51 protein-coding genes are annotated in these 57,671 nt (G+C 45.6%); 5 read left to right on the top strand and 46 right to left on the bottom strand.

Annotated features, from left to right (window positions below; translation table 11 throughout):
* Positions 1-69: 69 nt before the first annotated feature.
* Both FYJ39_RS06880 and FYJ39_RS06875 read left to right on the top strand, forming a co-directional pair.
* Positions 70-780: a LytR/AlgR family response regulator transcription factor gene (locus tag FYJ39_RS06880; protein WP_154471733.1), complete on the top strand. Its 711-nt coding sequence runs from the start codon at positions 70-72 to the stop codon at positions 778-780.
* Positions 777-2,105, top strand: a complete 1,329-nt coding sequence (locus tag FYJ39_RS06875) for a GHKL domain-containing protein (protein WP_154471732.1) — start codon at positions 777-779, stop codon at positions 2,103-2,105. Before FYJ39_RS06880 ends, FYJ39_RS06875 begins: the two co-directional genes overlap by 4 nt.
* Here FYJ39_RS06875 and FYJ39_RS06870 read toward each other — a convergent pair.
* The 13 genes from FYJ39_RS06870 to FYJ39_RS06810 all read right to left on the bottom strand — a co-directional run bounded on the left by FYJ39_RS06870 (position 2,086) and on the right by FYJ39_RS06810 (position 17,647).
* On the bottom strand, positions 2,086-3,048 hold the full coding sequence (locus FYJ39_RS06870) for a D-2-hydroxyacid dehydrogenase (RefSeq protein WP_154471731.1): 963 nt from the start codon (positions 3,046-3,048) through the stop codon (positions 2,086-2,088). The genes FYJ39_RS06875 and FYJ39_RS06870 overlap by 20 nt on opposite strands.
* 531 nt (positions 3,049-3,579) lie before the next feature.
* Entirely contained in the window at positions 3,580-4,875 is a 1,296-nt protein-coding gene (gene eno, locus FYJ39_RS06865; RefSeq protein WP_154471885.1) for a phosphopyruvate hydratase, read from the bottom strand.
* Between the two features lie 260 nt (positions 4,876-5,135).
* Positions 5,136-7,292: a 1,3-beta-galactosyl-N-acetylhexosamine phosphorylase gene (gene gnpA, locus FYJ39_RS06860; protein WP_154471730.1), complete on the bottom strand. Its 2,157-nt coding sequence runs from the start codon at positions 7,290-7,292 to the stop codon at positions 5,136-5,138.
* Positions 7,293-7,458: 166 nt separating this feature from the next.
* A complete protein-coding gene (locus tag FYJ39_RS06855; protein WP_195840392.1) occupies positions 7,459-9,570 on the bottom strand; it encodes a sensor domain-containing diguanylate cyclase in 2,112 nt (703 codons plus the stop codon).
* A 280-nt stretch (positions 9,571-9,850) separates the two neighbouring features.
* Positions 9,851-11,926: a heavy metal translocating P-type ATPase gene (locus FYJ39_RS06850; protein WP_154471728.1), complete on the bottom strand. Its 2,076-nt coding sequence runs from the start codon at positions 11,924-11,926 to the stop codon at positions 9,851-9,853.
* Positions 11,927-12,030: 104 nt separating this feature from the next.
* Positions 12,031-12,327: a DUF6110 family protein gene (locus FYJ39_RS06845; RefSeq protein WP_154471727.1), complete on the bottom strand. Its 297-nt coding sequence runs from the start codon at positions 12,325-12,327 to the stop codon at positions 12,031-12,033.
* A gap of 204 nt (positions 12,328-12,531) precedes the next feature.
* Positions 12,532-12,903: a heavy-metal-associated domain-containing protein gene (locus FYJ39_RS06840; protein WP_328597526.1), complete on the bottom strand. Its 372-nt coding sequence runs from the start codon at positions 12,901-12,903 to the stop codon at positions 12,532-12,534.
* Positions 12,885-13,157 carry a Fur family transcriptional regulator gene (locus FYJ39_RS06835; protein WP_154471726.1) on the bottom strand — a complete coding sequence of 91 codons (273 nt, stop codon included), beginning with the start codon at positions 13,155-13,157 and terminating at the stop codon, positions 12,885-12,887. Before FYJ39_RS06835 ends, FYJ39_RS06840 begins: the two co-directional genes overlap by 19 nt.
* Positions 13,158-13,295: 138 nt before the next feature.
* Positions 13,296-15,770, bottom strand: coding sequence for a ferrous iron transport protein B (gene feoB, locus FYJ39_RS06830; RefSeq protein ID WP_154471725.1), 2,475 nt, complete (start codon positions 15,768-15,770; stop codon positions 13,296-13,298).
* A gap of 83 nt (positions 15,771-15,853) precedes the next feature.
* Positions 15,854-16,075 carry a FeoA family protein gene (locus FYJ39_RS06825; RefSeq protein ID WP_054346530.1) on the bottom strand — a complete coding sequence of 74 codons (222 nt, stop codon included), beginning with the start codon at positions 16,073-16,075 and terminating at the stop codon, positions 15,854-15,856.
* Positions 16,076-16,149: 74 nt separating this feature from the next.
* Complete coding sequence (locus tag FYJ39_RS06820; RefSeq protein ID WP_353954573.1) at positions 16,150-16,362, bottom strand: FeoA family protein; 213 nt, start codon at positions 16,360-16,362, stop codon at positions 16,150-16,152.
* A 274-nt stretch (positions 16,363-16,636) separates the two neighbouring features.
* Positions 16,637-17,059: a flavodoxin gene (locus FYJ39_RS06815; RefSeq protein ID WP_154471724.1), complete on the bottom strand. Its 423-nt coding sequence runs from the start codon at positions 17,057-17,059 to the stop codon at positions 16,637-16,639.
* 33 nt (positions 17,060-17,092) lie between these two features.
* Positions 17,093-17,647, bottom strand: a complete 555-nt coding sequence (locus tag FYJ39_RS06810; protein WP_154471723.1) for a DUF3793 family protein — start codon at positions 17,645-17,647, stop codon at positions 17,093-17,095.
* Positions 17,648-17,801: 154 nt separating this feature from the next.
* Here FYJ39_RS06810 and FYJ39_RS06805 point away from each other — a divergent pair, with 154 nt between their 5' ends.
* Positions 17,802-18,149: a hypothetical protein gene (locus tag FYJ39_RS06805; protein WP_154471722.1), complete on the top strand. Its 348-nt coding sequence runs from the start codon at positions 17,802-17,804 to the stop codon at positions 18,147-18,149.
* On the opposite strand, the gene FYJ39_RS06800 is transcribed toward FYJ39_RS06805, so the two are convergent.
* The 25 genes from FYJ39_RS06800 to FYJ39_RS06675 all read right to left on the bottom strand — a co-directional run bounded on the left by FYJ39_RS06800 (position 18,146) and on the right by FYJ39_RS06675 (position 47,345).
* Positions 18,146-19,384 (bottom strand): DUF1015 domain-containing protein, encoded by a 1,239-nt coding sequence (locus tag FYJ39_RS06800; protein WP_154471721.1) that lies wholly within the window; start codon positions 19,382-19,384, stop codon positions 18,146-18,148. The two genes, FYJ39_RS06805 and FYJ39_RS06800, sit on opposite strands and share 4 nt — an antisense overlap.
* Positions 19,385-19,480: 96 nt before the next feature.
* A complete protein-coding gene (locus FYJ39_RS06795) occupies positions 19,481-20,644 on the bottom strand; it encodes a phosphoglycerate dehydrogenase (RefSeq protein ID WP_154471882.1) in 1,164 nt (387 codons plus the stop codon).
* Between the two features lie 26 nt (positions 20,645-20,670).
* Entirely contained in the window at positions 20,671-21,756 is a 1,086-nt protein-coding gene (gene serC, locus FYJ39_RS06790) for a 3-phosphoserine/phosphohydroxythreonine transaminase (protein ID WP_154471720.1), read from the bottom strand.
* Positions 21,757-22,031: 275 nt separating this feature from the next.
* Positions 22,032-23,714: a biosynthetic-type acetolactate synthase large subunit gene (gene ilvB, locus FYJ39_RS06785; protein ID WP_154471719.1), complete on the bottom strand. Its 1,683-nt coding sequence runs from the start codon at positions 23,712-23,714 to the stop codon at positions 22,032-22,034.
* Between the two features lie 28 nt (positions 23,715-23,742).
* Entirely contained in the window at positions 23,743-25,419 is a 1,677-nt protein-coding gene (gene ilvD, locus FYJ39_RS06780; RefSeq protein ID WP_154471718.1) for a dihydroxy-acid dehydratase, read from the bottom strand.
* Between the two features lie 31 nt (positions 25,420-25,450).
* The gene (gene leuB, locus FYJ39_RS06775; RefSeq protein WP_154471717.1) at positions 25,451-26,542 is read right to left on the bottom strand and encodes a 3-isopropylmalate dehydrogenase; all 1,092 of its coding nucleotides are present in this window, start codon (positions 26,540-26,542) and stop codon (positions 25,451-25,453) included.
* Positions 26,543-26,702: 160 nt separating this feature from the next.
* The gene (locus FYJ39_RS06770; protein WP_154471716.1) at positions 26,703-27,992 is read right to left on the bottom strand and encodes an HD-GYP domain-containing protein; all 1,290 of its coding nucleotides are present in this window, start codon (positions 27,990-27,992) and stop codon (positions 26,703-26,705) included.
* A 117-nt stretch (positions 27,993-28,109) separates the two neighbouring features.
* Positions 28,110-29,084 carry a hypothetical protein gene (locus FYJ39_RS06765; RefSeq protein ID WP_154471715.1) on the bottom strand — a complete coding sequence of 325 codons (975 nt, stop codon included), beginning with the start codon at positions 29,082-29,084 and terminating at the stop codon, positions 28,110-28,112.
* 377 nt (positions 29,085-29,461) lie between these two features.
* Entirely contained in the window at positions 29,462-31,000 is a 1,539-nt protein-coding gene (rny, locus tag FYJ39_RS06760; protein ID WP_154471881.1) for a ribonuclease Y, read from the bottom strand.
* Positions 31,001-31,144: 144 nt separating this feature from the next.
* Complete coding sequence (locus FYJ39_RS06755; RefSeq protein ID WP_154471714.1) at positions 31,145-31,762, bottom strand: regulatory protein RecX; 618 nt, start codon at positions 31,760-31,762, stop codon at positions 31,145-31,147.
* Positions 31,759-32,895, bottom strand: coding sequence for a recombinase RecA (gene recA, locus FYJ39_RS06750; RefSeq protein WP_235919770.1), 1,137 nt, complete (start codon positions 32,893-32,895; stop codon positions 31,759-31,761). The genes FYJ39_RS06755 and recA overlap by 4 nt, the downstream gene beginning before the upstream one ends.
* A 337-nt stretch (positions 32,896-33,232) precedes the next feature.
* Entirely contained in the window at positions 33,233-34,276 is a 1,044-nt protein-coding gene (locus tag FYJ39_RS06745) for an acyltransferase family protein (protein ID WP_154471713.1), read from the bottom strand.
* A 291-nt stretch (positions 34,277-34,567) separates the two neighbouring features.
* Positions 34,568-35,737, bottom strand: coding sequence for a ribose-phosphate pyrophosphokinase (locus FYJ39_RS06740; protein WP_154471712.1), 1,170 nt, complete (start codon positions 35,735-35,737; stop codon positions 34,568-34,570).
* Between the two features lie 123 nt (positions 35,738-35,860).
* Entirely contained in the window at positions 35,861-36,841 is a 981-nt protein-coding gene (locus tag FYJ39_RS06735; RefSeq protein ID WP_154471711.1) for an ATP-binding protein, read from the bottom strand.
* Between the two features lie 57 nt (positions 36,842-36,898).
* On the bottom strand, positions 36,899-38,065 hold the full coding sequence (locus tag FYJ39_RS06730) for a DnaD domain protein (protein ID WP_154471710.1): 1,167 nt from the start codon (positions 38,063-38,065) through the stop codon (positions 36,899-36,901).
* A 263-nt stretch (positions 38,066-38,328) separates the two neighbouring features.
* Positions 38,329-39,714: a UDP-N-acetylmuramate--L-alanine ligase gene (gene murC / locus FYJ39_RS06725; protein WP_154471709.1), complete on the bottom strand. Its 1,386-nt coding sequence runs from the start codon at positions 39,712-39,714 to the stop codon at positions 38,329-38,331.
* A gap of 220 nt (positions 39,715-39,934) precedes the next feature.
* Positions 39,935-40,432 carry a QueT transporter family protein gene (locus tag FYJ39_RS06720; RefSeq protein WP_154471708.1) on the bottom strand — a complete coding sequence of 166 codons (498 nt, stop codon included), beginning with the start codon at positions 40,430-40,432 and terminating at the stop codon, positions 39,935-39,937.
* A gap of 367 nt (positions 40,433-40,799) precedes the next feature.
* Complete coding sequence (locus tag FYJ39_RS06715) at positions 40,800-41,990, bottom strand: tyrosine-type recombinase/integrase (RefSeq protein WP_002322729.1); 1,191 nt, start codon at positions 41,988-41,990, stop codon at positions 40,800-40,802.
* Between the two features lie 78 nt (positions 41,991-42,068).
* The gene (locus FYJ39_RS06710; RefSeq protein WP_004613735.1) at positions 42,069-42,272 is read right to left on the bottom strand and encodes an excisionase; all 204 of its coding nucleotides are present in this window, start codon (positions 42,270-42,272) and stop codon (positions 42,069-42,071) included.
* Positions 42,273-42,585: 313 nt separating this feature from the next.
* Positions 42,586-42,819: a helix-turn-helix domain-containing protein gene (locus tag FYJ39_RS06700; protein WP_154471707.1), complete on the bottom strand. Its 234-nt coding sequence runs from the start codon at positions 42,817-42,819 to the stop codon at positions 42,586-42,588.
* On the bottom strand, positions 42,804-43,244 hold the full coding sequence (locus FYJ39_RS06695; RefSeq protein WP_003431889.1) for an RNA polymerase sigma factor: 441 nt from the start codon (positions 43,242-43,244) through the stop codon (positions 42,804-42,806). The genes FYJ39_RS06700 and FYJ39_RS06695 overlap by 16 nt, the downstream gene beginning before the upstream one ends.
* A gap of 274 nt (positions 43,245-43,518) precedes the next feature.
* Positions 43,519-44,154, bottom strand: coding sequence for an ABC transporter ATP-binding protein (locus FYJ39_RS06690; RefSeq protein ID WP_154471706.1), 636 nt, complete (start codon positions 44,152-44,154; stop codon positions 43,519-43,521).
* A gap of 13 nt (positions 44,155-44,167) precedes the next feature.
* Positions 44,168-45,613 carry an ABC transporter permease gene (locus FYJ39_RS06685; RefSeq protein WP_154471705.1) on the bottom strand — a complete coding sequence of 482 codons (1,446 nt, stop codon included), beginning with the start codon at positions 45,611-45,613 and terminating at the stop codon, positions 44,168-44,170.
* Positions 45,614-45,616: 3 nt separating this feature from the next.
* Positions 45,617-46,840 (bottom strand): ABC transporter permease, encoded by a 1,224-nt coding sequence (locus FYJ39_RS06680; protein ID WP_154471704.1) that lies wholly within the window; start codon positions 46,838-46,840, stop codon positions 45,617-45,619.
* Between the two features lie 25 nt (positions 46,841-46,865).
* On the bottom strand, positions 46,866-47,345 hold the full coding sequence (locus FYJ39_RS06675; protein WP_235919757.1) for a chitinase: 480 nt from the start codon (positions 47,343-47,345) through the stop codon (positions 46,866-46,868).
* Positions 47,346-47,507: 162 nt separating this feature from the next.
* On the opposite strand from FYJ39_RS06675, the gene FYJ39_RS06670 reads away from it, so the two are divergent.
* Positions 47,508-48,194, top strand: a complete 687-nt coding sequence (locus FYJ39_RS06670; protein WP_003431898.1) for a response regulator transcription factor — start codon at positions 47,508-47,510, stop codon at positions 48,192-48,194.
* Positions 48,188-49,480 carry a sensor histidine kinase gene (locus FYJ39_RS06665; RefSeq protein ID WP_154471703.1) on the top strand — a complete coding sequence of 431 codons (1,293 nt, stop codon included), beginning with the start codon at positions 48,188-48,190 and terminating at the stop codon, positions 49,478-49,480. Before FYJ39_RS06670 ends, FYJ39_RS06665 begins: the two co-directional genes overlap by 7 nt.
* A gap of 45 nt (positions 49,481-49,525) precedes the next feature.
* Here FYJ39_RS06665 and FYJ39_RS06660 read toward each other — a convergent pair whose 3' ends face one another.
* From FYJ39_RS06660 to tcpF, 8 genes are all read right to left on the bottom strand, one after another.
* The gene (locus FYJ39_RS06660; protein WP_154471702.1) at positions 49,526-49,750 is read right to left on the bottom strand and encodes a hypothetical protein; all 225 of its coding nucleotides are present in this window, start codon (positions 49,748-49,750) and stop codon (positions 49,526-49,528) included.
* Positions 49,751-49,762: 12 nt separating this feature from the next.
* Complete coding sequence (locus FYJ39_RS06655; protein ID WP_095889589.1) at positions 49,763-50,371, bottom strand: ABC-2 transporter permease; 609 nt, start codon at positions 50,369-50,371, stop codon at positions 49,763-49,765.
* A gap of 1 nt (position 50,372) precedes the next feature.
* Positions 50,373-51,227 carry an ABC transporter ATP-binding protein gene (locus tag FYJ39_RS06650; RefSeq protein ID WP_118473992.1) on the bottom strand — a complete coding sequence of 285 codons (855 nt, stop codon included), beginning with the start codon at positions 51,225-51,227 and terminating at the stop codon, positions 50,373-50,375.
* A 4-nt stretch (positions 51,228-51,231) separates the two neighbouring features.
* A complete protein-coding gene (locus tag FYJ39_RS06645; protein WP_009264391.1) occupies positions 51,232-51,606 on the bottom strand; it encodes a GntR family transcriptional regulator in 375 nt (124 codons plus the stop codon).
* 126 nt (positions 51,607-51,732) lie between these two features.
* A complete protein-coding gene (locus tag FYJ39_RS06640; RefSeq protein ID WP_154471701.1) occupies positions 51,733-52,644 on the bottom strand; it encodes a conjugal transfer protein in 912 nt (303 codons plus the stop codon).
* Between the two features lie 16 nt (positions 52,645-52,660).
* Complete coding sequence (locus FYJ39_RS06635; RefSeq protein WP_154471700.1) at positions 52,661-53,668, bottom strand: bifunctional lytic transglycosylase/C40 family peptidase; 1,008 nt, start codon at positions 53,666-53,668, stop codon at positions 52,661-52,663.
* The gene (locus FYJ39_RS06630; RefSeq protein ID WP_154471699.1) at positions 53,665-55,803 is read right to left on the bottom strand and encodes a CD3337/EF1877 family mobilome membrane protein; all 2,139 of its coding nucleotides are present in this window, start codon (positions 55,801-55,803) and stop codon (positions 53,665-53,667) included. The genes FYJ39_RS06635 and FYJ39_RS06630 overlap by 4 nt, the downstream gene beginning before the upstream one ends.
* A partial coding sequence (gene tcpF / locus FYJ39_RS06625) for a conjugal transfer ATPase TcpF (RefSeq protein WP_154471698.1) occupies positions 55,803-57,671 on the bottom strand: 1,869 nt, incomplete at its 5' end. The genes tcpF and FYJ39_RS06630, both read right to left, overlap by 1 nt.

Genomic DNA, 57,671 nt, shown 5'->3' with positions numbered 1-57,671 from the left:
CGAAGCATCTATTTGCAATTCCATAACAGGAATTGTATAATCGTAATACACTTACTAAGGAGATAAATTATGTTCAGAATTGTACTTTGCGACGACAGTCCCGCAGATCTGACAATCCTATGCGGTTATCTGGAACAACTAAAGAAAGAACGGCCCTTAGAGATAGCCTCCTATAGGGACGGACTGGATTTACTGAAGGATTATAAGCAGAAAGGCTTCTGTGATATACTGGTATTGGACATGCGTATGGAGACCATGGGCGGTATCGAGGTAGCGAAACATATTCGTACAATTGATGCCGAGACGCCTATTCTTATTGTCACTGCCACAGTTGATTATGCGGTGGATGGCTACAAGGTAGGGGCCTTCCGCTACATCGTAAAGCCAGTAGAGCAGGCCGACTTTTTGTCTGCGGTAAAGGAGCTTCTAGATCGGCAGCTAAAAAAGCATGCTTCTATTTTCTCCTTTCCAAGTATCAGCGGGACAACCAAGCTTATGACGGATCATATCTACTACCTGGAATCAAATCTGAGAACCATACGGGTGGTTGCAATGGAAGGCACATTTACCTTTACCGGAACCATCAGTTCCCTGGAGGAACAGCTACGGCCTTATGGATTTATCCGCAGCCATAAGAGCTTTCTGATCAATGTAAGCCATATCTACAACATTTTTAAGGACTCCGTTACCATGGATAACAAGGAAATGCTGCCCATAAGCAAGCATAAACACAAAGAAGTGCATCAGGAATTCTTAAGCTACATGGAGTCCATATTATGACGGGCGTCCTGCAGCACGCCTGGGTCAGCTTTATTCTGTCTGCGGCAGAGACTCTGATCCTATACTGGCTGTGCGGTAATTTCCTCCATAGACGCTTACGATCAGCCCCCCAATACGCAGCAGGCATTCTCATCTATTTTGTATTCCAATGGATGACCTACTGGTTTCATGCGCCCCTGTTCAGCATGTGTATTTTTTACTGCACCTTTACCATACTGATTAGCTGCATGTTCTTCACTGATGCCCTGAGAACCAAGGTCCTGACAGCCTACCTTTTTGTAGTGCTTAACTATGCCTGCAAGCTGCTGTCTGCTGTGCTGGTAAGGCTTTTCCACAATGAACCGCTGCCCTCGGAGCCCAGTTTTCTGATCCAGAGCCCTCTGGCCCAGATGGCGGCTTGCGTGCTGTTTTTCTTTTTCACCCTCTTGCTCATCCTCTTTCGCAACATGAGAAAGAGCCACAAGGATGCTCTGTACGGAGCCATTTCCTTTTTGGTTCCGTCCGGGATTCTCTTTACCACGATTCAGATTTTCCACATGAAAAACCGCGTGTCTAATTTTTATCTGGAGATCTCCTGCATCCTGTTCTGCTCCTCCATGTTTCTGTTCTATCTGGTGGACGACTACGCCATCATAGACGAGGAAAGCCAGAAGAACATGATCGCGGATAAGCTTTTGCATATGCAGTCCTCCTATTACCAGAAGGTGGAGGATTCCCAGAGGGAAATCACTGCCCTGCGCCACGACCTGAAAAAACACCTCCATTCCCTGGTGGTGTTTTTAAAGTCAGGCCAATATGAGGAGGCCCTGGATTATATTGAACAAATATACCAGTCAGCCAACGGGATGAAGGTTCCCCTGTCCGGCGGCAACAGCATGGTCAATATCCTGGTAAATAACGCGCAGCAGCAGGCTGCCGCCAGTGACATTCCCCTGACAGCCAATATTATGGTGCCTCCAAAGCTGCCCATCGAGAACGTGGATCTGTGCATCATCCTAGGCAACCTGCTGGACAATGCGCTGGAAGCCTGTATCCGTATGAAAAAGCAGTCGAAGCGCTTCATACATACAGAGATACGCTGCCAGAAGGCATTTCTGATCATCAGCATATCCAACTCCTATAACGGTCAGTTCCGTAAGGATGGAAACCGTTATGAGAGCGTGAAGCTAGGTGAAAAGTACTGCGGAATCGGGCTGTCCAATGTGTCCACCGTTGTCCGTAAATACAAAGGAGATATGAAAATCAGCCATGATGAGAGCGTGTTCACTGTTACTGTTATGCTGCCCCTAAGCCCAGGTCTCCGTCCTATTGATTCACCACATTAACAGGATTCCCACTGATATATGCTTTCAGATTATGGACTGCTATATTTATCAGCCTTTGTCTGGATTCCTTTGGAGCCCAGGCAATATGAGGCGTGATGATACAGTTTTTTGCAGAAAGCAATGGGTTGTTCATCCGGATCGGCTCTGCAGAAACTACATCCACTGCCGCTCCTCCTACCTTGCCGCTGTTGAGGGCGTCTCTTAGATCTTCCTCCACAATCAACGGTCCTCTGGAGCTGTTGATAATCATCACCCCGTCCTTCATCTTGGCAATTTGGTTTCTGTTAATCATTCCCTGAGTTTCCGGAAACAGCGGGCAGTGCAGGGAAATTACATCGGAGGAGGCCAAAAGCTCATCCAGTTCAGCATACCTAAAGCCTGCGCTCTCCAAATTTTTATCCCTGTGAGTATCGTAAGCCAGAACCTTCATTCCCAGCGCCTGAGCAATCCTTCCAGTTCCCTGGCCAATACGGCCAAAGCCTATGATCCCCATGGTTTTTCCAGCCAGCTCAACCAACGGGGAGTTCCAGAAGCACCAGTCCCCACTGTTGGCCCAATCTCCCCTCTTTACGCACATGGAATGCTCTCCTATATGGTGACACAGCTCCAACAGCAAAGCGATTGTAAACTGGGCTACTGCATCCGTTCCGTAGGTTGGGATATTAACTACCAGCACCCCCGCCTCCTTTGCCGCCTCCACGTCAACTACATTGTAGCCGGTGGCCAACACCCCAATCAACTTCAGATTCGGACAGTCCGCTATGATCTCCTTTGTAATGGGAGCCTTATTCGTGTAAACCACCTGGGCATCCCCTATACGCTCTGCAATCCTGCTGTGATCGGCAGTTCGGTCATAAACGGTCAGCTCGCCCAGCTCCTTAAAGCCATCCCAGCTTAAATCTCCAGGATTCACCGTATATCCGTCTAAAATTACAATTTTCATTTTATTTACCCCCTTTTTTGTCTGTGTTTGTATATGCTATCCTCTATCATCCGTCCTCTCTGCCAGGCGAACCTTTCTTCTTTCTCTTCCTACTCCAAAGCCCATGCCCAGTTAATTACGAGCTTGGCATTTGCCAGGATGATAGCCTCATCCTCCTCCGGGCAAGGCGTCATATCCACGGAAAGCATATTTTTGCCTATTTTCAGCGCAGGCTTCAAGCTTCAGCAGCTTTACCTTATATAATTATATCACTTAAATTCCATAAAAGGGAGTCCTCTAAAGGCTAATCTCCCATAGTTTTCGAATACTTGATTGCCATATAACATCCGGCGATTTTGCTGGCTCCCAAAGAAATGAAGCAGGCTGCGCCGCCCAGGAAACCTTCCCCTCCCTGCCAGATAACCCTCCGCCAGCTTCACTGCATTCGTACTTTTACAGGCTTTCATACACAAAAAGAGCCGCAGGAAGAACATCTCCTGCGGCTGGAAAAACAAAATCCTCTGCCCTTTTGTCTATTTTATGTCTGGTCTATTACCGTTTAATATTAAATGCGTCCATTCCAGGAAATACCGCTCCTGTCCCCAGCTCCTCCTCAATCCGCAGAAGCTGATTGTATTTTGCGACGCGCTCGCTTCTGCTGGGCGCTCCTGTCTTTATCTGGCAGGTATTAAGAGCCACCGCCAAATCCGCAATGGTGGTATCCTCCGTCTCTCCCGATCGGTGGGAGGAAATTGCCGTATAACCTGCCTTATGAGCCATCTTAATAGCTTCCAGCGTTTCCGAAACCGTTCCAATCTGATTCAGCTTAATCAAAATAGAATTGCCGCAGCCCAAGCGAATACCTGTTGCCAGCCGCTGCGTATTGGTAACGAACAGATCGTCTCCCACAAGCTGGATTCTGTCTCCCAGCTCTTTGGTCATCTTTTGCCAGCCTTCCCAATCTTCCTCATCCAACCCGTCCTCAATGGAATAAATGGGATACTTATCGCAAAGCTCCTTCCAATGGGCAATCAGTTCCTCTGAGGTAAATTTCTTTCCACACTTAGGCAGTATGTACTCGCCTTTTTTGCCGCTTTTCCATTCACTGGAGGCGGCATCCATGGCAATCACAAAATCACTGCCAGGCTCATAGCCAGCTTTCTTAACCGCTTCCAGAATACACTGTATTGCCTCCTCATCGCTTCCCAAATCCGGCGCAAATCCGCCCTCGTCTCCTACAGAGGTGGCAAGCCCCCGTTCCTTCAAAAGGGCAGCCAGCGCGTGAAATACTTCCGTACACCAGCGGAGGCCCTCTTTAAAGCTTTCTGCCCCCGCAGGCATAATCATAAACTCCTGAACGTCCACCGTATTAGCAGCATGGGCGCCGCCGTTTAAAATATTCATCATAGGGAGAGGCAGGCGGTTGCCGTTTACGCCTCCCAGGAAACGATACAGCGGAAGCTCCAGGGCATTGGCCGCAGCTCTGGCACAGGCAATGGATACCGCCAGTATGGCATTGGCTCCCAGACGTGACTTGTCCTTTGTTCCGTCAGCCCTAAGCATCGCCCTGTCTACCCCATAGATATCAGCCCCATTCATTCCCTTTAATGTCTCAGAAATAACAGTATTTATATTATGGACTGCCTTGGAGACACCCTTTCCGCCAAATCGTTCTTTCTCCTTATCCCTCAGCTCCAGGGCTTCAAATTCGCCTGTGGACGCGCCGCTGGGGGCTGTTCCTCTGCCCATCGTGCCGTCAGCCAGATATACCTCGGCCTCCACCGTAGGATTTCCTCTGGAATCAATGATCTCTCTTCCGATTACTTTTTCAATTTCTAAATGCTTCATCTTCATCCCTTACCGCCTTCCTGATTCACCATGGCTTCCTTCCGCTCTGGCTCCAACAGAGCAGAAAGAAAACCCACGATTTATTCACATGTAGTTAGGTTGATCTAACTATCATAAGCATAGCAGACCCAGGAAGAAAAATCAATAGAAGAATCAGAAATTTTTCTCAATTTATCTCCGGTCTCCCCCAGATCAGGCAGCCGCCCTTTCCCAAGAAAGGTCCTTAATCCCAGCGGCTGATGGAGACGCTGAATTTCAATCTATATTTCATACCAGATAATTTCATTCTCCTTCAGCTTTAATTCAAAGCTGCTTCCATCTCCGCGGTAAACCGTTGTTTCCTGGGGCTCATAGGTGTTATTTACAACACAGTATTTGCCATTTTCCACATATGCATGCACTTCTACATTGTAGTTGCTGCTGAACCAGCTATGGAGACTTTCCTCAGCATGGGCGCTCCACATAATCGCTCTGTGCAAAAGCCTGCTGTTCTCAAAGCTGTATGGAAGGCCGCTGACATAGACCGCACGCCCTCTGCCAAATTCATGGACTGCCAGATTGACACGCTTTCCTGTCTCCGACAGTACCTGAGTGTTCTCCAGAGCATACATATTCTTCTGATTATCGCCAAAATCAATGGCTCCCGCGCTGTCCTCCGTAATAAAATGTCTGCTGCAGTCCCAGTTGTATTTATCATAGCCCAGCGTAAAGCCTGTTTCCTTTTCTACCCCGAACACATTTGCCAGCTGAATAAAACGCCCATTTGCCTGATGTCCGCTGGGCTCTCCGATTCCGATTATACCGCCGCCTTCATGTACAAAGCGCTTCACTGCCTCAGCTATGACAGGATTGTCCCACCATGGACCTCCAGTGTGTGCCGTGTCTGCGTCGCCCACATTGATCAGCACATCCATTTCCTTTAAGATTTCCTGGTTTTCAAGAATATCCTGGAAGCTGATAAATGTTACATCAAAGGGTGCGCCTGAAAGGGCTTCGATCACACCGGAATAAAAATAATTCTCTTTGAAATAGATTGCGTGATGCACCATATGACAGCCCCAGGCGCGCATCTTTCCCCAGCAGTTCAGAACTGCCACACGCTTAATACAGTAGGGAACGCAGCCATGGATGTTATCATACAGGGTGCGGAATTCTTGGCATACGGACTCTACATAATTTACAAAATCAGGGAACTCCAACGCCAGCTTCAGATATCCGCCGTAGCCGATCCGGTCAATGGGACTGCGCAGAATCGCTCTTCTGGCTGTTACCCAGTTTATCTTGGCTTCTTTCACCGGATCTCCCTTCTCATGGAAGGTATCAGGAAAAAAGTATGGAAGCAGTCTTCCTTCTGTATATTTCACACCTTTTATATCACTAATCAGGCGCAGGGTAGAGCCATTGCCGACGCTTCCCACCACAGCGTCCAGTCCCATGGAAGCAAATTCCTCCATAAACGGCTCTGTTCCAATCCAGTGATCTCCCAGGAACATCATAGCTTCTTTGCCGTACTCGTGGGTGATCTCTACCATCTCCCGCACGATTTTTGCGACCTCACGTCTCTGGAATGCCTGGAAATCCTGAAATTCCTTCGACGGAATCCTGTACTGGTTGTTATAATAGCCCTGGTCAATGATAAATTCCGGGCGGAAGCGATAGCCCGCCTCCTTCTCAAACTGCTCCAGAATATAGGGGCTGACCGACGCGGAATAGCCATACCAGTCCACATACTTCTCTCTTGCAAGCTCATCAAAAATCAGCGTAAACTGATGAAAAAATGTGGTAAAACGCAGCACATTTACATATGGATGCTCCTGAATAAACCTGCGCAGCCGCTCCATGGTATAGCGATGGGTCTTCGGCTGCCTGACATCAAAGGTAATCTGATGCTCTACTTCCTTCCAGTCATTGGTTACTGCATTATACATATGTACAGGGTCCCACATGATATACGCCAGAAAGCTGACTGTATAATCATGGAAGGGCAGGGCAGAAATAATCACCTCTCCGGCGGATTCATCATATTGCCAGTCCTCAGCCGCAACCGGGCAGCCTGTGGTTCTATCCATAACCTCCCACCACCGCTTTATATCGTCCCTGCTGTTTGGCTTTAGCATATCTGGATACAGACCCTTCATCAGATGCACTCTGAGTACAGCCTCTGTAGCGGTATAAAAGGGCGTCATAACATACATCTGCTGAATCTCCTCCGGATTCGCAGCGGCCCATTGGTTGTCCTTTCTGGTGGTATAGTAGGTTGAATAGATTTTTGCGTCTACCTCCCGAAGCTCCTTGGGAAAATCCGTTCCGTCACAATCCCTCAGCGCATCCGCGCCCCATCGCTCCATAATTTCCAATGTCTGCGGAATTACATCCAAATCCGTTGGAATCGTCACTCTTCCTTTACTCTGTCCCATAACTGCCTCCATCTAAATCGTTCTGCTATAATCATCAAGCATATTCTTGCCATATACCTCTACAATACTAATTTTATTGTCCATTTTCAACACTTATTTTGCTGGCTTTTTTATAATTATTGCTTTTATAGCAGGTTCGATGGACCTATATGCCTCCAGGCCGCTTTCACTGGCATTTCTGTATATATCTCTCTTCAAATACATCCGCCGGAACTGGCTTGCTGAACAAAAAGCCCTGTACTCCGGTACAATGGAGCTTTTTCAAAATTTCTAACTGTTCTTCTGTTTCAACCCCTTCTACTATGAGCTTTATATTCATCTTATGGCAGATATCCGAAACCGCAGAGATTACCGCCCGCGTCTTAGGGTTTCCGCTCAGATCATCTACAAGGTTTTTATCAATTTTCAGGGTATCAAAATCTGCCGCTGTAAACAGATATAGATTCGCGTTTTTTACTCCAAAGTCATCTACGGAAACAGAGAAGCCCTCCTTTTTAACAGCTCTGATTACCCTCAGAAAGCCCTCGAAATCCTCTTCCTCCTTGGTCTCCGTAATCTCAATTTCCACCAGAGTCTTTGGTATCCTGTATTTTTCCCAAATGCCGCACAGCTTTCTCACAAAATTCTTTTTAGACAATGTATAACGGGAAAAATTAACCGAAACCGGCTGTACTTCCAGATCTTTCTCCAGCCAGCTTTGTACGTGGCTGCATACCACATCCAAAATATGAAAATCCAGTAAGCCGATCAGATGTGCTTCCTCTAAAACCGGTATAAAGACGGATGGCGGCATCATCTGTCCCTGAGCAGTTTCACATCTAACTAAAGCTTCCGCCCCTATAACGCTCTGGGAATCCACCCCAATCTTAGGCTGGAAGAAAACATGGAACCGCTTCTCGTTAATCATTCTCTTAAGGACCCCTGGCTTTGCCATGTCCAAAACATCATCCATATCGTGGCGGTAACGCCCTGACAGAAATCTTCCGTGATAGAACCTGCGCTTGTCAGCATACATCTGTTCATCCGCTTTAAAAAGCACATCATGTATATTTTCACATGCTTCCGTCCAGAATGTGCCGACGGATACCGAGTAATCGTTCTCCAGGGCAAAAAAGCTTTTAAGCTCCTCAACATGCCAATTAAATTCATCCTCCTTTACATTTTCACAGATGACTACAAACTCGTCCCCTCCTATCCGGTAAATATCATCTGAGCCATAAAAGGCCCGTATACTCCTTGCAACGTCTATCAGAGTTTCATCGCCCTTCTGATGTCCGAACCGATCGTTTAGAGGCTTCATCCCGTTCACATCAATATATACCACTCCAACCGTACACTTACTTTCACCGTCCAGCTCTGCTATGCGCTTGTTAAACGCATTGCGGTTTCCCACCTGTGTTAGAGAATCGCAATAGCTCATCTGCTCCAGAAGCATAGTAGTGTAGAAATTTCTGAATGTGGCTCCAATAAAATATCCGATAAAATTGAGAATTACCCTGGTATTCTCCAGCTTGTGAACGGAATAATTGGCAACTCCGATCAATCCTGCTATCTCATCATTTGACACGATAGGCACTACCATCAAAGAGCGCACTCCCTGCTCTGATAATACCTGATACTCCTCCGGCCTGCTTTCTCGAAGCCCCTGGGTATCTTCAATCATGATGCACTCACTCCTGCTGAATCTCTCCATCCATCTGTCAATCAGCGAAGCCGGTATGCTATCTAAAATCATTGAATGTGAAATCAGTCCATCCAGACTCCACTCATAAATATTGCTTATCACACCATTGGCATTCTCAAATATAAAGGCACGCTGCGCTTCTAAAAATTCTCCGAGCTTTTGAAGCACCGCGTTTACATCTGCTTTCATGTCCTTGGAGGTGTAAAGCTGCTGGGCACATTCATTTACAAGCTTAGCCGCCTCCAGCGTATTTCCTAATTTAATTTTTTCCTGCTCCTCTTCCGTTATGTCAAAAGCGATTTCCAGCCGTGCTTTCCTTCCCCCCCACTCAATCAGCTTATCCTTTAGAAGATAATGCCGGTTCAGGACGGGATTTGTGAATCTCCATACATAAAAGCTGTCGTCTTTTAAGTATTGATTTGTGCAGAACTCGCAGGGAGTCCTTCTGCCCTGAATTGCCTCATAGCATTTTATATAGGAACGCTTTTCCAAACCCAGCGCTTTCCTTGCGGCACGGTTCAGATAAAGAAGATCATATGTGTCTGTATCAGCTACATAAATCAGTTCAGGCAGCTCATCGATCAAAGAAAACATGCAATCCCCTCTTTCATTCTTGTACAAGCCCTTTTTAAGCCAAGCCGGCGTAGTCTTTTTAAGGCACGTAAACATAATTATATGTTTTATATCGGCAGATAATGTAGAAACCTTAAACTGCCTATAGCCAGCCTTCGTTACAAAAATGTAAAGGGGCTTGCGCCCCCTCTCATATATACGGCTGCTTCTCCCCACTCACTCCTCCCCTCGTCACAAAAGCCCGCCAAAAGATTTCAGCAAAGAAATTCCCTATTTCTCCGCCCACAGCCGCCACAGCCCCTTAATCCAGCAAATTCGTCATGCTCTTTAGACTAATGGCCAGTGTTGACGTATTGTGAAGCAAGGCAGACATAGCCGGAGTAATCACCCCGCCTACTCCCAGCAGGATAAGAGCCAGATTAAAGCCAATCACAAATCTGTAATTCCGGTCAATCCGATCCATCAAGGCGCTGCTGATGGCTCGGAGAGTCACCAGCTGAAACAAATTATCCTCCGATATGGTAATATCTGCAATCTCTCTTGCTATCTCCGCCCCCTCGCTGATGGCAATTCCCACGTCAGCAGCCGACAGGGCCGGCGAGTCGTTAATCCCATCTCCTATCATAATAACCTTTCGGCCTTTTCTTTTTTCCTCCTCCACAAATCCTGCCTTATCCTCAGGAAGCACTTCGGAATAATATTCATCTACACCCACCTGGCCGGCAATGGAGCGGGCCGTTCGCCCGCTGTCGCCTGTCATCATCACTATTTTAGAGATTCCCTGCATATGGAGAGCGCCAATGACTGCGTCAGCCTCCTCCCGCAGCGGATCTTCTATACAGATAACCGCAGCCAGAATGCCTCCTACAGCCAGATACAGATGGGAATACTCCGTCGGCAGCTTGCGGAAGGCTTCCCTCTTATCCTCCGGTATGACACATTTCTCATCCTCAAATACAAAGTGATAGCTTCCGATGACAACTCGCTCCTTACCCACATAGGTGGCAATTCCATGAGCAACGATGTAATCCACCTTGGAATGCATTTCCTTATGAACCAGCCCTCGCTTTTCCGCTTCATTTACCACAGCATTTGCCATGGAGTGAGGAAAATGCTCCTCCAGACAGGCCGCTATCCGCAACAGCTCATCCTTGTCCTTTCCGTTAAACACCACTACGTCCGCAACCTGGGGCTTTGCTTTTGTCAGAGTTCCCGTCTTGTCAAATACAATGGTATCGGCGGCGGCCACCGCCTCCATGTATTTTCCTCCCTTAACGGTAATATGATAAGCGCTGGCCTCCCGCATTGCCGAAAGCACCGACAGCGGCATAGCCAGCTTCAGAGCACAGGAAAAATCCACCATCAGGATTGAAAGGGCCTTAGTCACATTTCTGGTTAGAAGCCAGGTCAAAACGGTTCCTCCCAGGCTCCAGGGCACCAGAGCGTCTGCCAGAGTAGCCGCCTTTCCCTCAGCGGCTGACTTAAGCTGTTCCGACTCCTCAATCATCTTCACAATACGTTCAAACCGGGTAGAGCCTGCAACCTTCTTTACACAGAGAGTCAGCCCGCCCTCCTCAACGGCGGTTCCCGCATAAACATACATGCCGCGCTCTTTCTTTACAGGAATGGATTCCCCTGTCATGGAAGCTTGATTTACCATAGCCTCGCCGGATACCACAATACCATCCAGAGGAATCACATTTCCCACATGCACTGTTACCAGATCGCCTTCCCGGATGGAAGAAACGGGAACCAGAACTTCGGCGCCTTCCACATTCTGCCAGACCCTATCAATATTCAGGGACATACTTCTAGCCAGATCCCCCACGGATCGCTTGTGGGTCCATTCCTCCAAAAGCCCGCCTACTCCCAGAAGGAACATAACCGATCCAGCTGTATCAAAATCACGGCGCAAAATTGATACCGAAATGGCGGCAGCGTCCAGCACCTCAACCTCCAGCCTTCCCTGCAGAATACACTTAAGGCCTTTTATACAATATCTGAGTCCATGAAATGCTGTATAGGCTGCGCGTAACGGCCCAGGCAGAAGCATCTTTGTAAGCGTCCGCACCGCAATATGCTGAATCAGCTTCTCCTTATATTCCCGATTCAAAGCTCTCCCGCTGTTTCTGGGGACAAGCTCCTTAAGCTGCTCATCCTCATAGGTAAATCGCTGGATTCCCTCCAGAATCTTCCTTCTCTCACCGTCAAACATCACCACCGCATCTCCGGTCCGGTCATGGACCTTTGCGCCCCTAACCCCCGGCAGACCGCAGAGATAATACTGCAGCAAATCTGCCTGGCGTATGCTCATTCCTCTTTGATACAAATGGACTCTTACCCGTCCTCTTATCTCATGTCTGATTACAAATTTCATGATTGACCGCTCCTATCCTGCTGCTTATTTGAACTAACGCCCCCTATAAAGACTTAGAACGAAACACCGCCTGGGGACGTTTCTCTCCCCAGGCGGATCATTCATTACTCTGAGGCTGCCTCCATCAAAGCCTCAGAGGCTGCTTGCCCACTTTCATCCTCGAATACCTCGGCCTTACGCTTCGCATTGATTTCTCTGGCCTCTGCCAGCACATCCTCCGCATTCTCCTGAATATTGGTAGCGGCAGTCATTGCACAATCCTTTGCTCTCAGTCCCGCAGCCAGGCACTTAATGTAAAATCGTTTCGCGTCATGGCTTCCCAGCAGCTTAACTCCTGCTGTTCCAAAAAGAACGCCCCCTAAAAACATTCCTATCTTCCTGCACTTTAAACAGTCAATCATTCCTTTTTCCTCCTTTTGCCTATCTGTGTTTGTAACCTGTATAGACCGCCATTGCAAGGCAGACTACCATGGCCCATGCCCAGAACTTATGCCGCTTCATCTTATGTCACTTCCTTTTACGTGTAATTTACATAAGGCTTATACTCATGCTAATTGCGTTTCCCCTGGTTAGTCAATTACAACAAGGCTTATCGAGAAATTTCCTCATTTAATTCGATTAATCCTGTAAACCGTATATCCAGCCTCCCTTACCGCATCCCTCAAAGCCTCGTCCCCGGTATCCTCCTTCATATAGACATCCGCCTGGCCCCTGTCTAAGTCCACTCTGGCATATGTTCCCTCCAATGCATTAAGAGCATTTTCCACCCGTACAGAACAGATTCCGCAGGACATACCATCCACCTTCAATACTTTCTCATAGGGGTAGTGAGACAAATCCTTATCCTTCACTCTCAGCCTCTTAGGCATTTTCTCCCCTGAGGCTTTGCAACACCCCGAATATAAACGCTTTATACAGCCCTTAATGCCCAGCACTGCAGCTATTACCAGCAGCGTTGTTATAACCGCGGTTGACACTCTTTCCCCTCCTTATCCTCCGGATAAGAATACTGATACGTACGAGAAAGAACTCCCATCTCCTCCAGAGCGTTTACAGTCCTGTATATAGTAGCCATTCCCAGATTTGGATTACGCTTGCGGGCCTGGTAATAGATATCCTTGCAGGTGGTCCAGTTTCCCTCCAGTATCACATCCAGAAGCATTTCCCGCTGCCCTGTTATCCTCTTTCCCCTTTTTCTGAATTCCTCAATTACCTGTTTCTTCTGCAGCATGTATCAGATCTCCTTCCCATGTAATGACAAGCTCTTAAGAAGCCCCAAGCTGTTTACATGCAAGCCAGTCCAGGCCGGATTCCGGAACCGTTCCGGAATCCGGCCTGGACGCCAAATGTTCAAATTCCCTTATTCCGTTTAGACAATGGTTCCGGCTTTTCCATCCAGTTTTAACGATCGGCTCTCCTTATAAGGACGAAGCAGCAGATATATAAACAGAGCAATCAGAGCCGCAGCCACAGCTGTGCCGATACCGAGGGTTCTCTCTATAACAGAAGTTCCCACCTGATATACGCAGAGAGATACGGCATAAGCCAGAATCGTCTGATAGCCAATGGCAAACCAGGTCCATTTTCCATTGTTCATTTCACGTTTAATGGCTCCGATTGCCGCAAAGCAAGGTGCGCACAACAGGTTAAATACCAGGAAGGAGTAGCCGCTGGCAACGGTAAAGCTGGAGGCAAGGTTTCCCCAAATTTCCGCGCCGTCCTCTGCCACCTCCCCAAAGCCATAGAGAATTCCAAAGGTGCCAACTACATTCTCCTTGGCTATCAGCCCGGTAACAGCCGCCACAGCCGCCTTCCAGTCTCCCCACCCAAGGGGGGCAAACAGAGGAGCGATAAGGCTTCCTATGGATGCCAGAATACTGCTGTTTAATTGCTCTGCCTCCAAGGCTCTGAAGCTTCCGTCCACCCAGCCATAGCTCATCATAAACCAAAGCACGATGGTTGACAGCAAAATAATGGTTCCCGCCTTCTTGATAAAGGACCATCCCCTCTCCCACATGCTTCTCAGTACATTGCTTATCGTAGGCATGTGATAAGCCGGCAGCTCCATCACGAAAGGCGCCGGATCTCCGGCAAACATATTTGTCTTCTTCAGAATAATACCAGAGCAGATAATTGCCGCAATTCCTACGAAATAAGCGCTTGGGGCAACCCAGGAAGTCCCGTTAAAGACAGCTCCCGCAAACAAAGCGATAATGGGCAGCTTGGCGCCGCAGGGAATGAAGGTAGTCGTTATGATCGTCATCTTACGATCTCTGTCGTTCTCTATGGTACGGGAGGCCATAACCCCCGGAACTCCGCAGCCTGTGCCGATCAGCATTGGGATGAAGGATTTACCAGACAATCCAAACTTGCGGAAAATTCTATCCATGATAAACGCAACTCTTGCCATATAACCGCAGGACTCCAAAAACGCCAGAAAGATAAACAGAACCAGCATCTGGGGAACAAAGCCCAGAACAGCTCCCACCCCGGCTATAATTCCATCCAGAATCAGGCTGGAGAGCCAATCAGCGCAATCTACAGCCTCCAGGAAATTCCCTATAATTACAGGTACGCCCGGCACCCATACGCCATAGCTTGCCGGTTCCGGCTCCTCTGCCTCCATGGCAGCGGCAAAATCAGAAACAGCCACTGGAATAGAGGCGGTTATATTGCCCTCCTCATCTTCAATTTCAGCTACAGCTTCCACACCTGCAGCGCCTGCAGCCTCCTCAAAGGCGGCAATTCCCGCCTCGTCAGGCTCCTCAGCTTCGAATACAGAAGCGTCAATACCCTGTTCAGAAGCAGCGGCAATATAGGCTTCAATCTTAGCAGCCTCCACAGCATATTCCTCAGCCGCTTCCTCATAGGCGGCCGTTCCTATGCCAAAAAGATGCCAGCCGTCGCCAAAAACGCCGTCATTGGCCCAGGTTGTAGCCCAGTCTCCCACCGTGGAAACAGATACATAATATACAAACCACATAATCACTGCGAAGATAGGCAAAGCCAGCCAGCGGTTGGTCACAATATGGTCGATCTTATCTGAAGCGCTCAGCTTCCCCTTACGTTTCTTTGTGTAGCAGCTTTTAATGATTGATGTGATATAGTTGTAACGCTCATTGGTAATGATGCTCTCAGAATCATCCCCCAGAGCCTCCTCCGTGTGCTTAATCAGATTCTCCACATCCGGAACCATGGTCATTCCAGAAGCAATTTTATCATCACGCTCAAAAAGCTTGACAGCATAAAAACGCTTCTGCGCTTCTGGTATGTCGTTGCTGAGGGAGCGTTCAATTTCATCCAGCACAGCCTCCACATCTGCTGAAAACGTATGTACAGGCGCCCCTATACGGCCATTTTGGGCAAGCTCAACCGCCTGTACGGCCGCTTCCATGATTCCAGTTCCCTTAAGAGCGGAAATCTCCACAACAGGACAGCCCAGCTTTCTGCTTAAAGCCTTTATGTCAATCTGATCTCCGTTCTTTTTTACAATGTCCATCATATTCACAGCCATCAGAACCGGAATTCCAAGCTCCATCAGCTGAGTGGAAAGATAGAGGTTGCGCTCTAGATTGGTGCCATCCACAATGTTAAGAATGGCATCCGGCCTCTCTTTAATCAAATAGTTTCTGGCAACAACCTCCTCCAGCGTGTAGGGTGACAGGGAATAAATTCCCGGAAGATCCATGATATAAACATCCTTATTCCCCTTTAGCTTACCCTCTTTCTTCTCCACTGTCACTCCAGGCCAGTTTCCCACAAACTGATTGGAACCAGTCAGTCCATTAAACAGAGTGGTCTTTCCGCAGTTGGGATTACCGGCCAAAGCAATTTTAATCGACATTTCCATATCCTCCTCATTCTCTTATTGAGAAATTTTATCAATAAATTAGTTCAGACTAACCTGACTCTGCAAAAAAGCAGCTTTTACTGTACCTCAATCATCTCCGCGTCTGCTTTTCTCAAAGATAATTCATATCCCCTTACATTCACCTCCACCGGGTCTCCTAAAGGCGCCACCTTACGTACAAATACCTCCGTCCCCTTTGTAATCCCCATATCCATAATCCGGCGCTTAACAGCTCCCTCCCCATGAAGCTTTATCACGGAAACCGTGTCTCCACACTTAACCTCTTTTAATGTGCGCATGTCAAACCGCTCCTTTCTTCTTCATACCTGCGATCCGGCCGTTTCTTTCCTTGCCGTTTTTGGCGCAAGCTCTCCTATACCATGATTTTGTTCGCCATTTCCCTGCTGATGGCAACTCTGGATTCCTTTACCGTTACAATCACATTTCCTCCGTTTGTGGAAACCACCTTCAGGTCAGTTCCCGGCACAAATCCCATATTCTCCAAGTGGCGGCGCACCTCCTCCTTTCCGCCTACCCGCTTTATGGATGCTTCCTGACCCTCTTTTACCATTGATAAAGGCATCATGTATCACTCCCTTTCGTAAAATTGACGTGATCCTCTAATCATTCGTATATACAGTCCGGAAGGTTATATCCTCCTAACTGCAAATTCAGGTTAGCACTAGTGAACTCAAATGTCAATAATTTTTTTCAATAATTTTCTGTTTTAAAAGAAAATATAGGAGGAAAAGGGCAGAGCTGTCTCACATCCTTCTCAGCCCTGCCCTCTGCTGCCCGTGCCATAATCAGCCGCCTTTGAGCATACAGACGCCTCTATATCCTAGCTCTGCCTCCCTTTTCTACGCAAGCGCTTTGCCTAAGGCTACGCACTGCTCCTGGGCCTCTGCGTCCGGAGCTCCGTTGCAAATCACAGAATCACAGGCCAGCACAGCTCCGCCGCCCTGGCAGGTTTCCTCCCAGGAGCGCATCCATTCCCCGTCGCCCCATCCATAGGAGCCAAACAAAGCGATTTTCTTACCATTAAGCTTTCCTTCACATTCTGCAAACATCGGCTCAAACTCGTCTTCCTCCAGCTGCTCCGCTCCCATAGACGGGCATCCGAAAGCAACCGCATCAAATTCGTCCAACTTGGCTGCCTCAAACTCCGAAGCAGTAAATACACTTACCTCAGCCCCGGCAGTCTTGGCTCCCTCGGCTACCTTCTCCGCCATTGCCTCCGTGTTGCCAGTTCCACTCCAGAAAACCACCGCCACTTTACTCATTCCCTATTACCTCTCTTCTTTTATGATTTATCTTCAGACAGCAACCGTAAGCTGCCATACCGACCTTCCCTGCTCCCACAAACGGGCATAGGCTTTTTTGCATTTTTTATATTTTGAAAATACCTTAATCGCCTCACATTCATCACAGTAAACCTTCCAATAGCCCTTGCATATACAATTTTTCCCTTCATTTTCAATAAATCCAACCACATCCCCCAGTGGATAACCCAGAAAAACGCCAATTTCATGGGGAAAATGGATTTCCATAGCCACACGCCGCCTTATATTGGCAACTGCCCTGTCCACATCTACGTCCTCATATCCATAAGCCTTCAGAAATGCTTCAACTCCCGGCTGCCTCAGATCGGCTGCAAGATGGCTTCTCCGATAAACATAAATAAGAGCCCTGTTCCCCCTCCTGCATAAGTCCACCAGATAAATCCCCTTCCTCCGCAGACGTCCGTTCCACAGCTTAAGCTGCTTATCCAGCTCTTCATCCGATATGTAGCTGTGATTAAAAAGGCTGGCCGTCTTCAGAGATGCCAGAGTGGGCGAACAGTACTCAATCAAATGTTGCTCCAGTGACATATTGCCTCCCCGTTTTCTATCCTGACGTTTTGCAAAGCCAAGGTATTTATTGGTTAGTTATTTCTAACCCAAATGTAACTATAGCACACCTTCATAAGAAAAGCAAAGCAAAGAAAGTCTATTGAGAATTTTTCTTGCCAAAGAAGCGGCGCACATGAAGAAGATTTGTCAAACCAGAGGCTGCAAATTATCAGAGCCCCAGTATAACTCATCTGTATATAACCGTTGGAGCACAGAAGGCGAGAGTTTTGATTGTACCTTTGTTGGCACCGCAGGCGGCATTCTCCTTGCCCGGCTTCACAACAGTACTGATCGAAATGAACTGGAAATTTTGCTAGCAAAGGGCTATCACGCTATCATTTTAGCCCTTCCAAAGCCTGCAGAAACCTATCGTAATGGAAAATACGGATGCCCCGGCTACGCTCAAAAAACGCCGCAGGAGCATCACTTTGAGGATCAGGCTATGCTTCCAATGGAGCTGTCCTGGATCATACAGTCTTAACCCAATGGATGAATAAACAGTCCGCTCCTGAGCTTTGGTTCAAACCAGGTAGATTTAGGAGGCATCAACCGTCCCGCGTCCGCCACAGCCAGCAGCTCTCTTATGGAGGTGGGATACATAGCAAACGCCACAGCCATATCCTCATGAACTCTGCGCTCCAGCTCTCCCAGCCCACGGATTCCACCAATAAAATCAATCCGCCTGTCTGTGCGGGGATCGCCTACTCCCAGAACAGGGCCTAAAAGCTGATCCTGAAGAATCGACACATCCAGTCCCTTAACCGGATCGTGGCTTACAATCTCATTCTTCGCCTCCAGCTCATACCAGGTCTCCTCCAGAAACATACCAAAGCAGCCCTTCCCGGAGGGTTCATAAGGTTCCCTTCCTGTCTCCTTAACCAGGAACTTTTCTTCCACAGCTGCCAGGAACGCCTCCTTTGACAGCCCGTTCAAATCCTTTATCACCCGGTTATAGGGCAGTATCATCAGTTCCTCGTCAGGGAACAGCACAGCCAGAAAGTAATTATAGGCTTCCCCTCCGCTGTAGTCCGGATTTTCCCTCCTGCGCTTTAAGCCCACCTTAACCGCAGAAGCGGCTCTGTGATGTCCGTCCGCAATATAGGTAGATGGAATCTTTACGAAAGCAGACTGGATTCCGGTTACAGCCTCAGGACAGCTGACGATCCATACCCTGTGCCCGATCCCATCCTCAGAAACAAAATCATAGACAGGCTCCCCCTCCTTCACCTTGTCCACAATCACCCTCAAGGCTTCATTCTGTCTGTAGGCCAGGAAAATAGGACCTGTGTGCGCATTGGTGACGTCCACATGGCGGATACGGTCAAGCTCCTTGTCCTCCCGTGTATTCTCATGCTTTTTAATCACTCCGCTTATATAATCGTCGATGGAGCAGCAGGCCACGATTCCTGTCTGGCTCCGGCCCTCCATGGTCAGCTCATAAAGATAATAATTCTCCCTCTGGTCCTCCACATAGATGCCCTCAGCAATCTGCTTGTCCAGCAGCTCCCTGGCCTTCTCATAAACTCTGTCATCATAGGTATCCACAGAACTGGGAAACTGAGTTTCAGCCCGATCAATATTGAGAAAGGACAAGGGCTTTCCCGCCACCTCCTCACAGGCCTCCCTCCTGTTATACACATCATAAGGCAGTGCAGCCACTTTGGCAGCATTCTCCTTCTTGGGCCTGATACATACAAATGGTTTTACAACTGCCATTTCTTATCTCCTACTCTCTTTATTTGATTCCTTTATTAATTACAGCCTTCACAGCAGGTTTCCCTGGCATGAAGGCCATATACGGCATAGGATTTCTTACTTCACCACACGGACTCTCAGGACACCCTGGACAGCCTTCAGCTTCTGTATTGTCGTAGCCTCAGGCACATTTTCCAAATCCAGAAGGGTATAAGCGTACTTATCCCGGCTCTTATTGGTCATATCGGAAATATTAACTCCTTGCTCTGCCAGAATTCCGGTCACTTGGCCAAGCATATTGGGAATATTCAGATGCAGAACTGCCACACGGCTCTTCGCCTGGCATACCCCCATATCGCAGGCTGGATAATTCACTGAATTTCTGATATTTCCGTTCTCCAGATAATCTGTAAGCTCCTTCACAGCCATCACCGCGCAGTTATCCTCAGACTCCTGGGTGGAAGCGCCCAGATGAGGCATCAGGATGACTCTGGGCATGTGAGTAACTCGTGGATTTGGGAAATCACTTACATAGTAACGAACCTTCCCTTCCTTTAGAGCCTCCTCCATATCATCATCATTTACCAGAGTATCACGGGAGAAGTTGAGGATCACCACTCCGTCCTTCATCAAAGTCAGTTTTTCCTTATTGATCATACCCTTTGTAGAATCCAGCAAAGGCACATGGATGGATATGTAATCGCACTCCTGGAAAATAGTATCCACATTGGTAATATGCCTTACATTTCTGGACAGCTTCCAGGCAGCGTTTACTGAAATATAGGGATCAAAGCCGTAAACCTCCATTCCCAGATGGGTGGCTGCGTTGGCAACCTCTGCCCCAATGGCGCCAAGGCCTACTACGCCCAGCTTCTTGCCCTTGATCTCACAGCCTGCGAATGCCTTCTTGCTCTTCTCCGTATCCTTTGTAATATTGTCGTCCTCAGCGTTGGCCTTACACCACTCTATGCCTCCTACAATATCTCTGGAGGCCATAAGCATACCTGCGATGACCAGCTCCTTAACGCCATTGGCATTGGCTCCCGGCGTATTAAACACCACAATCCCTTCCTCCGCACACGTATCCAGAGGAATGTTGTTCACGCCCGCCCCTGCACGTCCTACTGCCAACAGGCTTTCAGGGAACTCCATATCATGCATGGAGGCGCTCCGTACCAGAACAGCGCAAGCCTCCTTTAAATTGTCAGTCAGTTCATAATCTGCCGGAAACAGCCCTGTGCCGCAGGCTGCAATGGGATTTAAGCAATGAATCTTTTTCATCATTATCATCTCCTCTAATCAGAAACCTATTTGCTGTGCTTTTCCTCAAAATCGGCCATAAATGCCGCCAGCTTCTCCACTCCTTCTATTGGCATAGCATTGTAAATGCTGGCCCGCATACCGCCTACCGTTCTGTGCCCCTTCAAATTCTCCAGACCTGCCCCTTTGGACTCCTTTACAAAAAGGGCGTCCAGCTCGTCGTCCCCTGTAACAAAGGGTATATTCATAAGAGAGCGATCCTTCCTCTCCACCGTCCCCTTAAACAGCTTGCTCTGATCCAGGAAATCATAGAGAATTTTCGCCTTCCTCTCATTGTACTCCTTCATAGCCTCAAGGCCGCCTCTGGCCTTTAGCCATTTAAACACCTTTCCGCACATATAAATACCGTAGGTTGGGGGAGTGTTGTAGAGGGAATTAGCATCTGCATGAATCTTATAGCGGAGCATGGTAGGCGTTTGGGGAAGCACATCCTCCGTAATCAGATCCTCGCGCACAATCACGATAACCGTTCCGGCAGGTCCTACATTCTTTTGTGCCCCCGCAAAAATAAGGCCATATTTGGTTACATCCACCGGCTCTGACAAAAAGCAGGAGGACTGATCCGCTACCAGCGTCTTTCCCTTTGTATTGGGCAGAGTCCAGAACTTCGTTCCGTAGATCGTATTGTTCTCACAGATATACACGTAGTCCGCATCCTCAGATATAGGAAGATCCGAGCAGTCCGGAATATAGCTGAAGGTTTTGTCTGCGCTGGAAGCGATAGCCCTGGCTTTGCCGTATATGCCGCCCTCCTGGTATGCCTTCTTGGCCCATTGCCCTGTGACGATATAATCAGCAGCGCCGTTCTTCATCAGATTCATGGGTACCATAGCAAACTGCTGGGAAGCGCCGCCCTGTAAGAACAGTACCTTATAATTGCCTGGAATATGTAAAAGATCCCGCAGGTCTGCCTCAGCATCCTTGATGATGGAATCGTAAGCCTTCGATCGGTGACTCATCTCCATCACTGACATTCCCGTCCCCTTATAATCCAGCATTTCTGCCGCGGCTTCCTTCAGGACGTCCTCCGGCAGTATAGCCGGGCCTGCTGAGAAATTGTACACTCTGCTCATCTTGTTTTCCTCCTCTTAAATGGTTGTGATTGCTGTAATACTTATGGCAACGCTTCAGGCATCTGCCCTGAGCAGCTACGCCTCCTGACTATATATATACACAGATGACTTCCCCGTATGCCTCCACCTGCCGGAACACATAAAAGGAAGTCCTCTGAACATATACTCCACCGTGTATCAGTCCATCCCACCGCTGCCTTCCAATCGGCTCCGGCGCTTTATCAAGGTAATTTGATAACGTCACCAAAGTGTTTAATGATAACTATACACTGTTTTTAATTAATTTTCAAGTCTGTATCATCAAAAGCGTCAGCAATCGGCGCTCCTGGAGATACCATTGGAAATACCTTCTCATCACAGTTGATTTGACAGTCGATAACAACCGGGATATTCAGGGAAATCGCCTCCTTAAGCACCGGCTTAAGCTCCTCCTTTTGAGTTACCCTGTAAGCCTTGGCTCCCATTGCCTCGGCAAGCTTCACAAAATCCACCCCATCCTTAAGAACAGTCTGAGAATAGCGCTTTCCATAAAAAAGAGTCTGCCACTGGCGCACCATACCCAGCACATGATTGTTAATGATCACCTGTAGGATCGGGATATTATAGCGGGTAGCTGTGGCTATCTCATTCATATTCATACGGAAGCAGCCGTCGCCTGCTATGTTGATAACCCGCTTATCCTTACAGCCCATCTTTGCTCCAATGGCCGCTCCCAGACCGTATCCCATGGTGCCAAGACCTCCAGAGGTGAGAAGGGTCCTGGGCTGGCGGTATTGGTAATACTGCGCCGCCCACATCTGGTGCTGTCCTACCTCGGTAACAATTATGGCGTCTCCCTGTGTTATTTCGTTGATGGTCTGCACAATATAAGGCCCTGTCAGCGTATTCTTATCATAGCGCAGCGGGTACATATCCTTCATCCGCTCAATATGGGCAATCCATTCATCATGATTGGCCGGATCTAGCCTTGCATTCAGCTTCCTTAAAATGATCTTCACATCGCCGATAATACTGGCGTCTACCTTAATATTTTTGTTGATCTCTGCCGGATCGATATCCAGCTGGAGAATCTTCGCGTTCTTTGCAAACTTGGAGGCATTGCCAATCACACGGTCACTGAACCGGGCTCCGACTACAATCAGCAGATCCGACTCTGTAATTCCAAAATTGGAGGTCTTGGTTCCGTGCATACCCACCATACCTGTATACAGCTCGTGGGCGCCGTCAAAGGCTCCCTTTCCCATAAGGCTGTCTGCCACTGGCGCCTGAAGCTTCTCCGCAAATGCTCTCAGCTCCTCAGAAGCATTGGACAGTACAGCCCCGCCTCCCACAAAGATAAAAGGCTTGCGGGACTTGCGGATCATTTCTACCGCCCGCTCCACATCTTCCTCCCTTATGGTATCGCTTTGAGGCACAATGGGCATAGGCGCCTCCTTCTCATATTCGCAAACCGCAGCCGTCACATCCTTGGTAATATCCACCAGCACCGGGCCGGGACGCCCGGACTGGGCGATCGTAAAGGCCCTGCGTATCACCTTTGCCAGCCGGTTTACATCCTTAACAATAAAGTTGTGCTTTGTAATCGGCATGGTCACGCCCGTAATATCAATTTCCTGAAAGCTATCCTTTCCTAACAGACTGTTGGTCACATTACAGGTGATGGCGACTACCGGAATGGAATCCATACAAGCGGTGGCAATACCTGTTACCAGATTGGTGGCTCCCGGGCCTGAGGTTGCCAGGCACACGCCCACCTTGCCCGTTGCCCTTGCATAGCCGTCTGCCGCATGGGACGCCCCCTGCTCATGAGAAGTGAGAATGTGGGTAATCTCATTCTGGTGCTGGTACAGTGCGTCATATATATTCAGGATAGCCCCGCCCGGATAACCAAAGACAGTATCCACTCCCTGTTCCTTCAAACACTCAACTACAATCTCTGCCCCCGTCAATTTGCTCATATATATGGTACTCCCTTTCTTTCACAATCTATTCCGCTTCCTGTCTCACCTGGAGCACAGCGCCCCTGTCAGCCGAGGTCACAAGGGAAGCGTACCTTGCCAGATACCCGGTGGTAATCTGAGGTGTTCTGGGCCTCCACCTGGCCTTCCTTTCGGCCAGCTCCTCGTCTGATACCAGAACATTTAACTGATGATTATCTATATCAATGGAAATAATATCTCCCTCTTCCACCAGAGCAATCGGCCCTCCTACTGCAGCCTCCGGTGACACATGCCCGATGGATGCGCCTCTGGACGCGCCGGAGAAACGACCGTCTGTAATCAATGCTACCGTAGAGCCTAAGCCCATACCTGCAATGGCTGAGGTGGGATTCAGCATCTCTCTCATGCCAGGGCCGCCCTTAGGGCCCTCATATCGGATTACCACCACGTCTCCGTCAACAATCTTTCCGCCCTTAATAGCTGCAACCGCTTCCTCCTCACAGTCAAACACTCTGGCAGGGCCTTCATGCTTTAACATCTCAGGGGCAACTGCCGAACGCTTTACAACTGCCGAATCCGGAGCCAGATTCCCCTTTAAAATGGCAATTCCGCCTGTCCTGCTGTAGGGCTTCTCCACAGGACGGATCGTATCCGGATCTCTGTTAACACAGCCCTTTATATTCTCTCCAACTGTCTTTCCCGTAACAGTCATGCAGTCCAGGTTTAAAAGCCCCTTCTTGCTGAGCTCATTCATCACAGCATAGATACCGCCTGCTTCATTCAAATCCTCCATATAGGTCCGGCCTGCGGGAGCCAGATGACACAAATTCGGAGTCTTCGCACTGATTTCATTGGCTATATCCACATTCAGCTCCACGCCCGCCTCATGAGCGACAGCCGGCAGATGCAGCATGCTGTTGGTGGAGCATCCAAGGGCCATATCCACAGTCAGAGCATTTATAAATGCTTCCTCTGTCATAATATCCCTTGGCCGAATATTCTGGCGGTACATCTCCATCACCTGCATTCCGGCATGCTTCGCTAGCTTGATACGCTGGGAATAGACAGCCGGTATGGTTCCATTTCCCTTAAGCCCCATACCCAATACCTCAGTAAGACAATTCATACTGTTGGCTGTATACATGCCGGAGCAGGAGCCGCAGGTAGGACATGCCTTTTCCTCAAATTCCAGAATATCCTCCTCTGTCATAATTCCGGCTGAATAGGAGCCCACTGCTTCGAACATACTGGACAGGCTGGTTTTTTGTCCCTTCACCCGTCCCGCCAGCATAGGGCCGCCGCTGACGAATACCGTAGGAATATTAATTCTGGCGGCCGCCATCAGAAGGCCCGGAACATTTTTATCACAATTCGGTACCATAACCAGAGCATCAAACTGATGGGCCATAGCCATACACTCGGTAGAGTCCGCTATCAAATCTCTGGTAACCAGGGAATACTTCATGCCAATATGTCCCATGGCAATCCCGTCACACACCGCAATGGCCGGAAACACCACGGGCGTTCCCCCTGCCATGGCTACCCCCAGCTTTACCGCTTCCACAATTTTATCCAGGTTCATGTGACCAGGAACTATTTCATTATAGGAGCTGACGATTCCCACCAGAGGCTTTTTCATCTCCTCTTCTGTCATCCCCAGAGCGTTGAACAATGACCTGTGAGGGGCCTGCTGCATACCTGTCTTAACTGCGTCGCTTTTCATCTATGTATTCCTCCTGCTTATTATAATAGTGTCAAGTTGAACCGATTTTTCCTGCAATCAAATCTCCCATGGAGCTGGTTCCCACCTGCTCGCATCCCCGGGACATAATGTCGCCGGTTCTATAGCCCTCTGCCAAAACCTCCCGGACCGCCTTTTCGATAGCATCCGCCTCCTGATCCAAATCACAGGAGTAGCGCAGAAGCATAGCTGCCGAAAGAATGGTTGCGATTGGGTTTGCCATATCCTTTCCCGCAATATCAGGAGCGGAGCCATGGCTCGGCTCATAGAGGCCAAACCTGCTTTCATTCATGCTGGCAGAGGACAGCATACCGATTGAGCCGGTAATCATACTTGCCTCGTCGGAAAGGATATCGCCAAACATGTTCTCTGTGAGAATCACATCAAACTGCCCTGGATTCATCACCAGCTGCATAGCACAGTTGTCCACCAGCATATGAGTCAGCTCTACCTCAGGATACTCCTTTGCCACTTCCTCCACCACCCTACGCCAAAGCCTGGAGGAATCCAGCACATTGGCCTTGTCCACGCTTGTAACCTTCCTTCTGCGCTTTCTGGCAATCTCAAAGCCCTTAACAGCAATCCTGCGTATTTCCTTTTCATTATATGTGAGGGTGTCCACTGCAGTCATGACCCCGTCCACCTCCCTGGTATACCTGTCTCCGAAGTAAAGACCGCCGGTCAGCTCCCTCATAATCACCATATCAAAGCCGTCTCCGATAATCTCCTTCTTAAGAGGACAGGCCCCTTCCAGCTCCCTGTAAAGATAAGCAGGACGTATATTGGCAAACAGCCCCAGCCCCTTGCGGATGGCCAAAAGGCCTGCCTCCGGCCTCAGATTGGGAGCCACGTCATACCACCTGGAATTTCCTACATCTCCACCTACGGCTCCCAGAAGAACTGCGTCGCTCCTTCTGGCAGTCTCCAGGGCCTCCTCTGTAAGAGGTATACCATAGGCATCAATGGAGCAGCCCCCCATCAAAACCTCAGTGTACCCAAAGCTGTGTCCATAGACCCTTCCCACCTTATCCATAACCTTCTTCGCTTCTCTCACAATCTCCGGGCCAATTCCATCTCCTGGAATCACAGTAATTTTATAATTCATTTTGCATATCTCTCCTGAGTTCTATTCTTTTAAGTTATACTTTTAGCGAGTATACTAATTTCTTTTCATCATATCTTATTTTAGGAGGTATTTCAACCTCTCCACAGGAATTTCCCCATAGAGAAATATATATGTTTGGAATTATTAACATAAATAAAAGTTATGGTATCCATCGTTTCTCTTCCATAAATGATGAAAGTGCTTCGTACCGGCTCTGTAATTGACCGTACGCCTTCAGCGCAGGCCCCGTTTTCTCCTGAACCCGCTCCATAATTACATCAAATTCCTTCGTCATGTAAGCAACGATCTGAACATCCAAAAAGCCCTTCCTGGCCATCTCTGTCAGAATAGCCCTTGTTTTCTCCTTTGGAAATGCTCCTTTATAGCTTCTGACACCTGTAAGAGCGCTGACAACATCCGCTACGGCCACAATCCTCTGAGGAGTACTCAGCTCCTTTGCCGAAAGCCCTCTAGGATAGCCGGAGCCATCCAGCTTTTCATGATGGCGCAAAGCAATCTCCCTGACTGACTGCGATACGCTGTCTCCAAGAATATATCCCGTTAAAGTAACATGATCCTTCATTATTTTCATATCCTGAGAGCTTAATTTCCCCGGAAATTCCAGGATCTCCACAGGTATTCCTATCTTTCCCAAATCATGGAGCATAGCGCCCCAATATACATCCCTTATCTCCTCGTAATCCTCACACAGACGTTCTGCAAGCACCTGGCTGATCACTGTAGCAACAATCGTATGAGTTACTGTATAAGGGCTTCTGAAATCAATGGCATATATAAGCATTTTTAATACCGATTCCTTCTCCTGCTCCGTTAAAGGCACCGCCTCCATCGCCATCTCAAATTCCCGATTCTCCTTCTTCCAAGCTTCCTCCGTCAGAAAAAAGTCCATGCCGGAGGCCAGATTTATAATCTCAGGTGAAAATACTTCGTCACCGGCATCCTTCAGCTTCTCTATCAGTTCTTGATTACCATTCTTATACCTGGGATTCTGGATATAGATATCTACCCGGTCTGCCAGATGCAGCAGCTGGGCCGCCTGCCTTATGGGTCCAGGAATATCCTTCATCTGCCTTAAGGCGCTCCAGTGGGAATGATGAAACAAAACAACGGGGGCTGTTTTTGACAAAAACGTAAAGGAATGAAAAAACAGGTACCCATAGATGGAATGATTTCTCACATTCTTTGTATCAAATGCAAGCATCCGGTCAATCTCCTCCATCTTATATGCTCCGATATCGTGAAGGACGGAAAGAATTAAAAGGTTCCTGATTTCCAAGGGAGAAAAACTGCCGGTTTCTTTTAGCAGCCGATACATAATATGGGCAACCCGCTCCCCATGGCCTATCAGTTTTGAATTTACCAGATCAAAGGCCCTCTTGGCCATATCCATGATATCCTTATTGGCAACTGCCAAAATGTAGTCCTCCATAAGCCCCTCCTTCGTATTTCTTTTTCGTCTCAGACCCTTTTTATACAGTAAAATGCCGCAGGTATATGATATCATATCCTTACGGCATCTCATGCTTGGTATTTTGCCATTGGCTGATTACTGGGCAATCTTTGCTCCATCCTCACCAACCCAATAATTATCCGGCGTCATACAATCGGTAAGCATGTCGCCATTCTCCGTACAGTAGTACTCCTTACCCTCCCACTGTATCCAACCGGTCTTCATATATCCTTCTTCATCAAAAAAATACCACTTATCTCCAATCTTATACCAGCAATTTGCAGGATAATCCTTCTCTGAGATACTGTACCACCATCTGCCGTTTACGGGTGACTGCACCCAGCTCCCCTCGCTTCCCACAGGGTTTTCCTTAAACTGCGCTGCCCGTTCCTCATCGATGTATATGCTGGCGGACTCCACCCATTTGCCCTTCTGGCTCTTATCATATTGATTCACAGGGCGCACCTTAACTGTATAGGAAGCGTTCCCCTTGGTCAGCTTCTCACGGCAGTTTAAGCTGTTTGTCTTAGTCTCCATAACAGCTCCTACAGGCTGTCCGTCTCTGTACACCTTTACCTCGTAGCTGCCCGCTGTTTTAATCTCATCCCACGAAGCGATGCCGTTATCGGATAAGGTTACATCTTCCAACTCTCTCAGAGTCACTCCAAGAGAGGGAAGCTTGATTTCCATCAGCAGGGTGGAATTTGAATCCTGCCTTGTAGCCTTCACAAATTCAGCGCCGCCCTTGATAGTAACCTTATCCTTTGAAAGAGAGGTAAAATAATAATCATCTCCGGCAGTCATAGTAACCCTGAGCCTTGGCAGAGAATCCTCACTCCACCCGAACCCTTCATTCAGCACCTCATAGCCATCAATGGAGAAACGATTGCTGTTCGTCTCAAGCTCGATTTCTTCCTCTCCGTATTCTGTATCCGGCAGGATATTGGCCTTTATGCTAAAGGTAATTGACTTAATGGGGCTGCGTTTGCTCCCATAGGCCGGAAACACCATTGCAGCAGCCAGAACACCGGCCAAAAGTCCAAGCAGCCACCCCCTTCTTTTCTGAAACATTCTGTATCTCCTTCTCTTTTTTCTCAATGGGTCAATATGTAACTGTTATCAGTAATTTATTTATTTCTACTTTATCTGTTTTTCTATTTTGTGTCAATACATAAATCCTTACGATTGTACTTCTTTTCTGTACTGTTTTGTAATATCTCATATATATGTTTCTTTCATTTTATCACATTAAAATCTCTGAAAAAAGGGGTTCCAACACCTGGAAACTAGACCGAATCGGCCTCCTTTGGCTCCCTCGGCAGGATATAGAAGCAAAGATTTGTAGATATAAAGTATTTGACTTGGACAGTGACACGGAAAAATGCCCTAAACCCGTAATAAACATATTTACTACGGGTTTAGGGCATATGTGTTTATTCTCCGAACAATTATTTTGCAAAATCAGTAACCCTGGACTCCCGGATTACATTTACTTTAATCTGTCCCGGATACTCAAGCTCCTCCTCAATACGCTTGGAAACGTCTCTGGCCAGCAATATCATATCGTCGTCGTTAATCTGATCCGGAACAACCATGATACGAACCTCGCGGCCTGCCTGAATCGCAAAGGACTTGTCTACTCCTTTAAAGGAGTTTGTAATATCTTCTAATTGCTTCAATCTGTTTGTATATGTTTCCAGAGTCTCACGTCTTGCACCAGGTCTGGCAGCAGAAATTGTATCAGCAGCCTGGACAATACAAGAAATAAGGCTCGTGGGCTCAACATCGCCATGATGGGATTCCACCGCATTCAATACGGTTGCTGACTCTTTATATTTTTTACAAAGATCCGAACCTAACTGAACATGGGTTCCTTCCATATCATGGTCAACGGATTTGCCAATGTCATGTAATAAACCGGCACGTTTGGCTAAACGCACGTCTAAACCAAGCTCCGATGCCAGAAGTCCTGACAACTGAGCCACTTCAATGGAATGCTTCAAGGCATTCTGTCCGTAGCTGGTTCTGAATCTCATCTTACCTAAGAGCTTAACCAGCTCAGGATGAATTCCATGAATACCAACCTCAAGACAGGCAGCCTCGCCCTCTTCCCTCATGTTGATCTCCACTTCCTTCTGCGCCTTTTCAACCATTTCCTCGATCCTGGCCGGATGGATACGTCCGTCCACAATCAAACGCTCCAATGCAATCCTTGCAACTTCTCTCCGTATCGGATCAAACCCAGATAATACTACTGCCTCCGGGGTATCGTCGATAATCAACTCCACACCAGTCAGGGTTTCCAGGGTTCTGATATTGCGTCCCTCCCGCCCGATGATGCGGCCCTTCATCTCATCATTGGGAAGCTGTACAACAGAAACTGTTGTCTCAGCAACGTGATCCGCAGCGCATCTTTGAATAGCGGTAACTACCAGATCCCTTGCCTTCTTATCAGCCTCTTCTTTTGCCTTGTTTTCCAGTTCCTTAATCAATTTAGCTGTGTCATGCTTTACATCTTCTTCAACAGATTTTAAAAGATATTCTTTTGCTTGTTCGGAGGTAAGACCGGATATCCGCTCTAATTCCTGCATCCCCTGCTCATACTGGGATTCCACTTCCGCTGTGCGCTTCGTAAGAATATTCTCCCTTCTGACCAGGTCAGCCTCCTTCCTTTCTAATGCATCTGCCTTCTTCTCAACGTTTTCTTCTTTACTTAATACACGTTTTTCATACCGTTGAAGTTCTGCCCTTCTTTCCCTGGTTTCCTTCTCTAACTCATTTTTCGTCTTTAAGGATTCTTCCTTGGCTTCCAGGAGAGCTTCTCGCTTCTTTGTCTCTGCGGTTTTTAATGCTTCATCTATTATTTCTCTGGATTTCTCTTCCGCACTTCCCACCTTGCTGTCATATTGCTTACGCTCGTAGCTGCGTGCCGCGAACCAGACAATAATAGCCGCAATTACTGTGATGATCATCATCAAAGGGACCATTATCTGTAACACAGGAGCACCTCCTTATTTAATTTTCATTGTACAAACTACAACGCATTAATTTTATACTTTTTACAGAATTATGTCAAGACTCTTCCTCCCAATTTCCGGTAATCCAGTCAATATAGACAAAATTCAATTCCTTCATTCCAAACTGCCGGAGGTCTCAAACTCCCTTATCACACGGTTAATTACATCCAAGGAATATCCCTTCCGGCTCAGGTATCCCGCCAGACGGTTCCTTTCCTCACGGGTAATTTCAGTCCTTCCCTTCAAGCGTTTTACCAAAAGCCCTCTGGCGCTTTCCTCCTCATCTACAGGAAATTCCTCCAGAACCGATCGGATCAGCTCCTTTGAAACTCCCTTCTGCTGAAGCTCAAATTCAATCTGCCTGAGACTCTTTTTCCCGCATGTAAAACGGATAAAGGCTTCTGTATAGGCCCTATCATCAATATAATGGTACTCTTTTAAAACGTTCAGGGCATAGTCCACAGCCTCCGCCGGATAGCCTTCCCCGGAAAGCTTCCTGCGCATCCAACTCTCCGTCTTGGCGGAGGCTCCCAGGAGATAGAGGGCCCGCTCCTTAGCCCGGTCCATCAGAATCTCCGTAAGCAAACGGTGGAAGGTGTCCTCTCCCAACTCCTCCCCTTCCCGGATGCCGAATTGTTCCAGCTCACCTCTGTATAAAACAAAGGCAAAGCCCTCCTCCAGGAGCACTTTGCTCTTTCTCTTATCTACAGGGATGATGGCTGCGACCGTCATTTTCTCTCAGGAGCATCCCCAAAGTCTGCTCCTGCTCCAGTCCTTATCTCTCCTTTGGAGCTGCCCTCCGGCATCTTTGGAGCGCCTTTGGAACTTTCTAAGGTCTCCTTTGCCTCTGGCTTCAGCGCTTCCTCTGTGCCTGGAAGCTCGTACCGGGCTCTCACCTTAGCCTCTATCTCAGAGCAAACCGAAGGATTCTCCAGCAGGTAGCTTTTGGCGTTTTCCCGGCCCTGTCCAATCTTGATGCCGCCGTAGGCAAACCATGCGCCGCTCTTCTCCACAATATTCTCCTTCACTGCCAGATCCAGAATATCGCCTTCCTTGGAAATACCCTTACCGAACATAATATCGAACTCAGCCTCTTTAAAGGGCGGCGCAATTTTATTCTTCACAATCTTTACGCGGACACGGTTGCCAATCACATCTCCTCCCTGCTTTAGCGTCTCGATCTTGCGGACATCCAGCCGTACAGATGAGTAGAACTTAAGGGCGCGGCCTCCTGTGGTAGTCTCTGGATTGCCGAACATTACTCCTACCTTTTCACGAAGCTGATTAATAAAAATTACGATGCAGTTGGACTTGCTGATAATAGCCGTAAGCTTGCGCAAAGCCTGGGACATCAGCCTTGCCTGAAGGCCCACATGGGAATCGCCCATCTCACCGTCAATCTCCGCCTTGGGAACCAGGGCAGCCACAGAATCCACAATCACAATATCAACTGCGCCGGAACGAACCATAGTCTCAGTAATCTCCAATGCCTGCTCTCCGTTATCCGGCTGGGATATGTACAGGTTATCAATATCCACGCCTATGTTTCCTGCATATACAGGGTCCAGAGCGTGCTCTGCATCAATAAAGCCGGCAATACCACCCCGCTTCTGAACCTCTGCCACCATATGAAGGGCTACGGTGGTCTTACCAGAGGACTCCGGTCCATACACCTCTACAATCCTTCCCTTTGGAACGCCCCCAAGGCCCAGGGCTATATCCAGACTGATCGAGCCTGTAGGCACTGTCTCTATATTCATACGAGCCGCCCTATCCCCCAGCTTCATGACAGAGCCCTTTCCATATGCTTTTTCTATATGGGTCAGGGCTGCATCCAGGGCTTTCAGCTTTTCTTCTTTATTCATATCTCTGTTGATCACATGATTCTTTTCTTCTCTGGCCATATTATCCTCCAATTCGAACAAACGTTCTTTCCTGTTACAATCATAGTATAGATTCATTTAAATGTCAACCTTTATTTTCCCATCCACCTACCTATCTTATACTTCCTTCATTCCCAATTCTCTGTGAACGCCGGGCGAACCGCCCGCCTGCTGGCGCCTGTGCATACACCTGAATGACAGCCCCGAAAGGCAGAACCAAAGCCGCGCAGAAAGAACATTCTGCGAATGTAATTAAAGAATATCATAACCTGCCGGTTTTTGCAATCATTCAAAGAAAAAGAAGGCAAAAAACAGGTCATCATCTGCCTCCTGACAAAACTCTGAAAACCTTTGGAGCCACCTGCGCAAGACCTTTTCCAATCCAATGACTTAAGGCCACCATGAACACCGGCATCAAAAAAAACATGAGCAGGGCTGAGGCAGGACGAGCAGGCAGTATGAAGGCTCCTGCTTTATTAAAAAGCCTTACCCACGCAAAGTGAATGGCATAAAGGAAGAAATTGTGCTTCATCCACTCCCTTGTTCTGGGAAACTTTATATAGCCTGATACCACCCAGGCTGCGCATACCCCCAACAGCCTGAATAACACAGTAAACAAAGCCGTTTCATACAGGCATCTGCCAGGCTGTCCAAGAAACGCCAGACTTCCGGACGCAAGAAGAAGAGCCAGCGGCAGCAGCCAACGATTCCTCCCCTCGCCGCTATGCTCTGCCGCCCGGCCCCAGCCGTCTCTGTGAAGGCTTATATAAGCAGCTGTACAGGTGTAGAAAAAGGCATCCATATTCAGAAAAGGAAAATCCCAGTTTTTCCAGAGGGCAAACATGACAGTCAGAATACTCACGCCTCCCACCCAGGTGTTTTTACACAAGACATAGATAACAGGGGCCAGAGCAACCAAAAGAATCAGCTGGTACAGATACCAGAATACAGGATTGTAGGCATAGCGGACGACAGCCGCAGCTGCCTGTTCCAGGTTAAAGGGCACCGGCGTTTTTCCTATCACATGAGAAACTCCCGGAAGGCGGGTAGCGACCACATAGCCTATATAATACAAAAGATTCCAAAGAAGATAAGGGATTAGAAGGCTATTCACTCTGGTACGCCATTTGGGGAGCAGCTTTTTCCAGGTAAAGCCCCGGTAGAACAGGTAGGAGGATACCATAAAAAAACCGGGCACCGCAATCTGTCCCAGGCTCCCTACGGCCCGCTCCACCCGATCCACCCATGCGCCTGTCTCAGTGGCTCCCAGGAACAATTCCCCGTTAAAGGAATGCAGCCATATAACCAGAATGCTGAAGAAACATGTGAGCCAGTATATCCTGCCGCGAAATTCCTTCTCCATACAGGGCCTCCCTTCTTATAGAATACCTATTAGGTAATTCCGAGGTTCTATTTGCATTTTTCTTAAAATCAGATTTTGACAGCCATCTCCTGGACGCGGCACAGGCTTCTTTCCAGGAGACCCTTCCTTATCAATTTTACAGAACCCATTACCTCATTAACAGCTTTGCCGGAAAGCAAAAAGGCCGCCTCCCCAGGCTTTACAGCCCTTGCATAGGGAAGAGGGCCATTTTTATCTGGCAGTCAGCTCTGGCAGGTCAGCCAGAGCTTCTCCTTCTGATATATACCTATATCAGCTGCGGTACTGTTCCAGCAGGCGTGTAATTCTCTTCGTCGGCGTCAGCAGCTCGCTTAAGGACGCATCATGATTCAGGTTGTCAATAATAAGAGCGATGTACTTGCTCATATCCACATTAATATAGTAGGGCCGCTTAAGCAGCTCCGGCGTCTGATACACCAGGTTGGTGGTAAGAATCCGATCAATAATTCCCTTGTCATAGTATTCATCAAATTTGGCAAGCCCTCCGGTAAAAAGCCCGAAGGTGGAGCAGACAAATACCTTCCCCGCTTTCCTGCGCTTAAGCTCCTTGGCTACGTCCAGCACGCTCTCACCGGAAGAAATCATATCGTCAATAATCAGCACGTCCTTCCCTTCTACGCTGCTTCCCAGAAACTCATGGGCAACGATGGGATTACGTCCATTAATAATCTTTGTATAGTCACGGCGCTTGTAAAACATCCCCATATCCAGTCCCAGCATGTTTGAAAAATATACAGCCCGGCCGGTACCTCCCTCGTCAGGGCTGATAACCATCATATGGTCGCTGTCTATCTGAAGCTTTGTCTCAGTCTTGAGAAGATACTTAAGGAACTGATAGATGGGCTGTACCGTCTCAAAGCCCTTTGAAGGAATGGCATTCTGAACTCTGGGATCGTGGGCGTCAAAGGTGATGATATTCTCTACTCCCATATTCACCAGCTCCTTAAGAGCCAGAGCGCAGTCCAGGGACTCCCGTCCAGAACGTTTATGCTGCCTGCTCTCATATAAAAAGGGCATAATCACATTAATTCTCCTGGCTTTACCGGCAGCGGCCGCAATCACACGCTTTAAATCCTGAAAATGATCGTCCGGCGACATGTGATTGGTCATACCAAACAGCGAGTAGGTCAGGCTGTAATTGCATACGTCCACCATGATATAGAGGTCGTCACCTCTAACGGACTGAAGAACCGTACCCTTTCCTTCTCCTGAGCCAAACCTGGGAGTGCTGGCCTGGATAATATAAGAATCTCTCTGATAACCGGAAAATGCAATGGTTGATTTGTGCTCGCTCTCCCGCTCACATCTCCAATCCACCAGATATGCGTCCACCTTGCTCCCCAGTTCCGTACAGCTGTTAAGGGGAATTAGTCCCAGCGGCCCAACGGGTATGGTTTCAATGACTTTCTCCTCATATAACATGACTTCGTATCCTCCTGTCTTAGACCGGCGGCCTAGCTGCCCAACCGGTAACGTGCGTTACAGTTATACCACCACTTCCACTGATTCGTCAAGAATCTTCCTGGGGGATTGCCCTGCATATCATTATTTTTTTAACAACCGTATATCTCCCCCATATAACGGAATGATCCGATAGCCGCTCATAATTCTGGATGCTACCCGATCCGTGTAGGAATCCCGGAGCCTGGCTGGCGTCAGATTCGTAGAGATAATCGTGGAACAGCGCATATTCATCCGTTCATTGATGCAGTAAAAGAGCTGGGAGGAGGTAAAGCTGTTATTTAGCTCCGTCCCCAAATCATCAATTATGAGCAGGTCGCAGTCCAGAATAAAGCGATACATATCCCGCATCTCCTCTGCGTTTTCATAATCAAACTTATTCCGGGAAAATACTTCAAATAAATCTCCCGCCGTCATATAGATAACGGAATGGTACGAATCCATTAGCTCCCTGGCAATACAGTTGGTGAGAAATGTCTTCCCCACCCCTGTACTTCCGGTAAAAAGAAGATTCTCATGCTTCTTATCAAAGTCCTTTACAAAATCCCTGCACTGCTTCACAACCAGCCGCATATAGGCCGCATTGGTAGCTCCCACCTGGGGAATCATTTCACTATTATCATAATATTCATAGGTTAAGGAGGCAAAGTTTTCCCGTTCCAGCACATCCTCCAGATTCGACTGATCATGAAGAAGCTTCATCTGAGCTTTCAGGAAGCAGCGGCATTTCTTCCCATCCACCAGGCCGGTGTCCTTACACTCAGGACAGCGGTACCACAGCTCCAGATAGTTGTGGGGATAGCCTGCCGCCTTGATAAGAAGCGCTTTCTGCTCCCGTAAATCCCTTAAGTCCTCCCGCAGCCTGTGAATTACATCGCCATCCCCCTCCAAAAGCTTTTTCGCACACGCTACGGAACGACCGGCAATCTCTGCCTCCAGCTCCCTCACCGCAGGAATTTTCTCATAAATCTCTCTGCGCCGCTCCTCCAGCTGGTGCCGGTTCTCAATCTGTTGCCGTCCGTAGGCTCTCATAATCGCATCATATTGAGAATTACTAAGTGCCATTATCCTATCTCCTTATCTGCATCCAGAGGCGGTTAAGGGCTGCCGGCCCCCCCAGTCCTAGGACTGATGTCCCACCCATTCCCTCACCTGCTTTAGCATCAGCGCGTCGTAATCTGTATCCCTCTGCTCAAAATTGTGGAACTGATTGGGGGCACCTTTCCGTGCAGCGCTTCCCTGCAGGGAAGCGCTTTTGCCTCCCTCCTGCCTGGCAAACCAAGGCTCTCTCCTCTGACCGCCCGCCTCCTTTTCAGAGGCATGCTTTGCATCCAAAGCTTTCACATCCCTCAAGCTTCTTACTCCAGCCTCCTTCCAGTCTGAAAGAATTTTATCCGCATACTGGAAGCTGGGACTGTGAATGGCTGTGATGGTTCTGCTGCAGGCCTCCAGCACCAGATCCCTGGAAAAGCAAAAATCCTTAAACCACTTGTCCATCAATTTCTGCTCCGGCAGCCCAGGATTCCTGCTGTTGAGCCCGAAGGCTTTCATCACAGCAAAGGAATCCTGGCTGTAGGAGGCAGAATAGAGCTTTGCATCCTTCACCGTCTTAATTTCCTGCTTATGCCAGTTTAAGGCTACCGCCTCTATGTAACGTACAGAGCAGTGACCATTCTGGGCGCAGTACTCCACCAGATACTCCAGCAGCTCTCCGCTCATCCCCAGCTCATCATAAAGATAAGCAAAAACCTGACAATCCCTGGGTGTGAAAACCCGGTTCATATACTTCTGAGCGATATAGAGAAGCTGCGAAAACGCCTCGTCCTGAGCCAGACGGTTTACGGACTCCTGGGAATACACAGGCTCCTTAAGCTGTGTCTCTGCCCGATTCCTTTTCTGATCCAGCCTGAAAGTTGCCTGTCCGCCTGTTGCAGCCGTCTCTTTCTCGGAAATAAGCTCCCCGGAAGACCTATCGGAGGACCAGACCTCCAGACCGCTGTCCTCCTCCCGGCTGCCCTCGGAACCAGCCCCGCTGTCCCTTGCTCCTTCCGCCCCCTCAGAAAGCACACCCAGACGCAGCCAGTAAGCCAGGGCTCTGCGCACGTCGGATTCCGTATGATTCAGCCCATCCGCTATCATATCTATGGTCAAAGGGCTGGACTGATGACGCAGTATGTAGAGATATACCTTCACATACTCCCCATTGGCCCCGGCCATATATTCGTCAATAAATTCATTCGCTACCGCTGTGATTGGAATATTCCATCTGTCCTTCAAATTCCCGCCCATAGTTTGCCTCTCCTTATCATGCCCTTATCATAACACATCTGCAATCAAAAGAAAATAGTGACTCTTATGCACAATTCTCGTTGTGGGTATTGTGGATATTGTGGATAAAAGGTGGACATAATTACCTGATTCCACAAAGGAAGCCTTTGTTTTCCATGTAAATCCAGGTTTTTTTAAATCCATCCTGTTCTTTTATGTCAATTAAGCAATCCACATAGCTTCTTTACATAAAATGTTGAAAACCCTGTGGATATTGTGGATAACTATTGACCCAGCAGCTTTTCTCCTACTTTTACAATGTCTCCCGCTCCCATAGTTATCAACACATCACCGTTTACACAATGCTCCAAAATAAAAGTTTCAATTTCGTCAAAGGATGGAATGTAATGGGCCTTCGTACCCAATCTTTCGATTCTCTCCGCTATATCCTGGGAACTAACGCCTAACGTATCTGTCTCTCTGGCCGCATAGATGTCCGCCAGAATTACTTCGTCAGCAGCAGCCAGCGTCTCTGCAAATTGATCCAGAAACGCCTTTGTCCTTGTATAGGTGTGAGGCTGGAACACACACCACAGCCTCTTGTGGGGATAATGCCTGGCGGCCGACAGTGTGGCCCGTATCTCCTGCGGATGGTGGGCATAATCGTCAATGATTGTAACTCCTCCAATCTCCCCCTTCCTTTCAAACCTGCGATCCGTGCCTGTAAACTTCTTAAGCCCGGACATAACCGCATCCATTCCAAGTCCCAGCTCCATGGCAACTGCAATGGCGCTAAGAGAATTTGATACATTGTGCTCCCCCGTAACACCCAGGGTGATACGGTTCACCGTCTCCCCCTGAATTACCAGATCGTAAGAGGGTCTTGCGTACTCGTCATAGGAAATGTTACTGGCTGTATAAAAACTGCCCGGATCTTTTCCAACGGTCACTACCCTGCATTTCAGATCCTTTACAAGGGCGTCCACATCCTCAATATCACTATTAATAACCAAAAGTCCATTTGCAGGCAGCTTTTCCGCAAACAGCCGGAAGGAATGACGGATATCCTGAATATCCTTAAAGAAATCCAGATGATCCTCCTCAATGTTTAATATAACTTCTATAGTGGGATAGAAGGAAAGGAAGCTGTTGGTATACTCACAGGCCTCTGTCACAAAGACCTCCGGGCCTCCCACTCGGATATTTCCGCCTATATCCCGAAGAATACCTCCTACTAAAACAGCCGGATCTATTTCCCCTGCCAAAAGAATACTAGTTATCATGGAGGTGACTGTCGTCTTTCCGTGGGTGCCGGACACAGCGATGGACTGCTTATAGTTGCGCATCATTTCCCCTAAAAGCTCTGCCCTGGACAGCATGGGAAGCCCCTTCTCCCTGGCTGCCATAAACTCAGGGTTATCCTCATGGATTGCCGCTGTATAGACTACCAGGCCAATCTCCGGCTCCTTTTCTATGTTAGAGGGACGCTGACCATAATATACCCTTGCCCCCCGCTCCTCCAGACGCTTTGTAAGCTCAGTCTCATGGGAGTCGGAGCCGCTGACCGAAAACCCTTCCTCCAAAAGGATCTCCGCCAGACCGCTCATACTGATGCCTCCAATTCCAATAAAATGCACGTGTGTCCTTTTTCCGAAATCTATCTTATACATAACCGATATTCCTTCCCTGTGCCCCGGACATTTCTGTCCTGCTTCTATTTCGCCTGGGCCGCATAAAAATTTTCTTCCTTAATTATAACAAAAAAAAGCTGAAAAGCTATATAAAAAATATCAAACTGTCTCTTACAGCGAAAAAATAGAGAACTACCGGCTTTTCCGGCAATTCTCCATTACGGAACTTATTGTAATTATATGCTGTTACATCAGTCTGTTATACAGACTGATGTAAGAAAACCTTACTTTTATATGCTTCCAGGGCAGCCAGAAGCAGATTTCCCAGCACACCAGCTGCCAGGATCTCCCCGATTCCCACTGTTGCCATAGAGACAGGAATTATCTCCTTAGCCCCATAGGCAAAGCGCAAAACCCAGGGAATGATCAGGGTATTGGAAATAATCGGAGGAATACATACATACCACCTGTGCTTTCTCAGATGCCAGGAGCCCCAGGCCCCTATAAGGGTAGCCAGGCTTCCAAATATCACATCCAAAGGAGCCGCTCCCCCAAGTATATTAGAAAGCAGGCAGCCCACAAATAGTCCTGGCACTGCAGCCGGTGTAAAGTACGGCAACACACACAGCGCCTCTGAAATCCGAAACTGCACTGCTCCAAAGCTGATGGGTGCAAAGGCAAGAGTCAGTGCTACATAGACAGCCCCAATCATAGCTCCGTGTATCATCATATACAGTCTGTTTTTGTTTTCTTCCATTCTCATATTCTCCTTTAGTTTTGTTTTAGGTGTGGAAGGTCTCGAACACACCAGTTAATCAATGCAGATTGTCCTTGAAAAAAATACTGATAAATCAAGGAGTCTGCGGCCTTATTGCAGGAGATAGTGTAGCATAAAATCCCTGCGAATGCAAGCCGTAACCCAATTTTACCCATCAAGCATTTTTACCGTAAAAACTTACTAAATTTCTGATTATCTTTTCATAAGTTGGTAAATGCCGATATATCCCGTATTTTAGGGCTTTATCGGTATTTTCTTTTTGGAAGATACCTTGCATAAGCTGGCATTTACCAGCATGAAAATGCAACCAAAAGTAGTAAATGAGTAGTAAATATAAGCTCCGATATTAACAAGCCAGCCTTTCCAGCTCCGCTTTTGCAGATTGAAATGTACCGTGTGCATAATAGCCAAGTGTCATGGTTATGTTAGCGTGTCCCATGAGATATTGCAGGGTGTTTGGGTTCATTCCTCTGTTTGCCATATTCGTACAGTAAGTATGTCGGAATGAATGTGGTGTGATGTTCGGTAACTTGTCCGTGTGATACTTGTTATACTTCTTAATTAGTCCTCGCACCATGCCCTCATAGTTTCCTGCAACTTTAGGCAAGCCCTCACGGTTTAAGAATAGGAAATTGCTGTAACCACCTACAATCAGCGGTTGTGCTTTTCCTCTGTTCTTTAGTATTCTTTGGATTGCTTGATAAGCACGTTCTGTCAATGGAAGTTCCCGTTTTCCGTTTTTGGTCTTTGGCGTTTCAATATAGTAGCCCATTTCGCTATCTTTCAATAACTGGTGGTCTATATTGAGTATTCTATTCTGCATATCAATATGCGTCGTCAATCCGCAAAATTCAGAAATACGAAGTCCCGTTTCCAGCAGAAGCACAACCTCATCATAATACTTGCTGTAAATCTTGTCCTTTTCCATAAAGGCAAGCAGGCGTTCTTCCTGCTCTGGTGTAAGGATAACTTTCTGCTCCGTATCATCTTCCAGAACATCACTTAGCTTAAATTCAAATGGGTTCTTTCTGATACAGTCGTCTTGTATCGCCATGTAAAATGAAGCTTTCAAGGAACGCTTATAGTTATCAATCGTTTTATAGGCATATCCTTTTTCGCTCATTCTGATAGCCCATTCTTTAGCGTCCGACTGCTTAACAGTATCAATCGCCCTCATACCCAACGGGTCATTTTTCAGAGCATTCATAAGATACTGTCGTCCCTTTTCAGTAGCCCTTTTGATGTTCTTTCTTTGGCTGTTTTTCTTGTCGTAGAGCTGGCAGACTGTCATTTTACCACCGACTGTGTCGATACCGTCGTTAAGGTCTTTTTTTATCTGTGCTTCTTTTTCCCTCAATGAAATATCATCACGCTTTCCAGCAGGTGTCTTGTCTGTCGGTACAAGTTTCCAAGAATAGATAAATTGTGGCTTTCCGTATATATCGGTATATTTATAAACGTATCTTCCGTCTTTTCGCTGGCTCTCTCCATTACGCAAATTGCGATTTTTACTGTCTTTTCGTTTTACATTAGACATAGTGTAAAGCTCCTTTCCGTCATGGAATGAGCCGTGATACGCTATATCTTATTATACCATATCTACGGCTCAATGACATTAGATTTCGTCCAATGTATCTATGATTTTTTCAAATTGTTTTCGCTTAATCTGAATACGATTACCGTTCACGATAACCCAGCCAGCGTCAATATTTTCTTCGGCTAATTTACGCAATTTCTTTTCGCCAATGCGGAAGTATTTAGACGCTTCTTCAATCGTCAGCGTATATTTTTCCCAGATAGGCACATCAGTATTGTTCATAATCTATGCACCCCCTTTACTGTGTGTCATTTTTTACAAGCAGGCAGACGGCTTTGGAAAGCTCCGTTAGTATCTCAACTATTCCCATTCTTGTGGGCAGAACCGCACCATGCGGACGTATCATTATTCTGTGAGGATAGGTCGTGGCAAAGCGACTTTTCCAACGGTCGCTCTCGGATCACTGCGTGGGTCGCTCGCTTTCTTTTGGAAAGGTCATGGCGTACAGTCCCCGTGGCTTGCTATCTCACAAACGTATCTGTCTGCTTTATTCAGTTGTCAAAGACCAGACGGGCATAATCAATCCCGATATGAATTAGAAGCGTTTAATATCAAAGTTTAAGATTTTACGAATAATCGCTTCTTTGATAAAACCTTTCATTTCCAAATCTACCGCAAGACGTAAGTTGTTGTTATCGTCGTAAAACGGACGCATACAGCACTGATTGATATATGGGTCATAAAATTCCAAGATTTTTGAAATTGCTGTTTCTTCGCCGTCGCAGGCTTTGGAAATAACCGTGAAAGTCGGTGTCAGCTCTTTTGGCATTTTTCTTTTTCCTCCTCAATCAGTTGCTTTAACTTGTCTAGTGCTTGTATTCTGCACTTCGTTACATTCGCTCTGGAACAGTCAAGCATTTTCCCAATGTAAGTGTCCGTGTCCCCAATGAAAAAATACTGTAAAACGATATTACGCTTTCGTTCTTCAATAGCTTTCAATGCACGAGCCAGTTGTTCATCTTCGATTGATACTTTTTCTCCACAGACTTCAAATACTGCAACATAATCCGTAGAATATGTATCTTCTGTACCTATGGAATTTAAGAGGTCGTCCATAATTTCGGCGAATGGCATTTCTTTTTTCTCTGAACGACGTATCGCTCGATAGAAGTCAATCGCTCTATGACGTATAACTGTTTTAATAGCACAATCGAATTGATGACAGGTTTTTTCTTGTAGTTCTGACGGTTTCATTTTCCTCACCTCCTTTCGCTAGTCGAAAAGAGGTGTCTGCCCCTTTTCATATATACCGCGTTGAAAGTGGGGTACAGCGTAACCAAAATCAAAAAAAACTTAAAAAATTTTTTTCTGGCATGAAAAAAGCCCGCACAAAACATATAGTCTGTACGAGCCTTTGAAACTGTATTGTATTTAGTTCTTATAACAATGCCGTTAGGGTCAAATTGATTGTGTCGAGGTATATCTAAAATATTCCATAATGACAGCTCCTTTACGGCACTATTCTTGTTTATTCAGACAGAAAAGAAATTGCACCGTTTTTAATTTCTAAGATTTCGTCGGCTTCTTCTGCCAAATGCTTACTGTGTGTAACCACAACAACACATTTTCCTAATTCATGTGCAGTCTTTTTCAGCAAAGCAATGATTTCATCAGCGGTAGTTTCATCAAGATTTCCCGTCGGTTCATCTGCCAAAAGTACATGAGCGTCGCTGGCTAATGCTCTTGCAATCGCCACACGCTGTTGCTGTCCGCCAGATAGTTGCAATACATTTCTCTGCCAGTATTCTTTTCCAATGCCGACTTCTTCCAATAATTTTTCAGCATTTCCACTACCACCTAATTTGACATTTTCAACCGTTGTCAAATAATCAATCAGATTATAATTTTGAAATACCAATGAGATATTATGCTTTCTGTGGTAATTCAGCCCTTTTTTTGTAATATCCTCGCCATTGCAAAGGACAGTCCCTTTTACTGCTGTATCTAAGCCTGCTAACAAAGATAAGAGTGTTGTTTTTCCTGCACCACTCGGACCGATTATGGTATAAAAGATACCCTCCTCGAAAGTAGCAGATACATTATTCAAAATGATTTTATCTTTTTTTGTTTTGTAAGCATAGCTTACATTCTTTACTTCTAACATTTTCGTCGTCCTCCTAACTCATTTCCGATAAAATATCTTTCGGGTTTCTCTTTAGTATTACAATTCCAGATACCAGAACAGAAGCCGTTATCAACACAAGAACACTTACACCGTCCAACAGATACATTTCTGGCGTAACCGCTACGCTGATACTCTGCACGTCCTGCTTTGGTGCAACGTATTCTGTGGATACTTTTCCCTCATTATTCTTTTCTTCCTCTTGCATTTGCTGAACCTGCTGTGATACCAGATAATTTGCAGTTACTTTGGAAACGGCTGGAGCGACAGCAAAGGATAACATAAGGGAAAGAACCGCAATCATAATCGCTTCGCTCCAAATTTGTCCGATAATTCTAAGTTTTGGAACACCGAGTGATAAGAAAATACCGACTTCCTGCACTCGATTTTTCAGCCAGAAAAGAAATACTAAAACAAGGATAACAAAACTTGCAACAGAGATTACCAATATCATCATTTCGCTTACTTTTGCCAAATCATTGAAGTTTGAGGACATAGTTTCGGAATTTCCGTTATTATCAATCAAATCATATTGCTCCCAGTTGATGTCTACTTTTTGCAGATTTTCTTTTACTTCGTCGTAAGCTTCCACATCTTCTACTTTGAAATAGGCTCTTTCATATAACGGACTTGTTTCACCTTCTGCCTTTTCTGGAAATCTCAAATCTGTAAATATTACATTTTCCGAACGATAAGTATCTCCCTGCATAAGTGGGGACATCTTTTGATCCACTTGATAAATTCCAATAATCTCGGCTTCTGATACCTTTGAATTTTCAGTATCGTGGTAATCATTAAAAGAAATCTTATCGCCGATTTTCAGATTATTTTGCTTTGCCAGTTCCTCTGAAATAACACACATATCTTTATCCTCTGGGGTTATCATTCGTCCCTCTTTGATATGCAGGTTTCCAGATAAAACATTTCTGTCAAGTTTCATATCTTTGTTTCCAATTAAGCTTACACCTCCCACATCTACACTTTGGTCTACATCTTTATCTTCAATCCTTTTGAAATTTACAGGGTTTACAGGAGTTGTTGCTGTTGTAATATTGTAATCAGCAATTCCTTTTGTTTTTGCCAGTTTCTTAATGTCTTTTATATCTAAGCTTTCAAATTCATTTGTTGTCCAGCCTGACCAAGACTCCACACCATTGATAATCTCTTTTTCCTGATGGTAGCCACCAAAACTACCTTCCTTATCATTACCAATCTTTTCTGAGTATTCACGAACTCGTTTTGTTCGGTACTCTGCATTTCTTTCTAAAAGAAAGCCTGCACCTATGGCTTGTCTGGTTTTGTCCTGCACCTCAATACTGGCATTTTTGCTCGCCACACCTGCAAGAAGCAGGGTACTGATTGCAAAAACAATCAACAATAAGAGAATACTTTTTACGGGCTTTCTGAACACAGAACGCCTTGCCAATCCAAAAAAATTCATGTACTATCCCTCCATTTTCGCTAATATATCTTTTGGGTTTGCTCGTAATATCGGAAGAATGGAACAGCACAATGCCACCAGAATAACTGCACCACCTAAAAGAAACAACATTCCAATATCTTGTATCTGCAACACCACTTTCAGATTTTCTGTTACGCTTTCTGAACTGGTAATGATGTTTTGCAAAACGCCCGAGAACAATTTACCAATGGCTGTTGCTCCTAAAACCGAAAGTGTAAATACACTGCCTGCTTCTAATAAAGTTTGCAGGAAAATTTCACTTTTTGTCTTGCCGAGGCTCATAAAAATTGCCACCTCTTTTTGCCTTGTCCGCATCCACATACATAACAGCAGGGAAACAACAACAGTACCAGTTACCAATGTAAGTACCAGCATAAGATTTGCCACCTTACTGATTTGCTCTAATGGAGCAGACATCTGTTGATAAAGGGTATCGGAAGTGCTAAGTTCTACATCATTTCCGAATATTTTTTGCAAGCTGGTTTCCAGCACATCTAATTTTTCTGGTCTTTTTGAATAAACGCAGAGTTTTTCAAATTCAGCTTCTTTGAACAATTCTTTATAAGTGCTGTTGTCAATAAAGACTTGATTTTCTATTCGATTGACTGCCGTAGTTTCTGTTGGCTGGTCTTTTTCCACATTTCCTGCGGACATGAAAATTCCAATAATCTGAACAGATACTTTTGTTCCGTTTTCTGTACTTAGTTCAATCGTATCTCCAACCTTTAGCCCATTCTGATTTGCAAGGTTCGCATTGATAACAGCACCCTTTTTCTCACGCTTGATATAATCGCCAGAAGCTAAGCGGTACTGCATTTCTGAAAAAGGGCTGTCCTTTTCCAAATCATCATAGGAAAGCAGTGCTATTTTCAAATTTTCCTCATTCGTAGAAGTATTGAGCATAACGGGAGCAAAATTATTCGGAAATACCTCTTGTCTACCAATGCGGTTGATAGACGAAACATCTTCTAGCGTTTCAATCTTGTTTACTTCATTCTCTGTTATCTTGCTGTCCTTACTTGTAATTTCAGCCACAATCTTAGAGTTTGTCTTTTCCTGCATGGCTTGTTTGGACTCATTTGTAGTCCTTAAAATCATGCTTGTACCTAAAATCATACTGTTTACAAGTATCAAAACAATCAACAGAAGAATGGTTTTTCCTTTTTTTCGCTGTAAATAGCGAAAACCAAGTTGATAAAACTTCATACTTCACACCTCTATTCCCAACGGGCTATGACAACCTTTGTTGCATTGAAATGAAGTGTGTCTGCAAATTCTCCATAGAGATATACTTCAGATTTTTTTTCACATCGGATATAGAACCCATTGTTACATTTGTAACACCAGACTGTGCATTTACTGTGGCAATGACAAATTCACAATCTGGGTTATAGGTTACAGAAACAGCATTCTCTTTTTTTTCCATTCCCGGTGCTTCTATTTTTATCCCAGCTCCACCCTCAATATCTTTTGCTTGATTTACCAAGCAACCATTGTCTGTAAATTCCAAAACACTTCCTATCAAATTAGCAGAATCTAATATGTCGTTTCCTTTATTTTCTGAAGAACCATTTGCATTTTCTTCATTCGTATTAGAATTGACAATAGGATTAGACGTATCTGGTTTTTCATCTGGACTTGCACCACACCCCGTCAATGCACAGATACATAATCCAACCGCTACAAATTTACTGATGTTTGTTTTTTTCATTTTTGTATTCCACCTTTCTTGTTCGATATGCCCCTATTGTAAAAGCAAACCATTCTAAAAATCCTGTAAAAAAGTAAGAAAATCATCATCATTTTTTAGAGGATTTTTACAGACTTTTCTGTTATACTGTCTATAATTTATATAGAAAAGGATTGATACATTATGAAAATACTTCTTCTGGAAGATGATTTAGAATTATGTAAAAATATAAAAATTTCGCTGGAAAAAGAAAACTATATGGTTGATTGTTGCAATGACGGGGAAACCGCTATGCTGTATGCCTTAAATACCGACTATGCTTATGACCTCGCCATTGTAGACCGTATGCTACCGATCATTGACGGTTTGACAATCATAAAATCTATGCGTAGAAAAGGAATATCTATTCCTATCCTTATCATTACTGCCATGAGTACCCTTGACAATCGGGTTGAGGGTTTAGACGGCGGTGCTGATGATTACTTAGTAAAGCCATTTCATATCAAAGAATTGCTTGCAAGAGTTCGAGCATTGACAAGGCGACCTGCCAATATCCAGTTATCGTCTAAATTACAATATGGAGATTTAACTTTCGATAAAGACAGCAGAACCTTATCCACACCAAATAATTCTCTTTTATTAACTTCAAAAGAAACCGAGTTGACTTTTGTATTTATGCAGAACCCAGAAACACTATTTTCCCGTGAACAGCTTATCCTTAAAATCTGGGGCAGTTCTTCCGAAGTAGAAACTGGCAATGTAGACAGTTACATTTCTTTTCTGCGAAAACGCCTAAAAGAGTTAAAAAGTTCCTGTAAAATAACAACGGTCTACGGTGCAGGGTACAAACTGGAGAAAGAAACATGTTAAATAATTTATACCGAAAACTTCATATTCTGTTTGCAAGTTCTGTTATGCTGATTATTACCCTTGTGATTTCCTTTGTCGTTGCGAACACAGTTCATACAGAGAAAATCAACGAAAGCACCTTGTTTCAAAGACTAACAACCTTACTGATTTATCAAGTGGAAAGTGCTTCTTCGGATATGGATAAATCACTCAAAACCTACGAAAAAAGTTATCATATTTTTTCTTTGATTAGCGATACAAAAGGGAATACCATTTATCAGAGTGATTTCCCATTTCCAACTTCTGCGGATAATCTGTTGCATGATGTAGAAAAGCAGATTTCTACACAGCCATTATCACAAACAGAAAGCAACACCACTTCTCAAGGTGGTTTTTTGGAAATAAGAGGAACACATCACGATACTTATTTTGTTATTCCTGCTACAATTAGGACAGCAAATGATACCGTATATCATGCAACCTTTCTTTATCAGACAGCCAGTTTGACGGATATTTTACAAAAGACATTGCCGATATATCTTCTTATCTGGCTTTTGGCTTGTATCGTTGTTATCGTACTAACCCGTTATCTTCTGAAAAAGTCGTTTGCTCCAACGGAACGAATACTGCAAAGCCAAAAAGATTTTGTTGCAACAGCGTCCCATGAATTAAAATCTCCACTTGCTGTTATGATTTCCAACACGGATATGCTTCTTGATAATGTTTCCTTAAACGAGCAGGCAAGGCAAGCCGTACAGACCATAGATTTTGAATGTATGCGGTTATCCCGTTTAGTCAAAGATATGTTGCTTCTGGCTTCTTCCGACGCTAAAACATGGACATTGCATAAAAGCACAATCAATGTAGATACCTTACTCATCACGTTATATGAAACCTACGAACCCGTCTGCATGAAGCAGAATTTAGAACTAAAACTGCATTTATCCGAGGAAAGTTATCCTGCCATGCTTACCGACAAAGACCGATTATTTCAAATCTTATGTGTCTTTATGGATAATGCCATTCAACATTCCAAGAATAATTCCTTGATAGAGATAGAAGTAATCGCCACTGAAAAGAATATTGCTTTTTCTGTGGTAGACCACGGGCAAGGCATTTCTGATGAAGATAAGCACTATATCTTTGACCGCTTTTATAGTGGCGACAAGTCCCATGCAAACAAATCGAATTTTGGACTGGGATTAAGTATCGCCAAAGAATTAACCCAAATGCTGAACGGTACTATCATTATCAATGATACTGCTGGTGGCGGTGCTACCTTTACTGTTAAATTTCCTCTAAAATAGATTAAGGCTTGCAGATCATACAAAATGTATGGTGCAAGCCTTTTTTCAAATCTTTGCCTTTTTGGTAATCTTGTAAATATATTCTTCTGGCGTAGGGCGTTTATTCCCAAAATACTTTCTGAAATTTGCCTGCACCTCTGGGTCGGTACTGTTCATAGCTTCATCAATCGTTGCTTCAATATTTGCCCGAACATCAGCCAATGACATACCACCCGCCTTTGCACCAGCTTTCAATGCTTTTTTTATATCTCGTTTTTTAAGTCCTATCATAATAATTTGCTCCTATTGTATATCATTCTTTTCTACATATTTAGAAAGAAAATACCAAGATACTATAAATAAAATAAGTGAAAGCACAGTACTGATTGTCATTGATAAAATGTTATTTCCAATCAATTTAGTCATAACAAAAACAAAACCAGCCCCAAGAGGATATGAAACCATTGCTCCAATCATACTTTTTTCTTCATCTAATAAATAAAAGCAAGGAAGTAAAATACTGCCAGAAAAAAATGTCATTATTACACTTAAATATATAAAAGTTGGCAAAAAGCTAAAGTTTGTATCTTTGATTATCAATGAAATAGCCGTACTAAAACCTATACCAAAAAATACTCCAATAATAGATACAAAACTATACATAAGATATTTGCAACTAATAATCGAACTTTTTTTAGTTGGAAATGTAATTGATGTTTTCAACCACCCTGATTTTTTGTCAATATTAAATATAGTTGTAACACTCATACCAAGCACAATCGTGGCTATAATAATCAAAACTTGTGGCACTACAAAGAATGATATTCCAAAGCCTATGACCATAAATGTGATTAGTAAGCTTATGATTGATGATTTAATCGTATAAAAATCTTTTAAGAGTAATCCTTTCATTTTATTTATCCCCCTTTACATACATAAGCATAATTTCATCTATACTCGCTGGAACAATCATAGTCTTAGGATATTTTTGTTCTACTTGCCGTCTATTAGAAACTAATACTTGATACTCATAATCTAGTTTTCTATATGAGATAATATCCGATTTATCTATTTCATTAAATTGTGTTGAATTGCATTTTATTATTCCATAGTTTTCCAATAATTCATCTTTGGGTTTTGAGAATAATACTTTTCCCCCATGTATGAACACTATATAATCAGCAATTTTTTCTAAATCACTAGTAATGTGAGATGAAACCAAAATTGAATGTTCTTCATCTTGAATAAAATCTAAAAACATTTCTAAAATATCATCTCGAATTATAGGGTCAAGTCCACTTGTTGCTTCGTCAAGAATAAGTAATTTTGAGTTATGAGATAAAGCAACCGCTATGGAATACTTCATGTTCATTCCTTTTGAAAATTCTTTTAGTTTTTTGTTGATAGGAAGTTCAAACTTATTTAATAGCTCAAAATACTTTTTATTATTCCATTCAGCATAAATATTTTGAAAAACTTTTCCTAGCTTTTTGGGTGTTAAATTGTCGGGATAATTACTTCCATCAAATACAACACCGATATGTTCTTTTGTTTCGGCGTTGACATCTTTCCCATTGAATACAGAAATTTTGCCTTGTTCAGTAACAATCAAACCTAAAATAGCGTTAATTGTTGTGCTTTTTCCAGCTCCATTTTCTCCAATCAATCCAACGATACTTCCTTGAGGGACAGTAAAGGAAATACTATCGAGTTTGAAATCTTTGTATTGTTTTGTTACCCCGTTAAGCTCTAAAGCATATTTTCCCATAATATCATTCCTCCTCATATAATAGTGCAAGTAAAGATTGTAATTTATCCAGCTTTATTCCGCTTACCTTTGCAATTTCAATCGCTTCTGTAAAATAATTTTCTATTTTCTTTTGCTGTTCTTCCAAATAGAAATCTTGATTTTGAACGGATACAAAGCAACCTTTTCCTGCGGTTGTTTCAATAAAACCGTCCTTTTGAAGTACATCATAAGATTTTTGTACTGTTAAAACACTAATATGCAACGATTTTGCCAATCCTCTTATAGAGGGAAGTGCTTCGCCAGCTTTTAAATCTCCATTGATAATCATTGCCTTTATTTGTGAAGAAATTTGTTCATAAATCGGTATGCTGGCATGATTATTGATAAAAATATCCACTATACCACCGCCTTGTCTTATACTGTATTACTTTTACAAGTACAGTATAGTATTATATGATACGATTGTCAATACGTTTAGGCTTGTAAACATTCAAAAACTTTTACTTACAAGCCTAATTATCATTTATCCTACAATCTTCCAGTTACTATCCTTATGTAGCACAAGCTCATATTGCGAAACTAAAGTTGCCTTTGTCTGATTATCAAGGAATTTCACAGCTACCTTGACTTTCACATTGTCCCCGTCCTTTGTAAAGATAGGGTTTACTAATTCAGAATAAAGGTAGTCCCTGCCGATAGGTTCAAGCATATTCCCCGATACATAATAGGCAAGCTCTTTTTCTGTGGCTGTTGGGTAGAGCTTAAAGAATGTTTCCAGAAATGCGGTAGCGTCGTTTACGGTATCAGCGTCTACGCTTGCGTCTGCTTCTGGTGTCTTTGGCTCATAGTCCGACTTTTCGATTGCTGGTGCAAGGGTAGGATTATGAACGATTACCATATCCCCGTCAGCGTCTACATGGACTTTTACAGTATAGGTCGCTTTCACATTGCTTGTCTGTTCTCCCTCTTTTATCTGCTGATCTACTTCGTAGGTAGCAGAAAAAGTGTCCGTTCCCGACTGTTCGATACTCCATACAATCACATCTGTAACTGTGGAGCTGGTCGGTATATCGGTTCTAATGGTATCTATATTCAAGTCCTGCAATTCCTTTGTCAGATAACCGCTGATTGCCTGCGTCCTTGCTTCAATCGCTTCTTTGCTGTTATTCCATGTGTAATAGGACTTCGCAAAGTTTTTCACGAAATTTTCTATCCCGTTGGTGTCCTGCAAGCGAAGTTCAATGATTTCTTTTTCATGGGTCGTGTGCTGGTCGATAGCCGTAAAATTCTTATACACTCCAAAGCTCACGCTTGCGATAAGCACCACCCACAACGCAATCACGGTTTTCTTATGTGTGCCTACCTTGACAGTACGCACCTTTTTTTCTTTTGGTTCTTTGATAGTTTCTGTCTGTTTCTTATTCTTCTTAAACATATTTTTCAAGTCCTTTCTATTGTTTTACTCGTCCTGCACCGATTAAGTGCTGTTGCCAGTAACTACTGCTTAGGTCTACATATCCTATCGGGTCGCCTGCATGGTACATCTGGTTATTTCCTACATAAATACCGACGTGCGTTACATACGAACCAGCGTTATAGGTAGAATGGAAAAATACCAAGTCCCCAGCCTTTGCCTGCGAAAGCGGAAGATGTTGGGTAGCGTCATATTGTGCTTGTGCCGTTCTCGGTAAGGAGATACCAGCTTTTCCATAACACCATTGCACAAGTCCGCTACAATCAAAGGAAGTGTTTGGGTTACTGCCACCATATACATACTTCCAGCCTTGATATTTCAACGCTTCATTCATAATCGCTTGTGCCGTCGCATTATCAAAGTGTGCCACGGTCAGATATTGATTGACTAATTCCACATAGAACATATTTCCATAGCCATACCGCCAGCCCCCATTCTTTGCAACGGCTATCGGGTTGGTGTAGGTTACTTTCTTTCCACCCGATTTTTCACGGGCAAAGTTCTCTGCAAGGTTAAAGGTGTGTTTCTTTCCTTTTCCTGCCACATATCCCACATAGCCACCGCCATAGTTATAAGACTGTATCGCTACATTCAAATCGTCGATACCTTGATTTTTGCAGGAAGAAAGCAGGGACGCAAAATACTTACACCCCTGCTTGATTGAGCTTTCCGTATCTAAGGAATTAGGCGGTAAACCAAGACTTTCCGAACTCTGCATAACATCTTCTGCCGTACCGCCACTTTCTACTTGAATGATAGCCAATAGCACATTGACATACTCGGAGATACCGTATTCTCTGGCGTATTTTTCTACCATAGGCTGATGTTTCAAGACTTCTGCGGATAAGTTCATACCCGTAATGCCAGAAGAAAAATTGCTATTCTCGTCGTCGCTGTCCGCACTAATCAACACACCAAAGAAAAGCACCAGAGAAAAGAGGATAGGAAACAGAGTGCCAATGAGAGCGATATGTTTCAGTTTCATTTTTTCTTCTGTCCTTTCTTCATCACAAGGTTACGGGTTTTCTCTGTTGTCTGCTGGTTCTTTTGGACGGTTTGCGTCTGCTGAACCTTTGTCCTACGGTCTTTTGTGTAATTCTGGCGTGTTTCCTGAGATACCACTTTTTCTACATTCTGCCTATATGCTGGCTGTGCCGACTGGGTCGCTTTCCTATCAGAAGCACCAGAAGATAGCGGACGCTCTTTGATAACATTTGTCTTGACTGGCTCACTTGCTTTCGGAGTTGGAGCTGTGGCTGGTCGCTCATGGGGACGGGTAGCTCCCCTTGTCGCTGATCCGTCAGCCTTTCGCTTTTCCTGCCTTGCTTCTTGTGCCTTTTGAAGCTCCATACGTTTGTCAGCGATATTTTTCTTATGCTGTTCCTGCTTTTCCAAGCGTCCCGTCTGTCTGGACTGCTGTTCCTGCACCATGCCACGCTTGAAGTCGGACACGCTGGACTTTGCCTTTTCCTTTGCGGAATACACCGCATAAGCGGTCTGTGTCGGCATATCCTTGATGTTTTCTTTGACAGCATTTGCCTTGTCTTTCACTTTATTTTTCGTATCTAAGACAGCACCCACCTTTGAGCCTGCACGCTGTCCCATGCTGGAAGTGGTATTGCCCCGATTTTCTTTAGAAGCTGTATTTTTTCTTTCAGCTCTTTTGCCAGCAACAGAACTACCAGCCACCGCACCAGCAACACCGCCAGCAGTAACCGCACCAGCAAGCCGTCTTTCCATACGCCTAGCCCTATGCGCCAAGTATAGATATGGTCTGCGGAATATCCTGCGTCCCATGCTTTGACTGTCATTAGCGTTCAAAGAGAACATACTCATTAAGTCGCCCAGCTTCATGTAGATACCTGCGAAACATACTATCTGCAAGAACGCTACCATAAAGAACGGATAGTCCGTGGATATGTTATAAAACATACTGGAAATGCTGAACGCCACCGTTACAATGAGCGTTATTCCTGCCCGTGTCATTATGGTATTAAACACCCTTACGATTGCCTGCTTTGCCATGCTTTCATAGCTCGGTATCATGGAAAGTAGAAAACTGATAGGTAAAAACATTGCAAAGATAATAAAAAGTATCTGGCTAAACAACATCATGCCCGTAAGCAAGAATACAAATATCGTTATCCCTAAATTGAAGAACAGTAGGAAGAACACCATACCTAAACGGTTCACGACCTGCGGTATCGTCAGATTGTTGTTGTCGTTATCCTCGATTTCTGTTTTCACGACTTCTTCTCTGGTCTTTCCGTCCTCGTCCTCTGGGCTTGCTGATACGAGAGCTTCCACACGGTCTGCCCCGATTTCCTCTGCGTTGCTGTTACCGAATTGCAGAAGTAGCCACGGCTGTTCCACTTGAATAGAAAATAAGCTGTCCCGTATCAAGTCCACGCTGTCCTTGCCCTCGCTGTCAGAGTTGGGGAGCATGATTTTTGTTCCCAAATCCAACGAAGCGGTACTAATATCACTTGAAAATTCATTTATCTTTTTGATGTAGTCGGGAGCGTAGGCAATAAACGAAGCGGACAGCACGAACACCACCACAAAGTTGATAACAGCGTGAAGTGCCTTGCTGGTTTCTCTTTTTATCAGTCCCGTATAGGCAACATAAAGTCCCACCACCAAGATAATGAGAAGCAGGAAACCAACATAGAAGCCAGAGCTGGAAAAACCGTTCTGTGTTACGCCTGCAAGGGTCTGTATGCTCTTTCCGATACTGTCTGCCATATCGTTGATGAAGTCTAGCTTATAGGCTTCCTGCACCACATACCCCGTGGCATTGCTTAAATATAAACTGATAGTCCAGACAAAGTTGGTAATGCAGTAAAGCCCGTACTGCACCGATTTTCCAATCCCGTCCAGCCAGTTCCACGGAAGCCACGACCAGCTATTATCCACATAAAAATCAAGCTGGTAGTTGGAAAGGGGATATTTTGAATATAGATTTTCTGCGTTTATGGTATCGTCCACAAGCCCCGTCGCATGAGCCACCGTCCCCAGAAGTGAAAGCAGGATAAGGGAGAGTGCCACCACGAACAGAGCCATTTTGAGAAAGTGGAAAATCTTCTTTTTTGTGAACGCACCTTTTATCCTTTCTTTCATCACTCCACCTCATTTCTCTGTACGGGCGGTCTGGTATCAAAGGCGTGTAGCAGTTCTTCAAAGACGGGGTGTATCTGTACCACACCGACACGTCCGTATAAGTCCTGCAATAAGCATTGTCCGTTCTCCAAATCACGCAAGCGTTTCTGGTTGTTCTCGTCGTCCTTGTCGATACCGAAAAATTCTAAGGTCTGTTTTATCTCGTTGATGTCAGTAGAACGGAAAGCGAATTTTAAGCCGATATTGTTTTTCAGACTTTCCTTTGACACGTCGCCAGAGGATTGTGTAACGAAATAAACGCCTGCCTGCATAGCTCGTCCAGCACGAACCAGCTTATTTGATAAGGTTTCGCCTTGTGCCACATTTAAGAACGCCCACGCTTCGTCCAAATCTACAATCTTAAAAATACTTCTGTCTGAATGGATAAAATCAAGGGCAAAGGTACTAATCACAATCAGCATAGACACCGACAATAATTCAATGGTCGTGTATTCCTCAAAGGTCGTGTCCTTATCTGGTAATACTAAGTCCGCTACTTGAATGATATTGAGCTGGTTATCCAGACTGATAGCATTTTCCACCGTACCGTCTGAAAACAGCAGGTGTGCAAAATCGTAGTCCGTGAAACTGTCGATATGGTCTGCGATATTTCTTGATATGGGTGTATCTTCACGGCGTAGCTCTTCTATCACATGGAGCAAGCCCCGACTGTCGCTCTGGGTAACGGAGCGAACCGCCTTACGAAGTACGGGGAATTTTTCGCCGTCCCTAGAGGAAATACCCGTAAGGAATGTTAAGATGTCGATTGCCAGACTTTCAGCGTCTTTTACATTCTTCATAATCACAAATGGGTCAAGAAGTCCTGCATTGTCCTTGTCGCTGGTAAGGTTTACGATATTGATTTCATGGGCTATCTCTGGGAGCGTTTCTTTCCAGTTGCCACGCTCTGATTTTGGGTCTAAGATAACCGCTTGTCCCCCAAACAACACCGAATAATACACCAGAAGATTGTTGCAGAACGACTTCCCACCGCCAAGCGAACCAACAAAAGCAGACGCAAGGGCGTTGGTAACTGTGCCTTTTACGCCCTGCGAAGCTAAAGACGGTTGCAGGTACACATTTCTTCCCGTATCAACGGAATAGCCCATATAGATACCCGTAGTTTCTCCTAACTGCTGGGTCGCTCCAAAGCCAAGCCCAGCTAAAAAATCTGATTTTACATACTGCACATAGTCATTGATATATCGCTTGCTGGCTGGAAGAAATTCAGAATGAAGCCCCAGCATATCCCCAGCAGGACGCACCAGCTTTACATTGAGGTCGTCGTAAAAGTCCTTGACTTCATCACAACGGCGTTTCAGCTCGTCAAGATCGGGTGCAGACACCCGTATCACGTAGCTTAACTTATACATACTTTCTTTGCTCTGGTCTAAGTCCGTTTCCAGTTCGTCCACGCTGTCTAATGCGTCCACCACATTTGAGCTGGTTTCACTTCCAGCTTGATAGGCGTGATTGTCAAGGTCTTTCAATTCCTTTTTCTTGTTGCGGACTGTCGTTAATGCTTTTCGGTTCTCCACGATTTCTACATTCATAGAAGTATCAACGGGAAAGGTAAACTGCTGTTGCTGGAAATAGAAGATTTCAGACGACGGAAAATCAAGCTCCCCGACAATCGCATTGACGGTAAAATAGGACACATAACTTTCCTTGTCCTCATGTTCCAAGCGTAAATACCGCTGGTTTTCCTCAATCACACACCTTGTCGGACGGATAAGGTCGTAGTATTTTATCAGCGTTTCTTTGTTCAATTTCTTCTTTGGTAGCTGGTACTCATAATCTTCATAAGCGATACCGTCCCCGCCGTAAAG

It is taken from the genome of Clostridium porci, from assembly GCF_009696375.1.
GTDB classification, from domain to species: Bacteria; Bacillota; Clostridia; order Lachnospirales; family Lachnospiraceae; genus Enterocloster; species Enterocloster porci.
Note: the sequence above shows the minus strand (reverse complement) of the source record. Positions and strands in the feature narration are given on the sequence as shown.

What these genes read in the sequence shown, in the direction of transcription:
- FYJ39_RS06665 (WP_154471703.1), top strand. Translation starts at nt 48,188, where the DNA reads ATGTTAAATAATTTATACCGAAAACTTCATATTCTGTTTGCAAGTTCT.
- serC (WP_154471720.1), bottom strand. Translation starts at nt 21,756, where the DNA reads ATGAGCAGAGTGTACAATTTCTCAGCAGGCCCGGCTATACTGCCGGAG.
- FYJ39_RS06700 (WP_154471707.1), bottom strand. Translation starts at nt 42,819, where the DNA reads ATGCCAAAAGAGCTGACACCGACTTTCACGGTTATTTCCAAAGCCTGC.
- FYJ39_RS06670 (WP_003431898.1), top strand. Translation starts at nt 47,508, where the DNA reads ATGAAAATACTTCTTCTGGAAGATGATTTAGAATTATGTAAAAATATA.
- FYJ39_RS06710 (WP_004613735.1), bottom strand. Translation starts at nt 42,272, where the DNA reads ATGAACAATACTGATGTGCCTATCTGGGAAAAATATACGCTGACGATT.
- FYJ39_RS06735 (WP_154471711.1), bottom strand. Translation starts at nt 36,841, where the DNA reads ATGGCACTTAGTAATTCTCAATATGATGCGATTATGAGAGCCTACGGA.
- murC (WP_154471709.1), bottom strand. Translation starts at nt 39,714, where the DNA reads ATGTATAAGATAGATTTCGGAAAAAGGACACACGTGCATTTTATTGGA.
- FYJ39_RS06765 (WP_154471715.1), bottom strand. Translation starts at nt 29,084, where the DNA reads ATGTTTCAGAAAAGAAGGGGGTGGCTGCTTGGACTTTTGGCCGGTGTT.
- ilvB (WP_154471719.1), bottom strand. Translation starts at nt 23,714, where the DNA reads ATGAGCAAATTGACGGGGGCAGAGATTGTAGTTGAGTGTTTGAAGGAA.
- FYJ39_RS06690 (WP_154471706.1), bottom strand. Translation starts at nt 44,154, where the DNA reads ATGTTAGAAGTAAAGAATGTAAGCTATGCTTACAAAACAAAAAAAGAT.
- FYJ39_RS06660 (WP_154471702.1), bottom strand. Translation starts at nt 49,750, where the DNA reads ATGATAGGACTTAAAAAACGAGATATAAAAAAAGCATTGAAAGCTGGT.
- FYJ39_RS06870 (WP_154471731.1), bottom strand. Translation starts at nt 3,048, where the DNA reads ATGAAAATTGTAATTTTAGACGGATATACGGTGAATCCTGGAGATTTA.
- ilvD (WP_154471718.1), bottom strand. Translation starts at nt 25,419, where the DNA reads ATGAAAAGCGACGCAGTTAAGACAGGTATGCAGCAGGCCCCTCACAGG.
- leuB (WP_154471717.1), bottom strand. Translation starts at nt 26,542, where the DNA reads ATGAATTATAAAATTACTGTGATTCCAGGAGATGGAATTGGCCCGGAG.
- recA (WP_235919770.1), bottom strand. Translation starts at nt 32,895, where the DNA reads ATGAATAAAGAAGAAAAGCTGAAAGCCCTGGATGCAGCCCTGACCCAT.
- FYJ39_RS06800 (WP_154471721.1), bottom strand. Translation starts at nt 19,384, where the DNA reads ATGGCAGTTGTAAAACCATTTGTATGTATCAGGCCCAAGAAGGAGAAT.
- FYJ39_RS06685 (WP_154471705.1), bottom strand. Translation starts at nt 45,613, where the DNA reads ATGAATTTTTTTGGATTGGCAAGGCGTTCTGTGTTCAGAAAGCCCGTA.
- FYJ39_RS06850 (WP_154471728.1), bottom strand. Translation starts at nt 11,926, where the DNA reads ATGAAATTTGTAATCAGACATGAGATAAGAGGACGGGTAAGAGTCCAT.
- FYJ39_RS06675 (WP_235919757.1), bottom strand. Translation starts at nt 47,345, where the DNA reads ATGAAAAAAACAAACATCAGTAAATTTGTAGCGGTTGGATTATGTATC.
- FYJ39_RS06795 (WP_154471882.1), bottom strand. Translation starts at nt 20,644, where the DNA reads ATGAAAAAGATTCATTGCTTAAATCCCATTGCAGCCTGCGGCACAGGG.
- FYJ39_RS06805 (WP_154471722.1), top strand. Translation starts at nt 17,802, where the DNA reads ATGAAGAAGATTTGTCAAACCAGAGGCTGCAAATTATCAGAGCCCCAG.
- FYJ39_RS06745 (WP_154471713.1), bottom strand. Translation starts at nt 34,276, where the DNA reads ATGGAGAAGGAATTTCGCGGCAGGATATACTGGCTCACATGTTTCTTC.
- FYJ39_RS06740 (WP_154471712.1), bottom strand. Translation starts at nt 35,737, where the DNA reads ATGTTATATGAGGAGAAAGTCATTGAAACCATACCCGTTGGGCCGCTG.
- FYJ39_RS06845 (WP_154471727.1), bottom strand. Translation starts at nt 12,327, where the DNA reads ATGATTGACTGTTTAAAGTGCAGGAAGATAGGAATGTTTTTAGGGGGC.
- FYJ39_RS06875 (WP_154471732.1), top strand. Translation starts at nt 777, where the DNA reads ATGACGGGCGTCCTGCAGCACGCCTGGGTCAGCTTTATTCTGTCTGCG.
- FYJ39_RS06810 (WP_154471723.1), bottom strand. Translation starts at nt 17,647, where the DNA reads ATGTCACTGGAGCAACATTTGATTGAGTACTGTTCGCCCACTCTGGCA.
- gnpA (WP_154471730.1), bottom strand. Translation starts at nt 7,292, where the DNA reads ATGGGACAGAGTAAAGGAAGAGTGACGATTCCAACGGATTTGGATGTA.
- FYJ39_RS06695 (WP_003431889.1), bottom strand. Translation starts at nt 43,244, where the DNA reads ATGAAACCGTCAGAACTACAAGAAAAAACCTGTCATCAATTCGATTGT.
- FYJ39_RS06640 (WP_154471701.1), bottom strand. Translation starts at nt 52,644, where the DNA reads ATGTTTAAGAAGAATAAGAAACAGACAGAAACTATCAAAGAACCAAAA.
- FYJ39_RS06730 (WP_154471710.1), bottom strand. Translation starts at nt 38,065, where the DNA reads ATGGGCGGGAATTTGAAGGACAGATGGAATATTCCAATCACAGCGGTA.
- FYJ39_RS06770 (WP_154471716.1), bottom strand. Translation starts at nt 27,992, where the DNA reads ATGGAGGACTACATTTTGGCAGTTGCCAATAAGGATATCATGGATATG.
- FYJ39_RS06835 (WP_154471726.1), bottom strand. Translation starts at nt 13,157, where the DNA reads ATGCTGCAGAAGAAACAGGTAATTGAGGAATTCAGAAAAAGGGGAAAG.
- FYJ39_RS06825 (WP_054346530.1), bottom strand. Translation starts at nt 16,075, where the DNA reads ATGCGCACATTAAAAGAGGTTAAGTGTGGAGACACGGTTTCCGTGATA.
- eno (WP_154471885.1), bottom strand. Translation starts at nt 4,875, where the DNA reads ATGAAGCATTTAGAAATTGAAAAAGTAATCGGAAGAGAGATCATTGAT.
- FYJ39_RS06720 (WP_154471708.1), bottom strand. Translation starts at nt 40,432, where the DNA reads ATGGAAGAAAACAAAAACAGACTGTATATGATGATACACGGAGCTATG.
- feoB (WP_154471725.1), bottom strand. Translation starts at nt 15,770, where the DNA reads ATGTCGATTAAAATTGCTTTGGCCGGTAATCCCAACTGCGGAAAGACC.
- FYJ39_RS06635 (WP_154471700.1), bottom strand. Translation starts at nt 53,668, where the DNA reads ATGAAACTGAAACATATCGCTCTCATTGGCACTCTGTTTCCTATCCTC.
- FYJ39_RS06820 (WP_353954573.1), bottom strand. Translation starts at nt 16,362, where the DNA reads ATGATGCCTTTATCAATGGTAAAAGAGGGTCAGGAAGCATCCATAAAG.
- FYJ39_RS06655 (WP_095889589.1), bottom strand. Translation starts at nt 50,371, where the DNA reads ATGAAAGGATTACTCTTAAAAGATTTTTATACGATTAAATCATCAATC.
- FYJ39_RS06715 (WP_002322729.1), bottom strand. Translation starts at nt 41,990, where the DNA reads ATGTCTAATGTAAAACGAAAAGACAGTAAAAATCGCAATTTGCGTAAT.
- FYJ39_RS06880 (WP_154471733.1), top strand. Translation starts at nt 70, where the DNA reads ATGTTCAGAATTGTACTTTGCGACGACAGTCCCGCAGATCTGACAATC.
- rny (WP_154471881.1), bottom strand. Translation starts at nt 31,000, where the DNA reads ATGGTCCCTTTGATGATGATCATCACAGTAATTGCGGCTATTATTGTC.
- FYJ39_RS06680 (WP_154471704.1), bottom strand. Translation starts at nt 46,840, where the DNA reads ATGAAGTTTTATCAACTTGGTTTTCGCTATTTACAGCGAAAAAAAGGA.
- FYJ39_RS06815 (WP_154471724.1), bottom strand. Translation starts at nt 17,059, where the DNA reads ATGAGTAAAGTGGCGGTGGTTTTCTGGAGTGGAACTGGCAACACGGAG.
- FYJ39_RS06855 (WP_195840392.1), bottom strand. Translation starts at nt 9,570, where the DNA reads ATGTTTTCTTTGATCGATGAGCTGCCTGAACTGATTTATGTAGCTGAT.
- FYJ39_RS06630 (WP_154471699.1), bottom strand. Translation starts at nt 55,803, where the DNA reads ATGAAAGAAAGGATAAAAGGTGCGTTCACAAAAAAGAAGATTTTCCAC.
- FYJ39_RS06755 (WP_154471714.1), bottom strand. Translation starts at nt 31,762, where the DNA reads ATGACGGTCGCAGCCATCATCCCTGTAGATAAGAGAAAGAGCAAAGTG.
- FYJ39_RS06650 (WP_118473992.1), bottom strand. Translation starts at nt 51,227, where the DNA reads ATGGGAAAATATGCTTTAGAGCTTAACGGGGTAACAAAACAATACAAA.